Origin of the sequence: Shewanella sp. A32 (assembly GCF_029167175.1) — a bacterium.
In the GTDB taxonomy this organism is placed as follows: Bacteria; Pseudomonadota; Gammaproteobacteria; order Enterobacterales; family Shewanellaceae; genus Shewanella; species Shewanella yunxiaonensis.
This window is the reverse complement of the sequence record NZ_JARFTS010000024.1, coordinates 1-57,671: the sequence shown is the minus strand read 5'-3', so window position 1 is coordinate 57,671 and position 57,671 is coordinate 1. Positions and strand designations below refer to the sequence as shown.

The window sequence follows — 57,671 nt, the reverse complement described above, 5'->3', positions numbered from 1 at the left end:
TGTCGGAAACGAAAGTCAGCTACCGCTATCAAGCATCTTCACCACCTCAGGGCTGGAATGATTACGGTACCATTGGGCTGAATTTCAGCTATGACATCGATTTCTGGGATCGGAACAAAAGCATGGTCGCGGCAGCAACCTCCGATCTCGCCGCGACAGCAGCGGAAACGGCTGCTGCGCGCTTAATACTGACCACCTCAGTAGCCAATGCTTATGCGGAACTTGCCCGGCTATACCTCAATGAAGATACCGCGGCCGCCGCCATGAGTGTGCGCCGACAAACCGTTGCGCTGCTAAAGCAACGCTTTGACAATGGCCTGGAAAATCAGGGGGCAGTCAGTCAGGCACAGGCCGTTGCCGCCAGTTCGGAAGCGGAGTTGTTGTCGATCCGGGAATCTGTGTCACTACAGAAATATGCCATCGCCGCGTTGCTGGGCCAAGGGCCGGACAGAGCCTTAAGCATTTCTCGGCCAACCATCCATCTGACTCAAACCTTTGGCCTGCCAGCTCATGCGGGTGTCGGCTTGCTCGGACATCGGCCAGACATTACCGCCGCGCGTTGGCGCGCTGAAGCGGCAGCAAATCGGGTCGGGGTTGCCAAAGCGCAGTTTTATCCCGATATCAATCTGTCGGCCTTTATCGGTTTGCAGGCGTTTGGCATCAATAAGTTGTTTGATGCTGGCAATGATGCTGGCAGCGTTGGACCGGCACTGTATCTGCCCATTTTCAGTGGCGGGCGTTTAGAGGGGCAACTGACTTCAGCAGAGGCAAATTACCACCAGGCAGTGGCCTCATATCAGCAGACTTTGGCGGATGCCTTACATGATGTGGCGGATGTGTTGACTAGCAGTCAGGCGTTACGCGCCCAGATTGGCAAAACTCGTGAAGCAGTGGCCGCGGCAGCCACCGCACATCAAATCGCCAGCGACCGCTACAAAGGTGGTTTAGCCACCTATCTGGAAGTGTTGTCAGCAGAGGACAGATTACTGAGTAGCCAGCGCGCGCTGGTTAATCTGCAATCTCGGGCATTTTCGCTGGACCTGGCGCTGATCCATGCGTTGGGTGGTGGCTATCAGTCAATTCAATCTTGAGAATTAATTCATGACTTTAACTAAGACAGAGCAGCCTTTTGATGCTGCCCGGGCATCAGCGTCGCGTAAAAAGGGTTTTGTGGGCTTGGCTGTTGCGATGATTTTTGCGGCTGTCATCGGCGGTAGCTACTGGTATTTTGTGGCGTCACATTATGTTTCAACTGACAACGCCTATACCGCGACGGAAATTGCGGCTGTGACGCCTGCGGTTAGCGGTATTGTGGCAGAAGTAAAAGTGCTGGACACCGAAATGGTGCAAAAGGGTGATGTGTTAGTGGTACTGGATGACACAGACGCCCGGCTGGCATATGACCGTGCCAAAGCGAATTACGCGTTGGCAAAACGTCAAGTGAGCAGCTATGTCGCTAATGACGAAGGGTTGCAGGCGTTGGTGAAAGCCCGGGAGGCGGATGAACAACGTGCTAAGGCTGAGTTAGTGGTGTCCAAAGCGGATTATGCCCGTGCGCAACTGGAATTACAGCGCCGTGAAAATCTGGTGACATCTGGTGCGGTGTCGGGAGAGGAACTCACCAACGCTAAAACTGCTTTTGCGCAGGCAGAGGCTAATCTCAATGCCGCCAAAGCTGCCGAAGCACAGGCAGTTGCCAATCGCTTATCGTCAATTGGTAACAAGAAAGCCAATGCTGCGTTGATCATTGATACCACAGTAGATACTAACCCGCAGGTGCTGCAAGCCAAGGCGCAGTTACAGCAGGCAGAAGTGGATTTGCGACGTACGGTTATTCGTGCCCCCGTTGCTGGGGTGATTGCCAAACGCCAGGTGCAGATTGGGGAACGCGTGCAAATCGGAACACCACTGATGACTGTGGTTCCCGTACAAAATATGCATGTAGACGCGAATTTCAAAGAAGTCGAATTACGCCAGGTGAAGATTGGTCAACCGGTAGAAGTCACCGCAGATATCTATGGTGATAAAGTGATTTACCATGGGGTTGTCACCGGTTTATCCGGCGGCACAGGCTCCGCTTTTTCTGCTATTCCGGCGCAAAATGCCACTGGTAACTGGATTAAAGTGGTGCAGCGCTTACCCGTGCGTATTGGTCTTGATCCTAGCGAGTTAGCGGCACATCCGTTACAGGTCGGATTGTCGATGGAAGTGACGATCAATACTGCGGCGCAACCCAATATCAATGCGATTACTGCGGTAGCGGATCGGCAGTTGCCGATTAATGGTCGGGGTTAACGCTGATGAGTCAAACAGTAACTGCAGAGCCACAGCCCCTCTCTGGGGGGGCGTTGGTCGGCGGCGTGATCTGTCTGGCCATGGCTAATTTTCTGGCCATTCTGGACACGACTATCGCAAACGTATCCGTTTCCAGCATTGCCGGCAGTCTGGGCACATCTACCAGTCAGGGCACGTATGTCATTACCTCTTATGCGGTAGCGGAGGCGATTTCGGTCCCACTGACCGGCTGGCTGGCATCCCGTTTTGGTTCAGTTAAGGTGTTTGTTACCTGTCTGATCATGTTTGGCGTGTTTTCGCTGTTGTGCGGGCTTGCCAGCAGCATGAGTATGTTGGTGACCTTCCGCGTGTTTTTGGGATTATCCGGTGGACCATTGATGCCGTTGTCGCAAACCTTGATGATCCGTATCTTTCCCAAAGATAAAAGCCATGCCGCGATTGGCATCTGGAGTATGACCACCTTGGTGGCGCCCATCATGGGACCGATCCTTGGCGGCGTGTTATGTGACCAGTTCTCCTGGCCGTATATTTTTTACTTCAAAGTGCCATTTGCGATTGTTGCCGGCATTTGTTGTTGGCAATTGATTAAAGGTTTTGAAACCAAGACCAAAAAGGCCGCTATCGACAAAGTCGGTCTGGGGTTACTGGTCGTGTGGGTGGCCTCTTTGCAAATCATGCTCGATGAAGGCAAGGATCATGATTGGTTTGCTTCCAGTCGCATTGTGATCCTGGGGATAATCGCGGTGATTGGCTTTATTGCCTTTTTGATTTGGGAACTGACAGAACGCAATCCGGTGGTGGATCTCAAGGTGTTTCGCCATCGCGGTTTTGCCGCCAGTATGCTGACACTAAGTCTGGCGTTTGGGGCGTTTTTTGCGATAACGGTGGTAACGCCGCTCTGGTTACAGATCTATATGGGCTACACCGCCACCATCTCCGGCTATTCTACGGCAATGATGGGGATTATCGCGGTGTTCTTGGCACCGCTGATAGCCAGTGCTTCCAGCAAATTTGACCCGCGGCCGTTTGTTTTTGTTGGCGTGATGTGGCTGGGATTGTGGACGTATCTGCGCGCCTTTAACAACATGGATATGACCTTCTGGCAGATCAGTATGCCAATGTTTTTCCAAGGGATTGGTATGCCGCTGTTCTTTGTGCCATTGACCGCCATTGCCCTGGGGTGCGTCAAGATGCAGGAGATGGACTCTGCCGCCGGACTGATGAATTTTATTCGAACGCTCTCCGGGGCGGTGGCCACGTCGATGGTTAATACTTCATGGGAGAATGAGACCACTTATGTGCATTCAGAACTGTCGGGTCTGACGGATAAAGCCGGAGTAGCTGCGCACGCAATGCAGGCCAGCGGAATGACGCAGGAGCAGAGTCTTGGCTCGCTTAACTGGTTGTTGCAACAGCAAAGCTCCATGGTAGCCACCAATCAAATCTTCCTCTGGGTCGCGGTCATATTCACTGTGGGAGCCTTTGCTATTTGGCTGGCACCGCGGCCAGTACGTTCAATCGGTGGGGGTGGCACACATTAGGTAGGCGGTGCTGCCTAATGCTTAGGCATTTGGATCAGCACTTTCAGCCCACCTAATGAAGGGCTGCGTTCAAAGGATATCTGCAACTGATATTGTTCGCAGATATCCTTGACTATCGACAGTCCTAAGCCATGGCCGGCTACATCTTCATCAAGACGTTTGCCGCGGTGAGTCAGATTATCCAACTCATCATCAGGGACACCGGGACCATCATCTTCAATACTTATCTGGATTTCGCCTTGTTGCAGCCAGATACGTACCAATACCATTTCTGCGGCCCACTTGTCGGCGTTGTCCAAAAGGTTGCCAAACAACTCCATACCGTCTTCGCGATGGATTGGCAGGCGTGGTACTTGTTCGCTGATATCAAATTTATGATCCACCTGCTTCTGGTGATGTACCTTGTTCATGGTCAGACACAGGCTTTCCAGATCTCTGGGGATCACCATTTGTGCCGCCGGTAACATATCGCCGGTGATGCGGGCGGCTGCCAACTTGCGTTCGATCATTTTATGGATCTGATCCAACTGCTGCTCCAATGCGGCAGCGGTTTCTGGATCTTTCAGTCCCAGAACTTCTACTTGCTGGCGCATCACCGCTAATGGTGTTTTTAATCCATGACTGAGATTGCCAAGGTTATTGCGACTGCGCTGGATCTGATTACTGGTGTATTCCAGCAATTCGTTATAAGTCTCCGCCAGCGGTTTGATCTCAGCTGGTACGCTTTCCAGCGACAGTGAAGAGCTATGGCCTTCGCGCAAACGTGACAGAGCATGTTTGACTTTATTCACTGGCTTAAAGGATTGGCGCAGAATGATAAAGATCCCCAGCAGCATCACCAGCAACATGGTGACATTTACGGTCAGTTTGGCACCGTAAACTTCGGTGAAGACCTTACGGCCAATGCTCAGATCCTGAGCGACGGTTAATGTGGGGTTGCTATCGCCGGGAGAAATTGGTGGTAATCCTTTAGAGAACAGCTGAATATCGTGATGCTGTGGCCCTTTCGATTGCCAGACGCGGGTTTCACCCGGTGCCAGCGGCGTGATGTCGAGGTGCTTGTCCCACAATGAGCGAGAGCGCACTTCGATGTCGCCGATATTGAGCTGATAGTAACGGCCAGAGTAGGCTGGATTGTAGAAGCCTGACAACTGACTACTGTCGATTAGAATGTCATCATTGCTAATGTGGCTGGCAAGTACTATCTGTTCCAGGTCTTCGTGCAGTCGATCAATAATGGAATCATGAAACGCCTGTCGTAACATCGTCTCGATAAAACCAAGCCCGACCAAAGAGCTGAGCAGTACCAGTACTGTCAGCCACAAGCTCAGCTTGGTTTTTATCGATATCATGACTGCTGGCTACCGTGAAAGATATAGCCCTGTCCACGGCGGGTTTCAATGGCATTTTTTCCAAGTTTTTTACGCAGATGCGTCACATAAACTTCGACGACGTTACTCTCTTTCTCATCGTCAAATTGATACAGCTTGTCACTCAATTGTGCTTTTGAGAGCAGCTTTTTGGGTGACATTAAAAAGATCCGCAGCAAGCGAAATTCCATGGCAGTTAATTCAAAACAGTGATCGTTAACCGTTACCGTCTGTTCAGTCTCATCAAGGACTACACCGCCAAAACTTAACTGCTTGCTCGGCGTGGTCGCATGCCCATGTGTCCGGTGAATCACGGCTTGCAACCGCGCTAACAACTCTTGGGTATGGAAGGGTTTGCCAAGATAATCGTCGGCACCCGCATTAAAACCTTCAACCTTTTCATGCCACTGGCTACGGGCGGTGAGCATAATCACCGGGGTGGTGATGCCGCGTTGGCGCCAGCGTTGCAGCAGTTCTAAACCATTGCCGTCGGGCAATCCAATGTCGAGAATGACACAGTCATAAGGACTTTCTTTGATCAGATAATCGGCATCCAGCGCCTTGGCAGCAACATCGGTGACATAGCCAGCCAATTTCAGCTGTTTCAGCAGCTCTGTTACCAACAGATCATTGTCTTCAACGAGGAGCAGTTTCATAAGGATGGCACTCTTCTGGTAATGGTTGACCATCATGTTCGCTGGTACTGGCATTCAGATCCAGTTGCAGCAAAGTATCCTGGTCATTTTTTATAAGTAAATCATAACGCCATTTGCCATCTCGCTGGTAGAGATGCGCATCAACCAATTGGCCATAACAGAACGGTTTAATGTTTGACAGCGTGGTGTCGAGGGAGAGAATTTCGCCGGATTTGACCAAAGCCTTGGCAATATTGTGATCTGCTTGGAGATGTAAATTGGCCACATTTGCGTGGGCAATCACAGGCATTAGACCTGCCCAGCACAGTTGACTCAGCCGACTCATCAACACTCCTGAAAACAAAAAAGTGACCAAAATTTACACCTTGGTCACTTTAATAAATCAGGATTAAATCAAGCTGAATCAGTAATTAACGGGTACCGTATACCACAATAGTTTTACCGTGTGCCTGGATCAAATTCTGCTCTTCTAACATTTTCAGAATACGACCCACAGTTTCACGGGAACAGCCAACAATCTGACCGATTTCCTGACGAGTAATCTTGATCTGCATACCATCTGGGTGGGTCATCGCATCTGGCTGCTTGGCAAGATGCAACAATGTCTGGGCAATACGGCCCGCCACGTCCAAAAATGCTAAATTCCCCACTTTCTGGCTGGTATTCTGCAGACGATGGGCCATCTGCGCTGCAAGTTTCATCAGGATTTCTGGATTAACCTGAATCAACTGCTTAAATTTCTTATAGGAAATCTCAGCAATCTCACATGCCTGTTTCGCACGAACCCAAGCAGTACGTTCTGCCTGCTCTTCGAACAAACCCAGCTCTCCGATAAAGTCGCCCTGGTTCAGATAAGACAAGATCATCTCTTTGCCTTCGTCGTCTTTAATCAAAACTGCGACGGAACCCTTCACGATGTAATAGAGGGTATCAGAACCTTCACCGGCGTGGATCAACGTGCTCTTGGCTGGATATTTATGAATGTGACAGTGGGATAAAAACCATTCCAATGTTGGATCCGGTTTTGGCTTACCAATCAGAGCCATGCCTTTGTTCCTCAATTGTTTAGTGTAAAGTTAGAGTATGCTAAATAAGGATCTTGAGTCAATTGACCCAAAAAATCCTTCGATCACTACTTGGCGCTGAATCCGTTTGCGCTGCAAAAATTAATAACTGCTTAATAATTACAACATTCTGATACTTTAGTGATATAAGTCAATAAATACCTGTGTTTACTCTTTCTCCGTATCCCAGTCTTGCAGTGCAAATCACAACTTCCTGAAGGATTTGACCGAACGCTAATATATCGATGATATCCGGTTTATCTTTTCATCAGTAATTACTGCTTATTGCTCGACTTTGCGGGGCAATTCTGGCTAACTTTGAGCTTAGTTTTATCTATGCAGGATACGGTCGTGAGATATCCACGCGTTTTAATCACCCTATTTTCCGGATTGGCGATGCTAGTGCCGGCTGATACTTGGGCATTTGCGGTTCCGCAACCACAGCAGGAACTTATTGCCAGTAAAGTGGCTTATGTGCAACTCAGTGCCGAGGAAGGGTCCGCTGAAGCACAGTACCTTTTAGGTCTGATGTATGTCTCCGGGCGTTTTGTTAACGCCGATAAAGTTCTCGGGGTCTCATGGCTGAAAAAATCTGCGGATAACGGCAGTGCCAATGCGCAGAAGACACTAGCCGATATGGCATTTGAAGGTAAATTGATCAAACGCGATCTGTCACTGGCAGAACATTGGTATTTGAAACTTGCAGACAAGGATCGCTGGGCACAATTTCGTCTGGGATTTATCTATGCTGCGGGGGGGGATGGTGTCAGTCGTCACTGCGGTAAAGCGGTAAAATATTTCACTGCAGCCGGTGATAATGTCTCGATGGGTAATGCCGCCTGGATTTTAGCTACCTGTCCGGAAAAGCAATTTCGTGATGGTGAAAAGGCCGTGCAGTTGGCGACTGATCTGCTGAAAACGAATGAACAGGATCCCACTAATTTGGATAACCTTGCCGCAGCCTATGCGGAATTGGGGAATTTTAATGAAGCGGTCAAGGCACAGCGGCAAGCTATTGCAGCGTTACAGGCAGATAAAGGGAAGATCCGCGATAAAGAGGATGAGTTTAAATCCCGGCTGCGGGACTACTTGCAGCACAAACCGTATCGTGAAATTTTGCCATTAGATTAAACGCAAAAAAAAAGCCCACAATGGGCAAAGTATGAGAGAGAAAAAAGAGTCATCCACACAATTGGATCGGGTTGCCGACATATCCAGATAGAAACAAACAGATTGTAGAGGGGAATCAATTCCCATCTGAGTGTCGGCGATCAGAACTTCAGCTGAAATCCCGATGGCCGCTAATATAGCGACAGGGGCTTAAAGCAAACTTAATCAAATCGCGAAGATAGCGGTTATTCCAGCTCTTGTTCCAAGGTGGCGATGCGGCGGTCCATCAGTTCCTTGATCAATGGTGTCAGGATCAGTTCCATCGCTAATGACATCTTGCCACCCGGTACGACCAGTGTATTGACCCGTGACATAAATGAACCCTGGATCATTCTGAGGTAGTAGGGAAAATCCACCTTATCCATGCCGCGAAAGCGGATCACCACAAAGCTTTCATCCAGGCTGGGAATATCTTTGGCACTAAAGGGGTTGGAGGTATCTACCGTCGGCACGCGCTGGAAGTTGATGTGGGTGCGCGAAAACTGTGGCGTCATATGGTTAATATAGTCTTCCATCGACCGCACAATGGAGTTCATCACTTTTTCTTTGGTGTGGCCGCGCTCACTGGTGTCGCGGATAATCTTCTGAATCCATTCCAGGTTGACAATCGGTACCATGCCGATCAGCAGATCGACATGTTGTGCCACATTATTTTCCGGCGTTACCACCGCGCCATGCAACCCTTCGTAATAAAGCATGTCAGTGTTATCAGGTAGCGGCTGCCATTGAGTAAAGGTCCCCGGCATCTGATTGTACGGTACTGCTTCATCAAAGGTATGCAGGTAGGAACGGGTTTCTCCCTGGCCGGTGGCGGAGTAATCAGAGAAACATTTTTCCAGGCGGTCAAAGTCGTTGGCTTCCGGACCGAAGTAGCTGATATTGCGATTTTCCGCTTTGGCTTTGCGGATCATCACTTCCATTTCGGCACGCGTGTAGTGGTGAAAGCTATCGCCCTCTACCATGGCGGCATTGATCCCCAACTGCCGGAAGATATGACTAAAAGCGGTGGTCGTGGTGGTGGTTCCTGCACCAGAGGAGCCGGTCACTGCGATAATGGGATGTTTTGCTGACATGATTGCTACCTGTGTCTGAAGCTGTCACTGCCTGAACGACTTCATTAAATGTTATGACAGTGTAACAGGCAGGCAGTTACTTATACGGCACTGAGCCGGTCTGGTCAATCTTCACTGAGAGGTGTCCGCTGAATAATCTGTTCCCTGGAACGGATAGCAACAGATTCATCATCCTCACTATATTCCACTATTAATTCGCCTTTTTTAAGCGCCTGACGACATTTTTCTGTGGCGGCTTGGATCGCCTTGTCGTTGAGCTCATTGAAACTCCCATCTTCCACTTGTGACAGCAGATATTCACGGATCAGATTATCCACAGTGCTGGTGGGCAGGCGTAACAAGGACTCATAGGGGATCAACATTATCCTTCTCCAACAGATATTGCAGTACTCGCCGTTCCAGAAAGAATTTAGGGCGCCAAGGCGTTCCACCTTCGATAAATCCCACATGACCACCGTGATGATACAGCTCGTATTGTACACACGCCGGTAAGCTGCTGGTATTAGGGATCACCGACTGACTCATAAACGGATCATCTGCCGCATGTATAAACAGCGTTGGCCGCCCGATTTTGTGTAGCAGGGGCAGGGCGCTGGCGCGTGCATAATACTCAGCAGCACCGCTAAAGCCATGCATCGGGCCGGTGAGTCGGTCATCGAATTGATAGAAAGTGTTGAGCTGCTTTATGGTCTTGGCATCCGGTAATGCGGGGACTGGGCTATGGGCGATTTTCGCCAACATCTTTTGCTGCAGCTGTTGCAACAGATAGCGCTGATAGACTCGGGAAAAACCCTGTTCCAGTTTGCGGGAACACCCCGCCAGTTCCAAAGGCGCAGACACGACTGCTGCCCGACTTAGCAGACTGTTGCTCCCCTGTTCTCCCTGATATTTGGCTAACACATTGCCACCGAGACTGTAACCTACTGCCAGCAGTGGTGATTGCGGATAACGGTGTCTGAGCAGGCGAAACGTATGGTCGATGTCGGCAGTATCACCACTGTGGTAACTGCGTGGCAACCGGTTGGGTTCGCCGGAACAGCCGCGATGATGATGCACCACCACCGCTAATCCTCGCTGGGCGCACTGCTGTACCATTCGCCGGGCGTAGTGCGAACTGGCGCTGCCTTCCAAACCATGAATTAACACCAGCACGGGGTGACCAACTTCGGGAGCGGCCCACCAGTCCAGATCGATAAAATCACCGTCATCCAGCTCTAGCCGTTCTCGCTGCAACGGCAGCTGCGGCACTTTTGTCAGCACCGGCAATATGGTTTGAATATGTGGATTCCGGCTCCACCACGGTGGCGAAAATAACGGTTGCATAGTGACTCGGCAGTTACGGCATCACCGCTAGTGTATCACAGCTGTCAGTGATGTGAGTGAGTGCGGGATAAGCACTAAGCTCAAGCTGAAACTGTGCTAAATAGTCTCGCCGATTAGTGGGGGTGTTGTTAGTTGGTTGCAGGGGAATGTGGCGTAATGTCAACGATATCAACTGCTGACTCTTGCGTTCCAGCAGTAGCTCAACGCGCAACATCTGTTGATACTCGTCTTGCTCAATGAAGTCTTTTGCCAACTTGCGCAGTTGCCGATAAGGCGAAAGCATCCGACTTTGCCACGCTAAAACCTGCTGCTGCAGTGGTTGCCAACAGTCAGATGGCAGCTGTAATTGTTGTTTGTCTAGCGCCAGCGCTAACAATAACAGGTTGATGATAATGCCGTGCTGATCCTGCAGTTGTATTGCGGTGGCTTCAATGGCCGGATAATACTGTTCACACGCCCGCCACCAAGATGGCGTCAAAATATCGGGTGTTGACATGATGCTCCTTGCTCCGCCTCAACATTCCCTGTGGCGGCTCACGCAGAGGTTGCCGCTAGTTCAATACTATCGATCTGTTCCTGTAACTCGAGCCAGCTCAATTCACTTTGTTCCAGTTGCTGGTTGAGGGTGGTGCGCTCGGCCAGGACCTCAGTCAGTCGGGCCTTATACTGTTCTGCATATAATTCAGTATCTGCCAGCAGGTTTTCCAGCTCCGCCAGACGTTCAGTCACCTTTTGCTGTTCATCTTCGAGCTTGCCTTGTTGCTTTTTCAGCGGCGACAGCTTTTGTCGTAACTCTGCTTCCTGGCGTTTCTGCTGCTTCTTATCCTGTTGCGGTTTGCCATCAGTTTGCGGCTGTGGTTTTGCCGCTTTCGCCGCATCCAGTAGCCATTGATGATAATCTTCCAGATCACCGGCAAAGTGCTCGACTTTACCGCTATCCACTAAATAATAATCATCACAGGTCAGGCGCAGTAGATGCCGGTCGTGAGAAACGATAACCATCGCACCTTCAAAATCCTGTAAAGCAACCGTCAGCGCGTGGCGCATCTCCAGATCCAGGTGGTTGGTGGGTTCGTCTAACAGCAACAGGTTAGGGCGTTGCCATACCAGTAACGCCAATACCAACCGTGCTTTCTCACCACCAGAGAATGGCCGCACCGGTGATAGTGCCATATCCCCCTGAAAACCGAAGCCGCCGAGAAAATCTCGCAGTTCCTGTTCGCGTTGCTCCGGTGCCAGCCGTTGCAGGTGTTGCAATGGGGTATCGTCCAGGCGCAGATATTCCACCTGATGCTGTGCAAAGTAACCGATATTGAGGCCGGGATTCGGTTGATATTTACCGCGTTGCGGTTCAAGTTGTCCGGCAAGCAGTTTAATGAAGGTCGATTTACCGGCACCATTGCGTCCCAGTAAACCGATTCGGGCACCTGGGACCAGATTGAGATGCACCGAATTGAGGATCGTGGTATCGCCATAGCCGACGGCCACGTTTTCCATCATCACCAACGGGTTGGGCAGTGCCGAAGGTGGGCGGAACTCCATCTGGAACGGATTATCCACTGCCGCTGGCAACAACTCGGTCATCTTTTCCAGTGCCTTGAGGCGGCTTTGTGCTTGCCGCGCCTTGCTGGCCTTGTAACGGAAACGGTCAACGTAAGACTGCATATGTGAGCGTTCGCGCTGCTGTTTTTCATAGGCGACTTGTTGCTGCGCCATGCGTTCGGCACGTATGGCTTCAAATGCGGTGTAGTTGCCACGGTAGAAATTCAGCTTCTGATTTTCAACATGGATGATCTCTTCCACGATCGCATCGACGAAATCACGGTCATGGCTGATCAGCACCAGTGTGCCCTGATAGCTCTTAAGCCAGCCTTCCAGCCAGAACATGGTGTCCAGATCCAGATGGTTGGTGGGTTCGTCCAACAGCAACAATTCTGAGCGGCACAGCAGTGCCTGCGCCAGGTTGAGGCGCATGCGCCAGCCACCGGAAAAACTCTTCACTGGCTGGCTTTGCTGTGATTCGCCAAACCCCAGTCCTGCCAGCAAACTGCCCGCACGGGCGCGAATGCTGTAGGCGCCAATTGCATCGAGCTTGCCGTGCAGGTCGGCGATAGCATTGCCATCATTGCGCTGTTCTGCCAGTTTTAACTGACTTTCCAAATCACGAAATTCGCGGTCACCATCCAGTACATATTCCAGGGCCGCCATGTCGAGCGCCGGAGTTTCTTGGGCAACGGTAGCGATGCGCCATTGGGCCGGTACGCTGATATCGCCTTTATCGAGGTGCAGTTTGCCCATGATCAGTGCCAATAATGAGGACTTGCCGGTGCCGTTGGCGCCGACCAACCCCACTTTGTGGCCGGGGTAAAGGGTGACGGAAGCATCATCCAGCAGTACCTTACTGCCGCGGATGAGTTGCGCGTGGGATATGGTGATCATGGGTTAACGCAATAGTGATAAAAGTGAAAACGCCGATCATAGCCCACAAGCTGCGACTTCCGCTATAGCACTGATGCGCCAATCTTACGTTGACACCACAGAATGTGGCAAAATAGCCATTATGTTATCTGTAGTTGAATAGAAAATGAGCAAATCCAGAAAACGTTTTGTTGCCGGCGCCCGCTGCCCTAAATGTCAGGCGCTTGATAGCATCGTCCTCTATAAGGATAACGGCGTGGAAACTGTCGAATGTATCGAATGCGGTTACCATGAACAGCAAACGGAAGCCAAAGTGGCCGATAAGGCACAAGGCCAGGTCATCGGTCTGTTTAAGCCAGAATAACCTCGGTCACGCGGCTACCGCCCTGGCGTTGCCAACATCAGGGCTTTCCTTTACTTTAGGGGCCTCACTGACGAGCTAAGATAAAGCGGCCAGAAGCTGCCTGCGTGAACGGTATTGCCTCGCGCCACCGTTCTCTCTGTATAACAAGGACAAATATGCCAAGCCTGATCCGAATTCTGTTGATCGATACCCACCTGCCGGGCGTAGTGGAACTGCGTCTCGATGGCCATACCAATATCTGCGGTACGAACGCCTCCGGTAAAACCACCTTGCAGCGGTTAGTGCCGGTGTTTTACGGCGAATATCCTAGTCGAGTGGTGCCGTCGACCCGCGACAGCTTCGAGCGCTGGTATCTGCCGCGCGAGTCAAGCTACATCATTTATGAATATCAGAAAGCCGATGGTTTGTTATATCAGGCTGTGCTGGCTTCGGCTGGTGATGGTAAAGGGGTTAACTACCGCTTTATCGGCAAAGGTTTTGAATTAGCGGATTACATCAAGTCACAGAATGGTGACACCATTATCTGCCACACCATGGCGGAACTCGGCCGCGAGATGAAACGCCTTGCTGTCGAATGCACCAATCTGCTCAACACCCGTGAATATCGCGCCATTATCCAGAATGATCGCAGCTTGCTGAATACCGGCAGCAACCGCAGTGAACTGCGTAATTATGCACGGCAGTTTTCGCTGTGCGAGGCCGACCATTCATTGCGTCACATAGAAAAACTGGCCAAGGCGGTGCACTCGAAAGAGGGCAAGATGGAAACCGTCAAGTCAATGATTGCGGCCATTCTGGAAGAAGACGGGGTGAATCCACCAACCTCCAGCATTAATCCGCAACGGGTTGAAGCCTGGATCCGTGAAAGCCAGCTGATTGCCGGTTTTGAAAAAATCCGCCCAGAATTCGACAAGCTGGACCAGGAGTTCAATGAACTGCAGGCTGCGGAATTGCGCTTAGCTAGCCTGTCACAGGGTTATCGTCACGACGAAGTGCTGGAAAGTCAGCGGCAAGAGCAGCAACACACCTTATCGCAGGAGTGTAATTTCCGCCTGAAAACCTTAGATGACCAGTGGAAAGAGCAGCGCGATGAGATCAACCAGGAGTTGTCGGCCGCCAAAGGCGATGCCAACAAGCTGGAAGATGAACTCGACAGTATTGAAAACCAGCAAAATGCCTACTTGGATGCCGACATCGAACAGGCCAAGGCGCATCTGGAACAACTGCCGTTATGGCGTGCCGATCTGGAAAGCCTGAGCGAACGTCACAAACTGCTGACCGAAAAACATCAGGATGTTGAAGCTGCTTATAACGCCCGGCGCAGCAAAATTGGTGAGCAGCTCAACCGCGAGCTGGAAAAACTGCATCAGCAACAGGATGAACAGCGGGAACAGCTAGATAAGCAAAAACAACTTGCCAGTGACGACACCACTAAACTCGACAATGAATGGCGCGAACGCATTGATGCGGGCAAAGCCAAGTTTCAGGAACAGCAATACCAACTGAAGTTAGCGGCAGCTGAGCAGCAACTGTTGGTGAATAACGTCAGCTATACCGAAGCGGAAAAGCTGGCGCTGGCGGTGTTTGATGAACGTATTGAACGCGCCGATACCGAACAGGAAGCGGCTAACGTTAAGGTCGAACGCCTCAGTAGTGAAGAGCGTAAACTCAAAGCACAGCGCGAGCAGGCGACAGAAGCGTTGCGACTGGCCTCACTGCGGGTCAATGAGCGCCAAGGTGAACTGGATGAGATCAGGCAAATGCTGTTTCCACAGTCACATACCTTGCTGGAGTTCCTGCGGCGTGAGTTGCCCGGTTGGGAGCAACATCTGGGCAAAGTAGTGAATCCGGAACTGCTGCATCGCAGCGATCTGCACCCCGGCTATCTGGGCGAAAGCGACAACTTTTATGGGTTAACGCTGGATTTGCCAGCACTGGATATTCCGGCTTATGCCGCCAGTGAGCCGGAACTGCGGGCGCGACTGGCGCAAGCCGAAGATGCGCTGCAACATGCCGAGGCACTGAAGCAAGCCGCAGAAGAGCAATTAGTCGCCGCCAACAGTGCGCTGGATAGTCTCGGTCGTGAGCTGACCATGGCGCGCACTAGCTACAAGAATTTGCGGGAAGATTTGCGGCGTTTGATGGAGGAGCGGCGTAATGCCCAAACCGCCATCAATCAGGCGCTGGCAGCGCGTAAAGCCGAAGCCGGTAAACGGCTGACGCAGCTCGACTATGAGATGAAACAACTGCACAACCAGCACCTTGAGTGGGTTGATGAACAAAAATCGCTGGCGCTGGAAGCGCGCATGGAAAATCAGGTGTACTGGCAGGATGTCACCGGTGCGATTGAGCAGCAGTTACAGACGATCCGCGACAGTATTTTACAGCGCCGTGAACGGGCCAAACAGGAACAGCAAGCGTGCGACAGTTGGTATCGCAATGAACTGAAATCCCGCGGCATCAATGAAGATGAAATCGTGGCGCTAAAACGGCAGATGCGCGAGCTGGACGGTCAGATTGCCAGTGCTGAACAGCGCCGTAGCGAGGTGTTGCGCTACGAAGACTGGTATCAACATACCTGGTTACAACGCAAGCCTAAGCTGGTGAGCGAACTGGCGAAAGTCAAACAGGCCGTATCAACGCTAGATCAGCAGCTGAAAAGCCGCGCCAGCGAAGTGAAACAACAACGACAGCAGTTGGAAACTAGTCTACGTCAGTCCAATGCCGCACAGGTGGAAGCCTCGGAAAATCTCAGTAAATTGCGTGGCCTGCTGCGCAAGCTGAGTGAACTGAAGCTGCCCAAAAATAATGAAGAAACGCCTGGCAGCATCAGCGAGCGTCTGCGTCAGGGCGAAGAGTTATTACTGAAACGCGATTATCTGTTGGGTTCGGTAAAGCAGTATGTGGATCATTTCGATCAAGTGATTGCCGCCAAGTCCGGCTCTAGTCTGGCTGAAACCTGGGAACGGGCCCGTGAAGATTCCAGCTATGTTACTGACAAAGGGATCCGGCTGTTGGATTACCACAAGCTGGTGCCCGCACTGGAGCAACTGCTGAACGTGATGGTGCCGCAATCGGTCACCGCCTTACGGGAACAGGGGCGTATTTTCGGTGTGGATCTCACCGCATTTTACGATGTGCTGGCCGATATCGACCGCCGTATTGCCTCGCAGAGTGCGCGTATTACCCGTGAAGTGGGTGAGGAGCTGTTCCTGGAAGGGGTTTCCGATTCCGCAGTGAAGATCCGCTCCCGTATCAGCGAGCTGGAATTCTGGCCGGAACTGGAAACCTTCGTCAAAGCGTTCCGTGCCTGGAAAGCCGATGGTTTCAGCAAGTTACCCGATGAACACTACACCGACAGTATGCGCCGGGCGCTGGATATCATCGGCCGCTCCGCACTGACCGGTGGCATTGCCAAGTTGCTGGAGATTGAATTGCGCCTGAAAGAAGGTAACTCCGACCTGATTATTCGCACCGATCGCCAGCTCAACGAATCTTCCAGTCACGGCATGGCATATCTAATTCTGTGTAAATTCCTGCTGGCGTTTACCCGTTTGTTGCGTGGTAAGGCGGATGTCACTATCCACTGGCCGATTGATGAACTGGGCACTTTGCATCACAGCAACGTGAAGAAGATTTTCGATGCCTGTGAAAACAACAATATCTGTGTGCTGGGCGCATTCCCGAATCCGGAATCGGAAGTGCTCAACCTGTTCGTTAACCGTTACATCATTAATAAGCAGACCAAGCGCTTACAGCTGGTGAAACCGAAGCTGGACCCGATTGCCCAAAAACTCAGTGAACGTCTGGCGAAGGAGGCGGTGTAAATGAGCGAAATCATAGCCAATGGTGAACTGATTGAGCGCCTGCTGCGGGGCGAATTTATCTGCCGTACCAGCTTTGAAGACGGCTGGCGTGCCTTAAAAAATCCGGCCACCCGTGACCGAGTAGAAGCCTATCTGAATCAGATTAACCGCACCGTGGCTCAGGCCGCTGACGGCGAGGTGTTCTTTTGTGGCTACGTTAATCTTGGCGACAATGAACGCAAAATTATTTCGGCGCAGTTTCGTGAGATCTGCCAGTCGTTGATCCCCTTAGTGGAATGGCTGGTGCTGGTGCAGGAAGCCAGCGGCCAGGATGCGCCACTGACAGAAGGTGCCCCGGTGCGGTTAACTGAGTTACAGACCCGGATTGAAGATACGCCGGCGTTTCGTGAACAACTGGCTAAACTCAGCCAATATCGTTTATTTGGTTCCAGCTCCAACAGTGTTGACGGGCAGATTAAACTGGTATTCAAACGGCTGGTGGAACTGGGCTATCTGTTGCGACCGAACCCGGAAAAGCAGATTTATCTCGCCACCGGCAAACTGGATTACTTGTATGAAGTGATCCGTTTTATTGATGAAACTGAGAGCCTGAGCCTGGAGGCGCAGGCAGAAACCGCCAGTCAGAGGGACCTGCTATGAGCAGCAATCTGCATCAGGCTGGCGTCAAGTTACTGCGCTTGCTCGGTCGCCATGCCGAACTGGTGATGGACACCTATCTGGGTGGCAGCATCGACGAAGAGAAGTTGGAACCGGCAGCCGTTAAAAAGCTCACAGAAAGTGGCATCTTATGGCGCCCTGAGCCTGGCGAACAGCTGCGCTTGTCGCGTAACGTGCGCGCATTGCTGGAAGATGGGCTGAAAGATGAACGTAACCGCCAAATCAACGCTAACGTTGGCTCGGCACTGGCGACGATTAAAACGCTGGCGAGTCACTATCGTGAGGCGCGTGCCAGTGTCGATTACAGCGCTGCCGAAGCCTATCTGGCAGATTTGTCTGAACAGGTATACAGCTTTACCGAAAGTCTGCGTTACTCCATCCGGGTGCTATGGGGTCGCATCAATAACGAATTTGGCTATGTCGGCTCGATCAGCGCCAAAATCCGTGAGAACGAACTGGCCCAGAGCCAGGTGACCGAGTTGCTGAACGGGCTGGAGATGTTTGAGTTCCGTGAACTAGGCGAACTGGCGGGGGATATCCGTGAACTGCGGCGTTTGCTGGTCACCAGCTTACAGGAAACCCTCAGCTCCTGTGCCCAGGAACTCAGTGTGGTGCAAGGGCGGTTGCTGGAGTTATTGGGACGTTTTCGCAAAATTCAGGGGCGTACCCGTCTGCTCAAGGGCTGGTTGCTATATACCGATCTGCATCCGGATTATGAAGTGGCCGACCATGTGGCCCACAAGCAGATCTCACCGCTGTTTAATCAGGCACAGTCGTTGTTGGCACCGGCGGCGGTGGATGTGCATAACGCGCAACATGAACCGCAGCTGCTGGAGTTGGTAGCCACCATCAAAGCGATCAGCCGCGACGCTTTGCCGCAACATTCAGTGCAAGAAGCACAGCCAGTGGCTGTGGTTGCCGCTGAAGCCTTTGATATTCCTGATAATCCACTGAAACAGGCCGTTGACGAATATTTCTGTGCCGTGATCGATTCCGGTCGTAACCAATCGGCATTGCAATATTTGCAGTCGCATCAATTACCCTGGGATGCTGAAAGCTGGCTGTTCCAGGTGATTGGCGGTTTTGAAGGCCTGAGTGACGAGCATAAGCAGTTTTTTGACCTAGAACCCCTGGGCGAAGCTCATCCAGTTTATTCCGGTAATTTTATTATCCGGGACGTAGAAGTGGGATTGCGCTGACAGTCGTTCAGCACTGACAAGGTTAAAATGTCGTGGTAATCAGCTCGGCTGAGCTGAACACCACTGACGATCGCGATTATTAACCAAGCGCTAATATTTCGCTCTTGATGTGACAAATTAGCGGTGTATCGTATGCACCCTAAATGCTGTTTTATGAATCACCCAATGTTAGAAGGCTCTAGTTTGCTTGGTTGCGACGTAATGAAGGCGCAGTGCTCTGCGGTCGCACAGCTTGGCGGTAGCTTCTTGATGTGATGTATAAAGGAACTCAATAATGCAAAGACGAGATTTTTTAAAGAATGCTGCCCTGTTATCAGCTGCAGGTATTGTCAGTCCGCTGCTGGCAACCTCAGTAGAGGCTAAACCCGCGATTACTGCAACTGAAGGCCGTCGCCGTTTTACCGTGACTCAGAATTATGATGTGAAAGCCCCGCAAGGTTCTGCAGGTGTCGTGAAACTGTGGATCCCATTACCTGCGGATATGACCTTCCAGCATGTGTGCAGTCTCCAATTTGAAGGCAACTATCAAGACGCCTACATCACTACGGGTAACGCTTATGGCGCTAAAACGCTGTTTGCCACTTGGCCCAATGCCAACGGTCAGTTGACACTGAAACTGGAATTTGTGATTGAAACTCAGGACTGGGAACCCCGTAAAAATGGTGAGCTGGACAATTATCGCGTACCGGAAGTGATCCAGTATCCGGCAGAGGTAAAACCTTTCCTGTTGCCAACCCCCCACATTCCGGTAGATGGTCTGGTGAAACAAACCGCAGATAACATTGTGGCGAACGAAACCAATCCATTGCACAAAGCCCATAAGATTTATCAGTGGGTCACCGATCACATGTTCCGTAATCCGGATGTCATCGGTTGTGGTACTGGTGATGTGGCAACGATTCTTAAATCTGGCGATCTGGGTGGCAAATGTACCGATATCAGTTCGGTGTTTGTTGCCTTGGCGCGCGCTGCGGGAATTCCAGCGAAAGAAGTGTTTGGTATCCGTGTCGGCCAGGCAATTAAAATGGGTAAATATTCCCATAAAGCCTTTGGTAGCGCTGATGAACATGGTGTGGCTAACATCAGTGGTGGTCAGCATTGCCGGGCGATGTTCTATCTGGCGGGCTTTGGCTGGTTGCCTGCCGATCCTGGTGATGTCACTAAGATGCGCTTGGTCGAGAAAAAGGATAAACAGGACCCAGCCTCACAGGCCGTCAATGACTATCTGTTTGGTAACTGGGAAATGAACTGGATCGCCTTTAACTATGGGCGCGATTTTGATCTGTATCCAGTGGCAGAGCAGACACCGCTTAACGATTTCGCTTATCCCTATGCTGAAGTCGATGGCGATCCGGTGAATTTCTACGATCCGAAAGTATTTGCTTATGATTACAAGTCAACAGAGCAGCGCTGAGACGCAAACTAGCGCACGCGGTTTCGTTGCAACTATAGTGACTGCGGTAGTTGCCGCAGTCGCTTCGAGTCTTTGCTGTATTGGCCCGTTACTCTATTTGGTGTTTGGTGTTTCTGCTGCCAGTCTGTCAGGTGCAGAACAGCTGACCTGGCTGCATTATCCAATGCTGTTATTGTCTACGGCACTGATTGCAATGGGGTTCTGGCGTTTGTATTTTTCGCGCCGACCTTTGTGTACCGGCACATTTAGCCGTACCAAAATGTTGATCCTGTATTGGATTGCCGTGCCTCTGGTACTGGCCTTTCAGCTGTATCCCTATGTATTGCCTTGGATTCTGGAGAGGTTTGAATGAAACGCTTGATGCTGATGTTCCTGTTGCTTGCCAGCCCTGCGGTTTGGGCGGCGAACGAAACAGTTGTCATTGACGTAGAAGCCATGACCTGTCCGTTGTGCGTAACCGTGGTCAATAAAGTGCTGCGGCAAACTGACGGCGTGATTAAAGCCAAGTCATCACTGAAAACCCACCAGGCGGTAGTGATTGTGCCTGAAGGGTTTGATACCAATAAATTACTGCAGGCGATTGATAAGACTGGCTATAAAGGTGTTATCAATAAAGTTGAAAAGCCGTCTTAGCCAGTAACAGTTTTAACGAGGCGATGCGAAGGCATCGCCTTTTTTATGGGATACTTTCGGTGATGTGACTAGGCGTGTTTCAGTAGCTGGGCGCACAATTTCACAAAATCGGACGAGGTGATAATCCCCAGTACTTTGCGGTTGCTGTCGATCACCGGCAAACAGCCCAGTTTGTTATTCACGAAGTAATCGACCACTTCCGTTAGCGGGGTGGTACTGGTCAATGGGGTAAAGTCCGTTTCCATCAGCTCTGCCAAGGGGGTATAGCGTTCGCGCCGTTCCAAAGCCCCGGAACCATAACGATTAAGTAAGCCGATGACGGTGGCCACCATCTTTTTGTGAGTCAGTAACCCCACTAAGGTGCCATCAACTTCTGAAATCACCGGCAAGTGGCGTACACCACGGCTTTGCATTAACTGGTGAGCATCTTTAATAGAGGCTCCATCACTGATACACACCACATTGGCGGTCATTATGTCCTGTACTTTCATGGCGGTTTCCTTATCACTGAGACTGAGCAAAGTCGGGTGTCGCTGGTGCTCTAATCATATGACAGAGACACAGCTAAATGAATAATAAGCGCTTTTATAAATAAATTTCCGATAATACATCGGCTGAACTTATTCGTTGGGCCAGTGGCTGACTGGACAAATAGGTCTGACAGCATAAGATTCACTGAGAGACTTTTTTCCGGCTGTTGCACTATGTCTGATGATTTTACTATCGCGACCCTCAATCTTTACAATTTTGCTGCGCCACCGCTGGCTTATCACCAATTTGACAATATTTACAGCCAGTCACAGTGGCACCTGAAATGCAATTGGACTCGCCGCTGGCTGCGTGCTGCTCGCCCTCAGTTGCTGGGAATGCAGGAAGTTTTCAGTCCAACGGCGTTGCAGTCACTGTGTGCCGAGTGTGATTTACCCTATTTTGTGACCATTGCTGAACCACAAGTCACCGATTACGTAGCCCATCAAAGTGTGGTGGCACTGGCAAGTGCTTTCCCGCTGACGGAAGTGAGTCAGGTAGATATCGATCGGCAGTTGATTGCTGCACTGGGAATCACCGACGAATTTGTCCCTAGCCGCAGTTTTCTGCGAGCTACCACTCTGCTTCCTGGCATTGGTACAACTGATATTTACGTAGTGCATTTTAAATCGCCTCGGGCATTGTTGACGGCGCAAGACAGCCATCTCGAAGGGGTACCAGCATTGCTGGCGGGAAGTGCGCTGGGGCGCTGGGCATCCATTGTCAAACGCGGGACTGAGGCAGCGCTGCTGTATCAGGCCATGTTGCAGCGGCGCAGAGACAGTGGTCATGCCATGGTGCTGATGGGGGATTTTAATGCCACCATCGATAGTAGCGAAATGCGTGCCTTGATGACCGATAGCAGTCGATTGTTTGCCACCGATTTACGCGCCGCGGGGTTGTCTGGGTTGGACGAGTTACAATTGCAACAACGTATTGGTCGTTATCGTTTATACGACGCTTGGGCGCTATGGCAGCAATACCAGCAGTTGACGCAAGCGCGACCGGTGAGCCATTTCCATGGTGCCAGTGGCAGTGCAGTGGATCATCTTCTGCTAAGTCAGGAGTTCAACGGGGCTAGCCAACATAGCTTGGGACAGGTCTCCGAATACCGGGTGTATGACGATCATTTAATCCGGCCTGATTATCAGCAGGATGTTATGGCGAGCGATCACACTCCAGTGGCTGCCACCATCAGCTTGCGTCAACCTTAATCACTGTCAGCCTCTGCCGGAATTTGCCGAATTAAGGTATGATGCGCGCCATCTGGCGGCCGCATTGATATAACCCTTATCAATAGCCGTGCCGCATTGTATTCACAGCCAAAGGGCAACGCATAGTGGACAGGATCAAACTTAAACCGGGACGCGAGAAATCGCTTGATCGCCATCATCCCTGGATTTTCTCCAGTGGTATTCACAACATCAAAGGCAAGCCGCTGATGGGGGCTACCGTTGACGTGGTGGCGCATGATGGCCGTTGGCTCGGCCGCGGTGCCTGGTCGCCGGAATCACAGATCCAGGTGCGTATCTGGAGCTTTGATCGGGATGAAGAGATCGACCGTGCGTTTTTCCTACGGCGGATCCAGCGTGCACAGCTGGGCCGTGATGCATTGATCGCTAGCCATGGACTGACCGGCTATCGCTTGATTGCGGCGGAATCCGATGGCTTGCCAGGTATTACCATAGATCGTTATGCCAATGTTTTGGTGTGTCAGCTGTTATCTGCTGGTGCTGATTACTGGCGTGAGACCCTGGTCTCTGTGCTGGCGGAACTCTATCCTGACTGCGCTATCTATGAGCGCTCTGATGTGGATTCCCGTAAAAAAGAGGGATTAGCGCCCACCAATGGATTACTGCATGGCACCTTGCCAATGATGCCCGTCATTATCGAAGAGAATGGTGTCAAGATTGCGGTCGATGTCATTACCGGCCATAAAACCGGATTTTATCTGGACCAACGGGATAACCGTGCAGTGGCAGCGCGTTATGTCAAAGGTAAGTCGGTGCTCAACTGTTTCTGCTATACCGGCACCTTCGGGGTTTATGCTGCTAAAGGTGGTGCTGCTACGATCGAAAACGTCGATGTCTCGGCTCTGGCACTGGAAACGGCAAAAGCCAATATGGCGCTCAATGAGCTTGGTGACAGCCAGGTAACGTATACCGAAGCTGATGTGTTCAAGCTGTTGCGACAATACCGGGATGAAGGTCGGAAGTTTGATGTGATCGTGCTGGATCCGCCCAAATTTGCTGACAATAAAGCACAACTGCCTGGCGCCTGCCGTGGCTACAAAGATATTAATATGTTGGCAATGCAGCTGCTGGTCCCCGGTGGTACTTTGCTGACATTCTCTTGCTCAGGTCTGATGCCTGCCGATCTCTTCCAAAAAATTGTGGCAGACGCCGCGCTAGACGCTAAACGTGAGGCCCAGTTTATTGAACGTCTGAGTCAGGCGGGCGACCACCCGATTGCCGCTGCGTTCCCGGAAGGTTTTTATCTGAAAGGGCTGGTAGCCACTGTGTGGTAAGTGCCAATCGTGATGATCAAAAATAAAGGGTGAGATTTCACCCTTTAACACCACAGTTAAGCAAAACTGTGGTGTCTACATGAAAATTAATGAAATACAGACCGAGTTTCGTTGATGTTGTGCTACACCAGCGTGTCAGAATTGCCTGAATATGTCAGGTGCTTTGTGAAGCAGTTTCCCATCCAGATAGGCATCGACAATGCCATCTTTGTAAACGTCATAAATCATCGGTAGGTGATGTGGTTGCCATTGGCTGGATCGCCAAAGCATTCCAGAACTAGACTGCGGTGCGAAAGCAATGCTTTCTTGTGCGATAGCCAGTTCAGCCAAATGCGGTAAATCATCCCCTAACGCCATCACCGCTCTTGCCGCCAACATGTGCAGCGTGTCACCTCTGACGAGCGGCGCTAAACATTGATGGATAATGTTTCCGGCATCAAGTTGTTCCGACAATTGGTGTACTGTCATGCCTGTCATTTGCGGTTCTAACAGATAACTTGGCCAAAAATGTGTGATTGCGCCTTTGTACCACGGAGACAAACCTCCATGACAGTTCCATTTATGTTTTGGCGCCGCATTCAGTAATTGAGAACTGAGCTTATGACAACCGTAAGATATCAGTAAAGCGGTGGCATGTTTGCTAACGATATCAATCACTGCTTGACTGCTGAGTTCGCTCGCTTGGATCTTGAGTGTTGCCACTTCTGGCCACTTTGCCGTACCAAAAAACTGCGATTCAATCCGTTCTCGCTCACTAAAATGGAACTTGAATAAAGCGGTTAAATGCTCGTCCAGATTGGCCGGTGGTTGCGGAGTAAACTGTTCGCGCTCTTCGATTATCAAAAAAGACAGCTTGCCTGTCTTGGCCAGACAACGCGCAATGAAAGCGTGACGGGGATGGTTGCCGCAGATAAACACAATGCTCATAACGTTCTTCCTGAATTAAAACTAACCAATTGATGAGCCTCTAATTTCTCAATTACTTCTTGTAGTGCACTTAATGGTAAATTGAGTTTGTCGGCTATCTCTATCATGGTGGTCTTGCCATCTGAATCGCTCAGAATTGTGAGGATGGCGTTGAGTTCTTGGCGCCCATCTAACAGACTGTCACTCGAGGTTTTACGGTTGAGTGGCGAGTTCATATTGGGATACAGGCCTCTTTTCCCCAGCTGAGGTTCACCAAATGGCCTTAGGTTAAGTGCTTTCCCGGCAATTTCGATATCTAACAACAGCTTTTCCAGTTGATCGATGGAATCCACAACTGCCTCTATCGTCATAAACTGTTTATCATCCAGCGATGTATGGTAGCCCTGATAACTTCCATATGCGGTTCTGGCAACTTGGCCCATCGGCAGGTTAAAACCTGGTGCACAGTATTGGCGTTCGTCAGACCCACCTAATGGCGTGAAGGGGATCATCTCCCATGCGTCCCGCTCGGCGAGTCTTTTGATGTATTGATCAAACAGTGAATCAGCTCTTTTACTGGCTTTATACCTAAGCTTGGTTGCTGGTCCACCTAAACAGGTTAGGATTAATCCGGCTTCCAAATGTTGTTTGAGATGTTGGTAATGCTCCGACAGGAAACACAGTGAGCCAATCGTTTCTGGGTTTAATACAAAACGGTAACTAAATCTCCGTTTTGGCCACTTTAGCAATCTTCGGTACAGACCAAGTAACACGAGCGGCCCGCTGAGTTCATTGTTTGCTAAAGACGGGTGACACAAGTAGCTGGTTAATAAAATTTCCCGTTCACTGTCGCCTTTTAATAGCGTCTGCGCGAAAGGAACCCCGCCATCTTCTTTATAACAACTTTCGATTTTTACTCGATAGTGACCCGGCATAAGCGCTTGCCGTCGCTTATGTGACAAGCAAAATCCCCATGTCCGATTGTAATAGCTAGTGACATAGGGAATGGCATCAGGTAATGCGGGCAACGAATGTAAAAATGGCTGAAGTTCCTCTAAAGAGATTTCAGTATCAACGGGTTCTGAGTAGTTAACAACGTGCAGATTGTTTTTGTCAGTGTCACATACCAATTGACCATCGGGGCCCCATAACTTGGCGCTAGTAAAGTGCCATTCAGGTGGGGTTACCCAGTCGAAAACCGGTGTACCAGAGGGAATTTTCGTTACAGATAAAGGCATGAACTGGCCAAGATAAGCAAGTGACTTCTCCAGCCCCGGCCCGGTGATAGAACGACAAATGGGAAAAAGATCATCAAAAACCCTTTCTAAAAATACGCGTTCGTTTTCTGGATCTTGCATTCGACCACTCTTTGAAAAATGTAGAAACACTCATAGTGTGCGAGCATATCACAGGCACCGCTGCCATTTGCATGAGATAACGGCTAGATTTTAGGATTCATACAATTTAAATTCATGTGGTTATCTAGAAATTAATATCATTCTTGCTGCTGGGAAACTGAGCACTAACCTTGCTTACGCTGTCGTTGAGATATGACACTCATGTGGTTGTCGTGAGTACGAATCATCGCGCTAACGGGTTGCAATAATATTCGGTGACAGATTTCACATTGCTGCCGAGTGATGCATTATTGTTTGTCGGTATTTAACCTATGGGTGATGTGATTAAATATTGCGATGTTATTTGACATGTAGTGAAGTCGGCTCCAATTAACATGGCGTTCATGCTTTTATTAACATCCTGAAAATTGAATATTAAATCAATAACTCATTGTTATATATGGAAATTAAATATGTTGTTAAAGGATCTATAAGTTACAAAAGTACTTCTTAGTTTCGATTGAATCTACCCCCACTTTCCTATTTTTAGCCGTTGTTATACTCACCTCGAATTTAATCAGGACAGCAATTTAACTGGGAACTACCTGAATAAACATCGGCAATACGGCTAATTGAACAGCCGCTTTGACGCACAGATTTTTAATTCCTGCTGGAGGGGTGATTTTGAAAACTATAACCACTGATGTGGCGGTTGTCGGAGCGGGTGGTGCCGGTCTTCGTGCAGCAATTGCCGCGGCAGAAGCCAACCCTGAACTGAATATCGCACTGATATCTAAAGTTTACCCAATGCGTTCTCACACTGTCGCAGCTGAAGGCGGTTCTGCCGCAGTTATCAAAGAAGAAGACAGTCTTGATAACCACTTCAATGACACAGTGTCTGGTGGCGACTGGTTGTGTGAACAGGACGTGGTGGAGTATTTCGTCGAAAATGCTACCCGCGAAATGACCCAATTGGAACTGTGGGGCTGCCCATGGAGCCGTAAACCTAACGGTGAAGTAAACGTTCGCCGTTTCGGTGGGATGAAAATCGAGCGTACCTGGTTCGCTGCCGATAAAACCGGTTTCCATATGCTGCACACCCTGTTCCAGACCTCTATGAAGTACCAGAGTATCGTCCGTTATGACGAATACTTCGTGCTGGATCTGGTCGTTGTTAACAATGAAGTGCAAGGGGTCATCGCCCTGTCTATCGCCGAAGGCGAACTGGTGTGCTTCAAAGCGAAATCTGTGATCCTGGCAACCGGTGGTGCGGGTCGTGTTTATCACTTCAATACCAACGGCGGCATCGTGACTGGTGACGGTATGGCCATTGCTTATCGTCACGGTGTAGCGCTGCGGGATATGGAGTTTGTGCAATACCACCCGACAGGTCTGCCAGGCACCGGTATTCTGATGACCGAAGGTTGCCGCGGTGAAGGCGGTATCATGGTCAACAAGAATGGCTACCGTTACTTGCAGGATTACGGCCTCGGCCCGGAAACACCTGTCGGTCATCCGAAAAACAAATATATGGAACTGGGTCCTCGTGACAAGGTTTCTCAGGCGTTCTGGCATGAACAGCAGAAAGGCAACACCATCAAGCATCCGCTGGGTGATGTAGTCCACCTGGATCTGCGTCATCTGGGCGCTGATTACCTCAAAGAACGTCTGCCCTTCATCTGTGAACTGGCCAAGGCCTATGTGAACGTTGACCCGGTTAAAGAACCTATCCCAATTCGTCCTACTGCGCACTACACCATGGGCGGTCTGGAAACTGATGGCAAAACTGAAACTAGCATCAAAGGTCTGTTTGCCGTAGGGGAGTGTTCCTCCGTGGGTCTGCACGGTGCGAACCGTCTGGGTTCTAACTCACTGGCTGAGCTGGTGGTCTTTGGTCGTCTGGCGGGTGAAACTGCCGCACAGCGCGCCGCCGAGTTCCAGGGCTGGGATTTCCATGCCATTGAACAACAGGCTGAAGCGGCTGAAGCGCGTGTTAACGCCTTGCTCGAGCAGAAAGGTACTGAAAACTGGTCAGATATCCGCACTGAAATGTGTAAGAGCATGGAAGCGGGCTGTGGTATCTACCGCGATGAAGCCGGTATGCAAGCCACCGTCGACAAGCTGGCCGAGCTGCATGAACGCTATAAGTGCATTCAGGTGACAGACAAGAGCAAGGTGTTCAACACCGATCTGCTGTACGCCATTGAAGTTGGCTTTGGTCTGGATGTCGCAACGGCGATGGCCCATTCCGCTATTCAACGTCGTGAATCTCGCGGTGCGCATCAGCGTCTCGACGCCGGTTGCACTGAACGTAATGACCAGGATTTCCTGAAACATTCACTGGCGTTCTACCAGGACAGCAAAGTGCCCGCCATTAAATATGGCGATGTGAAAATCACCAAGTCTCAACCTAAAGCACGCCTGTATGGTGATGCCGCTAAACAACAGGAGAAAGCGTAATGGATAAGCTGCAGACAGTTAACGTCCTTCGCTACGATCCAGCGAAAGATGAAGAGCCATACCTGGAAACCTTCAAGGTACCGGCCAACGATACCACTTCCGTACAGGATGCGCTGGCTTACATCAAAGACAATCTGGATAAATCCTTGTCTTACCGCTGGTCTTGCCGCATGGCGATCTGTGGTTCTTGCGGTGTGATGGTCAACAATGTGCCGAAACTGGCCTGTAAGACCTTCCTGCGTGATTATCCAGAAGGTTTGACGTTGGAACCACTGGCAAACTTTGCTATCGAGAAAGATCTGGTGGTTGATAAATCCCCGTTCCTCGAACGTCTGGAAGCGATTAAGCCTTACATTATTGGCAATGATCGTAAGCCAGAAGACGGCCCTAACCTGCAAACACCTGCGCAGATGGCTAAGTACAAGCAGTTTGCGGGTTGTATCAACTGTGGCCTGTGTTATGCCGCTTGTCCTCAATTTGGTCTGAACCCAGAGTTTATCGGCCCTGCTGCCTTGACGCTGGCTCGCCGTTATAACCTGGACAGCCGTGACCACGGTAAAGCTGAGCGTATGAAGCTGATCAACGGTAAAGACGGTGCCTGGGGTTGTACCTTTGTGGGCTATTGTTCCGAAGTTTGTCCAAAACACGTTGACCCGGCCGCAGCCGTAAACCAGAGCAAGGTAGAGTCCTCTAAGGACTTCCTGATTGCCATGCTGAGACCACAGGAGGCTTAACATGCAAAACCGTAAACCTTATGTCCGGCCGATCCATCGCACCTGGTTTGCCGAAAACAACTTTTTCAGCTGGTATATGGTGCGTGAACTGACCATTGTGCCTCTGATTATCTTTACGCTGAGCCTGACTTATGGCTTGTATGCGCTGGTATCAGGCCGTGAAGCTTTTGACGCCTGGCTTGCATTCTGTGCCAACCCGGTAATGTTGGTGATCAACGTGCTGGCAATGTTGGGGGCTTTATATCATGCCAAGACTTTCTTTAGCATGATGCCAAAGGTCATGCCCATCAAAGTGGGCGACAAGAAAGTCTCCGATGGTACTGTCGTTGCGGTGCAATGGGTGTTGGTGCTGGTGGTTTCTGCAGCCATTCTGGCTCTGGTATAAGAGGAACAAGATTATGATGAATTATGCTCCTAAACGTTCTGATGAACCGATCTGGTGGGGCCTGTTTGGCGCTGGTGGTACTTGGTTTGCGATCCTGACCCCAGTAACGGTATTGCTGATGGGCATTTTGTTGCCACTGCATGGCCTGGGTATTGTCGACCTGAGTTATGACAGTTTAGTCAGCTTTGTGAGTTCTCCTGTTGGCGCGATTTTTACGGTACTGACATTGTCATTGCCTATGTGGCATGCGATGCACCGCGTACATCATGGCTTGCATGATTTGCAAGTTCATGTGGGTGCGGTAGGTAAATATGCCTGTTATGTCGTGGCTGCCCTGGTAACTCTTTTGGCGGTAGTTTGGGTGTTAATGCTAGCGTAATTACTTTCCCAAGCTGATGAGGGTGCCAAGGCGGCGAGATGATACATTTCGCCACCGCGGCACCCTTGTTTGTTTATAAAACCTGGCACATCAATTATGCTTACACCGATAGCTGCTATACGGCTAGTTTCAGACCCAACAGGATGATTTATGGCTGTAATCCCGCGTTTTCATTTTCGCAAACCGATGAATTTCAAGAAGCACTTCATCACCAGTATGTTGCTGGCGATGGCGTGGATCATCACCATCATGGCCATCATGGTGTTCCAGCTGTTGAAGTCGACTCATGACGAGAGTTTACAGCAGCGCGGTTTGGAAATGGCGAGCATTCTGGCGCGGGACCCGGTGGTGATCGAGGCGGTAGAACGTGCTAACCGTGAGTCGGGTGTTTCGATTCGTTCCTATATTGAAAATCTGCGGGCAGAAACGGAAGTGTCCTTTATCGTGGTGGTTAACAAGGACGCGATTCGCCTGAGTCATCCGGTGGCTGAAAAGGTCGGCAAAAAATTTGTCGGTGATGATATTCAGCCAGTGCTCAAACAAGGGATTAAACACAGTACCTACGCCGTTGGTTCGCTAGGAATGGCGATTCGCAGTTTTGCCCCGGTAAAAGTGAACGGCGAAGTGATTGGTGCCGTATGTGTCGGCATTCTGAAAGGTGAAGTCAGTCATCTGTTTATCGAGCGCCATGCCCATCTGCTGCTATTAGTGTTGCTGGTGCTGGTGGTCACGGTAGTGTTGATCATTGTGGTGCTGTCTAAATTGAAACGCACCATGCAGGATCTGGAACCGGAATTAGTGGTCAATCGTTTGATGGAACATGACCGCATTTTCAACGCCATCCGCGATCCGATTGTTTCGGTCGATAATGCGTTTTTGATTACGGCTATCAATGACATGGCTACCAAAATTCTGGCCATGGGAGGCATGGGAAAACAGGATTATATCGGTCAGCCGCTATCGCGTTTCTCTTCGGCGTTAGACAAAATTGCCCGCGCGGGTCATGGACAGGCTTATTCCGGCAATTTACGTCTGGGCAAACTGGATTACCGGGTGTGTATCTACCCACTACAAGCGGCTCAGGAACAGCACGGCTATGTGATCTTTTTCCTGGCCGACATGGAGCTCAACGATCTCCGCAAAGAGCTGATTTATTACAAAAATTATGCCGAACTTTTGCGTAGTAAAACACATGAATATTCGAATAAACTCAATGTATTATCTGGTATGTTGCAACTTAAACATTATGATGAGGCCATAGAGTTTATTGATCGCGAGAGCAAAGGCCATCAGCATATTATTGGCAATTTGGTGCGCTCCATTCAGAACAGTCTGGTGGCATCGCTGCTGCTTGCCAAATACAACAAAGCCGCAGAGATGGGCATTAAATATGAACTCGACGAGGATAATATCCTCCAAGATTACAGTAAGTTAGTGTCAGAAAAGTTGGCAACCATACTGGGTAATCTGATTGATAATGCGATTCTGGCCGCCTGGAATAATCGGCAAAATGTCACCCCATTGGTACATGTTTATGTCAGCGATCGCAGCCAACATGTTATTCTAGAAGTACAGGATACTGGTGCCGGTATCGCATCGGAACTCGCTGATAATATTCTCGATTATGGTGTTACCAGCAAAAAAGAGCAGGAACAGACGGGAGTGGGGCTGTATCTGGTCAATGAATTGGTGAAACAGTTCCGGGGCAGTATTGACTGGGAACGCACTGAAGATAACACCACTCTATTCTCCATCTATCTAGATAAGAGCGAAATCAAGCGCTATGAATCAGAAAGTCACTACCATGATTATTGAGGATGATCCTAGGGCTAGTTACGCCCTGGAATCGACCATTAACCAGCACTCGGACTTTGAGGTGGTAGCTGTAAGCGAAACCTATGCCGACGCGCTGATGCATTACGAATTGTACAAGCCACAATTGGTATTTGTGGATATCACTTTGCCCGATGGTAACGGTATTGATGTGATCCAGAAGCTGCGTCACGATGGTGCCAACTGTTATTTTATCATGACCACTGCTGAACGTGATGCCACCACGGTGGAACAGGCCGTACAATTGGGGATCAGTGATTATCTGGTAAAACCGCTGCGGATGTCACGGGTACGGCAGGCGCTGGATGACTACAAATTATACCGGCAAAAACTGGCAACCCATGAAACGGTAGATCAGGGGGCAATTGATCAGATCCTGGGTAAGCGTAGTCCGACACCTGTGCGGCGCACACCCAAAGGCATTGATGCGACCACCCTCGATACGCTGAAAAAGATCCTCAAAGATGAAAAGCTGACCGATTTTTCGGTGGACGATATGAGCGAGCGTATGAATGTCAGCCGTATCACTGTGCGCCGTTATCTGGAATATCTGGAATCGGAAGGCGTGGTGAAAATGGTCCTCAATTACAAGACCGGCGGTCGCCCGCGGCGACTGTATCAACTGACCGATATTAATCTGCTGGATTAATCATCTGTTAAAATAACGCATAGAGCCCCGCATTACTGCGGGGTTTTTGTTGCCCCGCATTAACCGCCGTGAATGGGGGGCTATCTGGTTAGGCAAGCCGCGCGCTTGCCATACACTGTTCTGCAATTTAAGCCTCAATGCTGACAAACCTCCGCTAATACTGCCCAACATCGCGACATTCGTCTGATACCAAACTCCGTGGTGGTAGCAGTGGATAATGCAACCGCCCCGCGCTGTTACGTTATACTTTATCAGGCATATATCGATGCGAATTCAGATTGGTTTTGGGTATCACTATTGCTGCCATGCCACGTACGTTATCAAGCGATCGTATTCACGACCTGGAGCACTCCGCTCAAGGTTTAAACGACGCTGAAGTCTCACAGCGACAGGCCCGCTATGGCCGGAATCTGATTGCCGAGCGCCATCAAGGCAGTTGGCGCGCATTGATTATGGATACCCTGAAAGATCCGATGCTGTGGTTCTTACTGGTGACCAGTATCCTGTTTGCATTCACTCAGCAATATACCGAAGCGGTGATACTGTTAATGGCTCTTATTCCATTCCTAGGAATGGATGCCTACCTGCATCGCCGCACGCAGGCGTCAACGGAGAGTCTCGGTCGGCGTCTGGCATCACAGGCACGAGTGCTGCGCAACGGCAAGGAACTGTCTCTCAACACTATTGAACTGGTGCCTGGCGATATTGTGCTGTTGGCCCCGGGCGACACCATTCCTGCTGATGGCGTATTTGTCTCAGTGCAGGCTTTTCAGGTGGATGAATCAACCCTCACCGGAGAGGCTTTTCCCATTCGTAAACAGGCGTTGGAAACTTCGTTGCAGTTGCAACCCTCCGCACGGATCGCGGAACAGCATTGGGGGTTTGCTGGCACCAATACGCTGACCGGCAGTGCCCGAATGATGGTGACCCGCACCGGGAAAACGACGGTTTATGGCGAGATTATCCAGTCAGTCATCCACGGAAGCCATACGCTTACGCCACTGCAGCAGGCGGTGTCCAGGTTAGTTAAGCGACTGTTGATTATCGCCAGCATTATCTGCGTGCTTCTCGCTATCACTCGACTGTATCAGGGGCATGACCTTATCGACGCATTGTTGAGTGGCCTGACTCTGGCGGTGGCCGCGTTACCAGAAGAGTTTCCGGTGGTACTGACCTTCTTTCTTGGGGTGGGGGTTTATCGCCTGGCGCAGCGTCAGGCACTGGTGAAACGTGCGGTGGTCGTGGAGAATATTGGCCGGGTTTCCTGCATCTGTACTGACAAAACCGGAACCTTGACCGAGGGGCGGTTGCAGTTGACCCATCAGTTGACTGCAACTGGTGTAGATGGGCAGCGGCTGCTGACGATTGCGGCCTATGCATCGCGCCCGGATACCGGTGATCCAATGGATCAAGCCATCCTTGCCATTGCAACAGCTGTTCCTCACACCATCCTCAATACTTTTCCGTTTACCGAAGACCGTAAACGTGAGACTGCGGTAGTGCTGGAATCGCAGCAACACCTGGTTGCGGTTAAAGGAGCGCCAGAGACGATTCTCGCGCAATGTCAGCTTGCCGATGACGAATTGCATTATTGGCAGCAGCAGGTAGACCAGCTGGCAAGTGCCGGTCATAAAGTGATTGCCTGCGCCTGGCGAGAGCTCGATGCTGCAACCGAGTTCGATGTCGAACCGGAACAGCAGTTTCGTATTGCCGGATTACTGGCTTTTGAAGACCCATTACGTGAAGGGGTAAGGTCGGCGGTAGATACCTGCCAGCGGGCTGGCATTCGCGTGATTATGGTAACCGGCGATCACCCGATTACTGCCACGGCCATTGCCAAGGAAATCGGTCTGCATCAGGGGCACCCTCGAGTGATGGAGGGTGAGACGCTGGCAACTCAGTTAGCGCAAGGCGACACGGCAGCGCTTGATGCCGTTGATGTTATTGCGCGAGCTATTCCGGCACAAAAGCTTGCGTTGGTGCGCAGCCTCAAACAGCGGGGGGAGATCGTGGCGGTAACGGGGGATGGCATCAATGATGTACCGGCAATCCAGTCTGCAGATATCGGCATCGCTATGGGCGCGCGTGGCACTCGCAGCGCCCACGAGGCCGCCGCTATTATTTTGCTGGATGACAACTTTCGCAGTATCGTGCAGGCGATTGCTGAGGGGCGCCAGCTTTTCAGCAATTTGCGACTCAGTTTTGAGTACTTGTTATTGATCCATATTCCGTTGGTAGTCACCGCTGCACTTATCCCGTTCCTTGACTATCCAATGTTGTACTTACCCATTCATATCGTGTGGCTGGAGATGCTGATTCATCCGACGGCGTTGTTGGTATTTCAAAATAGTGCGGTCACGGCAGATTTACGCCAAACGCGACCCGATGCTCCGGCACAATTTTTCTCCTGGCGCCAATGGCTGCTCATTGTTATCAGCGGCATGCTGGTTACGCTGCTCATTACATTTGCCTATATTCGCAGCTTCGGCGTATTGCAGGATGTGGCGCATGCCAGAGCCATGGCATTGGTGGTATTAACCAGCGCCAGTACGGGGATCACGATAGCGCTGAGTCGATTGCGTACAGTTACCGCGAAGGTGATTGTGCTGCTGAATATGCTTAGCAGTGTGTTACTCATCCAGTTACCTCCACTTGCTGCGCTGTTACATTTGTCGCCATTACATCTGGATGACTGGTTAATTGCATTAGCCGGTGGGTTAATGGCGGCACTTTTGCCATTTATCAAAGAGTTAAAAACGCCTAGTTGAGGTAGTAACGGCCAAGTTGTCAGCTGCAAGACAGCGGTTTTAGTGTGAAGTGACAGCGCAATTTTTCATCTCTTCTCGCGGCTATCTATACTTAAAAAGTAGTTCAGCGATGTACAAAAAACGTCAGTTTGGCTGCCGGCATGGTAATAAAAGCGGTAACAACATTTCCAAGAGGCACACCCTCAACGGCAGATGATGTCAGGCGTCCACTGGCGTCGCAGTGTGTCTCTAACGCTATTGTGAGAGGTAACTTCTGATGACTAATAAAGCAGGGTTATGGATAGATCACAAACAAGCACTTATTGTATTTCTTGCTAATGACGATGTGTCCACACAAACGATCGAATCAAATCTCGATATGCATCTTAGAGGTGTTCGCGGGTCTCGTTCAGCCACACCTTATGGTCCTCAGGATGTTATCGCGGAAGACAAAATGGAACGTAAATACCAACAGCATTTAAGCCATTACTACGATGAGGTATGCAAAGCAATCCAAGAGGTCGATTCAGTATTCGTCATGGGACCAGGCGAAGCGAAAGGTGAATTTAAAACCTACCTGCAGAAAAAAGGGCAGAAATCTGCCGCTGAGGTCGCGATGGAGACTGCTGACAAGATGACCGCCCCGCAAGTGGTCGCTAAGGTAAAGCAACACTTTTCCCATTAACTCAAATATGCAGTGATTGTCTCCTCAGACGCCTGACCACAAGCGCCTGAGGAGCAACATCTATCGCTAGCTGAAGCCACTCGTTTATTAAGCTCATAGCATAAGTTACTTTGCCAAATGCTATCAGCTGCCGGTTGGGTTCAGCTAAGGACTATCCGAGGAAATCTCAATATCTGACAACCACACTGTTGCAAGGGCGTAGTCAATCGTGGCATTACGGTAGACGAGTAACACTTTGTTTGTCCGCTATTTATTGGCTGATGTTTAATCGATTGCGCGATAACCTCACCGGCTCAGTTGTTATATGATGACGCAAGCTATTGATGCTGTTAACTTTATATTTTTCTCTGGCGAACATTTTGCGTGGGTAACTCGGCACAGGTTAAGCCACAACACTACCTTAAACTAATGTGGTTAGCATTCACGCCTAAGTAGGGATTTATCACGATGATTGCGTTGTTTTTTAAATGTTTACTTGGCGCGTTGGCGGTATTGCTGATCGCCTTGCTTTCAAAAAGCAAAAGCTTTTTTATTTCAGGATTGGTGCCGCTGTTTCCGACCTTTGCCCTGATTGCGCACTACATTGTGGGTTCAGCAAGAACCATGGCCGATCTGAGAACCACCGCGTTATTCGGCCTGTATTCATTGATCCCGTATGCCGCTTATTTGGTCGCGGTATACCAATTCAGTTATAAATTCAGTTTGACCGGAACACTGTCGTTGGCAACGCTAGTTTGGCTAATTTTTGCCTTTATCTTATTGATTTTCTGGACAAGGTTTTATCCCGCGCTGAGCTAATGACTGTGATTTTAGTCAGTAAGGTCGGGATAGCGGATGTCGCTTTGGCGGCGGGGAAACGGCGGTGGCTACTGGCGGGTTGCACTAATGTCTATGCGTCGGCATTAACGATAAAAAAGATGGCTTGAATTCCATTACAAGCCATCTTTATTGCTAATCGCCGATTACAAGGAACACAAAAAATTACGGCGGATGAAGCCCTTATTAGGCATTCATTTCAGCAATTTTGATTTTCCAGATTTCTGGACCGGTTTGATGGACGTTGTTACCTTCACTGTCCACGGCTACGGTGACTGGCATATCTTCGACATCAAATTCGTAGATAGCTTCCATACCCAGGTCAGCAAAAGCGACGGTACGTGCAGCTTTAATAGCTTTCGCTACCAGATATGCAGCACCACCGACGGCCATCAGATATACGGCTTTGTTTTTCTTGATAGACGCTACAGTTGCTGGACCACGTTCAGCTTTACCGATCATGCCCATCAGGCCAGCCTGTTCCAGCATCATGTCAGAGAACTTGTCCATGCGGGTGGAGGTTGTTGGGCCAGCTGGGCCAACCACTTCATCACCAACGGCATCAACCGGGCCAACATAGTAAATAAAGCGATTCTGGAAATCTACCGGGAAAGATTCACCTTTCGCCAGCATGTCCTGAATACGTTTATGCGCAGCGTCACGACCAGTGAGGATTTTGCCTGACAGCAGCACGGTTTCACCGGCTTTCCATTCAGCAACATCTTCTTTTTTCAGTTCGTTAACGTTAACACGGCGTACGTTGTTACCCACTTCCCAAGTCACTTCTGGCCAGTCTTCCAGTTTTGGCGGGGTCAGTGTGGCAGGGCCGTTGCCGTCCAGGGTGAAATGCACGTGACGAGTGGCGGCACAGTTAGGAATGATGCACACGGGCTTGGAAGCGGCGTGAGTTGGTGCAGTCTTGATTTTCACGTCGACGACGGTAGTAACACCGCCCAGACCCTGAGCACCGATACCGAGTTTGTTCACGCGATCGAAGATATCCAGACGCAGTTTTTCTTCAGCAGTTTCTGCACCTTTCGCCTGCAGTTCCTGAATATCAACCGGTTCCATCAGGGCTTCTTTGGCCATCAGTGCTGCTTTTTCGGCAGTACCACCGATACCAATACCCAGCATACCTGGAGGACACCAGCCGGCACCCATCAGCGGTACGGTTTTTTCTACCCACGCCGCGATATCATCAGATGGGTTCAGCATCACCATCTTAGTTTTGTTTTCGGAACCACCGCCTTTGGCAGCGATCATGATGTCAACTTTATCGCCCGCAACCATTTCCACATGCACTACCGCTGGTGCGTTAGTTTTGGTGTTTTTACGGGCACCTGCTGGATCAGCAACGACAGACTGACGCAGTGGGTTAACGGTGCTGTTATAAGCACGTTTGGTGCCTTCATCGACCATCTCCTGGACGGTCATATCGCTGTCCCACTGGACATTCATACCGATCTTCACGAAACAGGTCACAATACCGGTATCCTGACAGATTGGACGATGGCCTTCGGCCGCCATACGGGAGTTGATCAGGATCTGCGCAATTGCATCTTTAGCAGCCTGGCTCTTTTCCGCGTAGTAGGCTTTCTCCATAGCTTTGACGAAATCCAGCGGATGGTAGTAAGAGATATATTGCAGTGCGTCTTCGATACTATCGATGAAGTCCGCTTTTTTGATAATAGTCATGGCGTTCCCTTTGCTGTTATCAATGAAATACGGGCGTTAGCTCTTTAGTAACGCCCGCTTGTGATTAATAAAGACCGATTACTTTCCACCAGATACCACCAACAACGGCCCAGATGACCAGTTGCAGCAGTCCCATGATGAAGCCCAGACCCCACCATTTCGGCAGAGACACGTGACCAGCACCGAACAGAATCGGGGCAGGGCCAGTACCGTAGTGAGTGACGCCGCCCATCAGGTTGGAGATTACCCCGAAGATGATGGCAGCCATCAGACCAGGCGCACCCATCTGCACTGCGACTGCCAGGAATACTGAATACAGTGCGGCAACATGTGCAGTAGATGAAGCGAAAGCATAGTGGATGTAGTAGTAAATCAGTGCCAGAGCCAGCAGTGCTACCGGCCAATCCAGACCTGTCAGGTGAGCGGCAATGCTGCCACCAAACCATTTGATTAGCCCCAGTTTATTGAGGAAGGTGGCCATCATTACCAGCGCTGAGAACCAAGTCAGAGTGTTCCACGCACCTTTTTCTTTCAGTACGTCATCCCAGGTTAATACGTTGGCATTTACCAGCAGTGCTAAACCGATCATGGCGGCAGTGGTGCCATGCAGGCCAAATGATGGGCCAGCGATCCACAGTCCAATCAACGCGATGAAAGTTCCCAGTGTGACCCACTCAGAAGTTTTCATTTTGCCCATATCGGCCAGCGCTTTGGCGGCGATCTGTGGCGCTTGTGGCGTTGCGGTGATCGATGGTTTGTTCAGCATATACGCGAACAGTGGCATCAGGATCAGACCAACAAGACCGGGAACGATGGCTGCTAACGCCCACTGACCCCAGCTGATGTCAATACCCATATCGGCTGCGAGTTTTGCTGCCAATGGGTTAGCCGCCATGCCTGTCAGGAACATCGCACCAGTAATGGTGGTGCCATGGAATACGGTAGTCATCAGGAAGCTACCCAGTTTACCAGAGGTACCCTCTTCGGCTTTTGAACCGTAAGCATCTGCGACAGAGTTTGCCAGTGGGAATACGATACCACCGGTACGTGCGGTATTAGATGGAATGGCAGGTGCCAGAATAAAATCTGTCATCAGCAGACCATAGGACAGGGTCAAGGTTCGTTTCCCCATCAGGCGCATAAAGATATAGCCGATGCGGGCCCCAAGTCCGCTCTTAATGAACGCTCTTGAAATAAAGAACGCCATTACAATCAGCCAAATAGTCGTGTTAGAGAAGCCAGTCATCGCTTCTTTGATGGACAAGGTTCCGGTGACGGCGGTTGCGGTGATGCCACAGATTGCCACTGCACCCATTGGGATAGGCTCTAGGATCAGGCCCAGTACAGTAGCAACGAAGATCGCCAGCAGATGCCAGGCTTTGGGATCAACACTAGCAGGTGCAGGAGTCAGCCAAATGCCGACAGCAACTGCCAGGATTACCAGCCATGAGATGATTTTTTTATTCATGGTAAGCACCAATTTTAATTAATAGAAATAATTGCGTTTAACTTGGTTTAATTAACTTTTACCAGGTATGACAACCTGAGCTGCGAAGTAACATTAACTGAATCAGTAATTAAAATTGGGGAGGGAAATTCATATGTAACTTTGTTTGCTTTTTGCTTTTTTCGTAGTTTTGTAACTTATAATTGCTTATGAAAGATAAAGTATTTGATTGTAACTCTATTATATTAAACGATATTTTAATTATCTGTTGAATTTATTGATAAAGTTGGTCGATAGCGCTTATATGATGATATCGATATTCGCTGTCCAACCAATTTTTATATTTATAAAAATCTTTAATTAATATTAATCTTCGCCAATATAAGTGAATTATTAAATTGTGACAATGATCCAGTTAACTGAATATTTGAGATCACCATACAGAATTATACCCTGTGATTTATATTATCTATTTAAATTAATTGTATGTGAATCTATTGCGACATGCTGAGTAAGCGTTGAATCGATGTTACAGAATTTGCCCGCGCTTTCTCCACCGGGGCTTTGAATGCCAAGGGGTCAGATAATTCAATTTTATCGAACAATTTGAGCATTAATTGTCGCTTTTCGTTCTATTGCTAAGCCGCTAAGCTGATACCTAACAACAGTTATCAGGAGTCGTACCATGAAAGTCATTCAACAGCTGCGTGCAATGCCTACCCGTGATGGCGATGGTGTGAATATCATGCGCATCGCCGATTTTCAGCGACTGGCGCTGGATCCCTATTTGATGCTGGACGAGATCCGTTCAGATGATGCCAAAGATTACATCGGTGGCTTTCCGCCACATCCGCATCGGGGGATGGAAACGTTTACCTATATCCGTAAAGGGGGATTTGAGCACCGGGATCAACTGGGTAATGTGCGGGCGATCCGCGCTGGTAAAGTGCAATGGATGAGTACCGGCCGTGGTGTGATCCATTCGGAGATGCCGTTGGCAGATGCAGACAATGGTCTGCATGGCTTCCAGATATGGCTCAATATGCCTGCCAAAGACAAGATGCGTCATCCACAGTATCAGGATTCTGGCACCAGTGACCATCCCACATTGAGTGATGGTCATGGGCAGCTATACTTGCTGGCCGGACATTGGCAGTTTGGTAATGAGGCCGCGGATGCCCCACTGATGGGACTGGCCGCCGATGCCGCCATTGCCGATATGACCTTACCTGCAGGTGAGCAATCTCAAATCGAGTTATCGCAGTATAAACTGGTGGCTTTGTATCTGTATCAGGGACAGTTGCTGTTACCCAGTGGCAGCCACATTAACGCTGGCAGTATGTTGTTGCTGGATCCGCAGTATCCACTGCAGTTACAGGCGGGTACTGCAGACTGCGGAATGCTGCTTCTGGCGGGAAATCCTATCGGCGAAAAGGTGGTGCAGATGGGGCCGTTTGTGATGAATACCCAAGCGGAGATTATGCAGGCGATTAACGATTACCAAAGTGGTCAGTTTGGTGAGATAGTTTAAGCAACCACGATAGAAAAGACCGGCAATTGCCGGTCTTTTCTGACTGATTAGCTTTGCAGTATGTGTAACGGCAGACTTAGCATAGTGTCACCACTGCCTGCCAGATGCCAGATCACGCCAACTAATGCGACGACAGTGAGCAGATACCAGCTGGTCGCAACTACCTGACCGTAGCGATCCAGCGGGATCAGATGGCTATTGAGTCGTTGCTTCCATTCCATAATGATTTCCAGTCCACCAATTGCCAGCAGGAAACCCAACAGGGTTAACCCGAGGCGGTAACTGAGATAGATCCCCAGTACCATGCCGGCACAGCAGACGATCAGTCCAATAAAACGGTTTTGTGAAAAGCTGATGCTTTTGATGGTATGGCCACCATCCAATGGCAAAACTGGGAGCAGGTTAAACAGGTTCAGCAATGCATTGAACCCTGCCAGCGCCGCAAAAAATGGATTATGGGTGATGTGATAAGTCACCAGCGCCAGCAATGACAACAATAAGCCGAAAAATGGCCCCATTAACGAAATCACCACATCCTGCCAACGCGTATTAATTTTATCGTCGGTCAAGGCCAAGCCGCCCATGAATGGGATGAGATAGATCCCCTTGGTTTTCATACCAAAATGCTTCATGGCGCGGATATGGCCATATTCGTGAAACATCAGGCAGAACACCAGGGCCAACGCAAACTGGAACGAAAACAACCAGGAATAGGCCGCGACACTGGCTCCGGCCAACACCACTTTAATTACCTTGGCACTTTTAAATAGTTTAAATGCTAGCGATAGCAGACCCAAGGTGCCGGGTTTACTGGCGGTCGCCTGTTGTGGCGGGGCCTGATGTTCCATATCCTTGGCGGTGCGGCGTCCCTCAAGACTGACGTTATCATCAATCAACAACCGGTAGTCCAGCACAAACGGTTGCCAGCGGACATCGGCTTCCAGACGGATTTCCAGTGGCTGAATCTGACCGGTTTGGGTTAATTGAAACACATGCACTTTTAACCCTTCATTGTCAGTGCCTGCCGCCTTTTGTGAGACTAATTGATTATCCCAGTAAAGTTGTTGCCAGCCAGCCAGTGAACCTTCAAGGCGCAGCGGCTTGCCAAGACATTCAATATTCAGTAATTCCACGTGACGTTCCGTCGTGCGAGTAAGTTGAGGGCGATTATGCCCATTGAGCGAAGAGAACTAAAGAGCCTATGTCAGAGATTTGACGAATTGCATCGCATCAGTGATCGAGATGAGCTGTAATTTACTGATACAACAGTTGCCTTCAATTAATGCGTGACGTTGCACTAACTTCTGTAATTGGTCGAGGGAAATGTTGCTGGTAGGGGTGAGGATATTCAGTGGCTGGGTCACGGTTGGCGTCAGTATCCAAGTGAGACCATCACTATCGATTAATCTGTCTCCAGGATTCAGCAGATAAGCTGCACTTTGCCATAGTTGCTGCCAGTCTTGCTGGCTGTCGATATATAGCAGTTCATCTGCGCCACTTTGTTGCAGTAGTGCTGGCCAGCGCGGCATTTGCGCCGCGACTGTACTGGTATCAACCATGATTGTTGTAGTCAAAATTGATTTCGGCGCCTTCATTTTCGACGACGCAAGGACCATATTCCCGCTGGGTTTTCTGCTGTGCATTACCCACATGAATTTCTACATTGGCGTACATGCGACGCTTCACCTCTATGTGGTTTCGATGATAGTAACTATCGCTGTCGCTACGCAGCAACTCAGCCTCAGTTTCTTCCTGAGTCAGCTCGGCTTCAATGCTGTGCTTCTGATCCAGCATCATTTTAACTTGCTCTACCATCACGGAGTCATTCTGCCATTCCGCTTTGGGGGGCAGCTTACGCAGGCGAGATTCCATATCCAGCTTGGCAACTACTAACTGGCGGATACTGTCGTCTAACTCTTTCAGCCGATGTTTCACGTCATCAAGTTTCATGGCGCAATAAAGTTCAGTTTTAGTATCAGCCGTTGCGCCAATGGTGACGGCTTGAATACCTTGTTCTGCCTTTACCCAACCACCGACGAGATCGCCGCGACGGCCACTGCTGTCGCTGACGATAAGCTTGGCATCGGTGATGGTGTGACTGTGCAACAGCTGCTTGGTTACCAACACATCACCCAGGCTTTCCAGATGAGAATATTGCACAAACTGGGCGGTAATCTGGCCTTTAGCATGCAAGTGGGTCGAGAGTTCATTACCCCCCAGCTGGCGGCCAAGTACCCCTTTGCTGACGGTGATATCCCCGTCAGCTTCTAACCTGGACGATTCGACAAATCCCATCACGGTAATGTCACCAGAACTGCGCACCTGCATACCTTCACAGACATCACCGCTGATCAACACACTGCCTTTAAAATCGACGTTACCATAGCTGACATCGACGTTTTTGATCTGCAGTACATCGTCAACCTGCATACCATCGCGGATTTCTACTGGCTGACCAGCGTTAGTGGCTAATAACACATTCGGATTATCGGCAGAGATTTCAGTACCATTGCCAGCTTTTAGCTCCAGGTCTTTACCGGCTTTCGCTGGGATCACCTCACCATTGACGTTGTAGCCGTTAATGCCCGCTGTGGCAGGCGTTTTTACCATGAGCAGATCTTTGGGCCGTACCATAACAACGGAGCCCAGATTGCGCATATCTACCGTGCCATCTTCCCGTTCCTGAGGCTGTAGTAATCGTTCTCTGGCCAGCGGGACTTTACGTTCGAGTTTGGCATGGGTGCCGTTGACGACGGGTTTACCGACCGCGATAACCCCACTGGTACTTTCCCCGGGTTTTAAGGTCGCAGCGGTATGCAGTAACACTTCAATCTTTTGCTTAGACAGTCCCATCGCAACATTTTGCTGCTTAAGCTGCTGTAATACATCGGGCAGCGTGATGGCTTTGCCTCCCCACGGTGCAACGATGGTCATGGTCGCCTGCATTTTATCTTTGGCGACTTCAATCGATATTTGACCATCGCGACGTTCTGCTACACGAAACAGCAGCTCGTGGTTACCTTCTTCTTTTCCCGATAGATTGTTGACGTCTTTCACGGCGATTTTTATCGCCTGTTCAAGCGGCATCATGGCAGAGAATTCAGGCAGTTTGAGGACTTGTCGCAATGCGTCCTCGGTGATAGGACCATGCGTTTGAGGAATAATCTTTAATTCAGCGAACTGACTGTCGCTGCTTACGTGGAGCAGATCTGGCGCCAGCATGATGTTATCCGGGGTAAGTTCGTTATAGTTTTAGGTGATCCGAACCGAGTATAACAATAGTTTTTCGGTTGACGAACCCTTTTGATAACAAACCGCTAACGTGACTGGAATTCTGTCGATGAGGTCTCAATCTGACGACTTTTTGCTCAACGCCGGTTGCGGTAAACCTTGTATTTGTTGTTTTCTGCAATCACCTTAACCTCGCCAAAGTATTCCGCAATGGTGTCAGCATAGGGCAGGTGACGGTTGGCAACGATTTGCCACAAACCTCCGGCTTGCAGATGCTGGAAGCTGTCGGCGACAAAAGTTGTGGCGATATCCGTGGTACTGTTAAGACCATCGTGAAACGGCGGATTGGAAATAATGGCGTCAAATTCACCGCTGACTTGGGCCAGTCCATCCGAAGGGTAAACTTTGCCGCTGAAACCGTTGGCGTCAAGTGTTTGCTGACATGACAGCAACGCCATCGCGTTGATATCGACGCATTCCAACTGTAACTGCGGGTTGAGTTGTAACAGAACGCTGGCAATGACTCCGGCGCCACAACCAAAGTCGAGCACGCGGCCATGCAACGCCGGCAGATGTTGCAGCAATAATTCTGTGCCTTGGTCTAACTGCTTTTCGCTGAATACCCCGGCGACGTTGCAGATGGTCAGCTCACCATTGGTTGTTGAAAGCGTATAACGGCTGGTGAACTGGTTAAGGTCGACGGTTGCCACTGTGCTGTTACGCTCTGCAGAATACAACAGACAATGACGGGCGTTATCCCGTTTAACCGCTGGCGCAAACCACGATGTCGTCTGTTTTTCAAGCGAGCGGATACCGCCTTTATTTTCACCAATCACCAGCAGTTGTCCGCCATTACCTAAATACTGCGCGGCCAATACCAGCAGATATGCCATCAGTGCTTTCGCTTTGGGATAGTAGATAACAACCGTATCAAATTGCTGTGGCTTGGGCAGTTGATGGCCAAAATGCCCGACAACGCCAGCAAGGCTTCCCGCCTGCAGTGCGAGATAATGGTTGTAGTCCAGCGCCAGCGCTGTGACCGCATCACAATGTGTGAGTAACTCGACTGCGCACAGATCGTTCTCATGGTTAAGCAACAGTACGTTGCCTTGCAGATAATCGCTGTTGCGTAGCAATAATTGTGACGGTGAACTGAGCACTGGTCGTGTCCAATAGAATTTAAAGGCAGCTATTATAGCCAAAGGCGGAGAGCTAAGGGAATGTGAGTGTAAAAGAGCAGCCATGCAGCTGCTCTTTTCGGGGGAAAATCAGTTAGCCATTGCCGGGGTCGCGGCCGGCACTGTCGCCGCAGTCGATTTTTTGGGTTTTGGCAACAGGCTGGCCAGCTTATTGGCGATATCGGTATTATCCTGATTGCCGATGAACAGCTCGGCGCCTGGGCCAGACGCAAACACCTGCACATCCACGCCAGTATGACCACCGGTAGTCCAACCGGTATTTGAACGCAGATCAATCTCATGTTTGAGTGCTTGTGCCAGCACATCTTTTCCTTGCATGCGGGCATGATCAAAGCGCGCTTTCAGGTCATCAGTTAAGGCGAAGCCCAAACCGTCAGCCAGTGGCTGTTGCCAGTTATCGTTGGCGATTGCGGTGGCAGCGAGAGTCTCCGGACTGGCTTTTACCGCCTGAATCACCTCAGGATCCCACGCATATTTCCCATCGCGCCCGATAGACAGACCGCCAGTGTTATGGTCGGCAGTTACCACCATCAGGGTATCAGGATGGTTTCTGACGAATTGCTCAACCGCTTCAACCGCATGCGCAAATTCGTCCATTTCGCCCATAGCCGCAACGATATCATTATCGTGACCAGCCCAGTCAATTTGACTGCCTTCTATCATCAACACAAAGCCTTGCGTGTTTTGTGACATCAGCTCCAGTGCTTTATTGGTCATGGCGGTGAGACGATGGGCATCAGGTTCATCCACTACCCATGGGAGTTGCACGTCCGCAAACAGGCCAAGCACTTTAGGTTGGGTAACAGTGGCTAATTGATTGAAATCATTTAACACCTGATACCCCTTGGTTTTAAAGGCATCCAGCATGGCCGGGGTAAAGTATTTCTGTCCCCCCCCAAGGATCACATCCGCATCAGTATTGATATAACTGCTGGCAATTTCATCGTAGTTCTTTCGACTTTCATTGTGGGTAAGAAAGGCCGCCGGGGTGGCATGGTTCACCTGGCAGGTAACCGCCACACCAGTACTGAGACCGCGCTTCTTCGCTTTCTCCATAATGGTTTCCAGTGGCTGCTTCTGCAGATCAACGGAAATCGCCCCATTATATGACTTACTACCTGTTGCCAGTGCGGTAGCCGCAGCAGCAGAATCAGTCACATAACCACTGACTCTGGCGGGATAGGTGCTTGCCATACCGACCAGCAATCTGTCGAATACAGTCTGCTCTACTTCTTCGGTATCTGGATTATCTTTGAAGTAACGATAGGCCGTAGTGTAGGACGGGCCCATACCATCACCAATCATGATGATCATATTTTTCGGTCGTGAAGGCGTCTGGCTCGGTGCCAGCATATCCTCGGCCATCGTGGCAAAGGGTAATAACAGTGCCAGCGCCAACACTGACAGTTGCTTAAACTTCATCATAGATCCTTGCTGTTAGTGGCTGACACGCCGTTCAATGGCATCCATTAACATGCCGGTGATATCTACATCAAATGCCGCTTCAATTTCTCTGACACAAGTTGGGCTGGTGACGTTGATTTCGGTGAGCTTATCGCCAATCACATCCAGACCGACGAAAATCAGGCCGCGTTTTTTGAGTTCCGGACCAATGGCTTTGGCAATTTTCCAATCACTATCTGACAATGGCTGAGCAACCCCTGCACCGCCTGCGGCCAGATTGCCGCGGGTTTCCCCTTTTTGTGGAATTCGAGCAAGACAGAACGGCACCGGTTCACCATCAATCACCAGAATGCGCTTGTCACCTTTGGTAATTTCCGGAATATACACCTGCGCCATCGCGTAATTGTGGCCATAGTGCGTGAGGGTTTCGATGATCACTCCGACGTTGGGGTCATCTTGTTTGACGCGGAAAATGGAAGTGCCACCCATGCCATCCAGCGGTTTGAGAATGATATCGCTGTGTTGGCGATGAAACTCGCGGATGCGTTTTGCGTCACGGGTCACCAGCGTAATGGGGGTGAATTCACTGAACCAAGCCGTAAACAGCTTTTCGTTGGCATCCCGCAAGCTTTGTGGTTTGTTAACGATCAGTACGCCGGCTTCTTCAGCCCGTTCCAACATATAAGTGGCATAGATATATTCGGTATCAAATGGCGGGTCCTTGCGCATCAGGATGACATCGAGCTCACTTAACGGCAGTTCCTGACGGTCGCCTAAGGTGTACCAGTTGTGAGGATACTGACGTACTTCTACGGTGCGCATACTGGCAACCGGTATCCCGGATTCCATCGCGAGATCCTGCATTTCCATGTAATACAACTGATAGCCGCGCTTCTGTGCTGCCAGAAGCATAGCGAAACTGGTGTCTTTCTTGATATTGATGTCCTTGATAGGGTCCATCAGGATGCCAAGCTTGATCATGTTACTTTCCTTTAAAGCGGGATTAACCCAAATCACCGAAGTGCAGTTGCAGTGCGGTGATAGCTGTCAGTGCTGCTGTTTCTGTACGCAGCACTCTGGGCCCCAGTAGCACTTCGGTAAAGTTGTGTTGTTCAGTCATGCTTATCTCTTGATCAGATAAGCCACCTTCAGGACCGATCAACAATCTGATTTTATGGTTGGTTAAGGGCAGTTTATTAATACCGTGACTGGCCCGCGGATGCAGGTTCAGTTTCAGTGCGCCATCGTTCTCTGTACACCAGTCCAACAATTCCATTGCCGGGCGGACTTGCGGAATGACACTGCGGCCACACTGTTCACAGGCACTGATTACAATTTTCTGCCATTGCTGGATTTTCTTGTCCAACCTTTCGCCATTTAGTTTGACGCCGCAACGCTCTGAAAACAATGGGGTGATGGTATTGACGCCTAATTCAACCGATTTCTGCAAGGTAAAATCCATACGATCCCCGCGGGAAATCACCTGACCAAGATGCAGATCCAAGGGCGATTCCGATGAATTAGCCTGCTGTGATAGTACATCCACAATGACCGACTTTTTATCAGCTTGCTGGATCCGGGCTGGGTAATCCATACCGTCGCCATTAAATAGGCAGACCTCTTCGCCGGGATTCATCCGTAATACGCGACCGATATGGGCTGCCGCTTCCTCTTCCAGCGGTAAAGCATGACCGGGGGAAATAGCACCGCTGTGGTAAATTCTCGGGACTCTCATAACGATTTCCTGCTGGGGTTACTGGGCTATTTTGCCGGAATTTCCTCGGCGTAAACAGACTGATTGGACATAGATGTTGTGATTTCCCTGAACTTTTGCAATGGCTTCATCACGCTGGCATTCATTGTTACTCACCGGGTAACTGCGATTCCACACGTTAAACAGCTTTTGTTGCGCCGATGCTAACGGTAACTGATAGGTGTCGTGCATATACAGATAGGCTCGGGCAATAGCGCCGCGGGCGCGTTCAGGCGGCTGAACCTTCTTGCCTTTAAAATCGACCACCATCTCGCACTGACCATATTGGCCTGCTTGTGCATTCCACTGACTGAAACGGTAATTAGAGCGATCGCCGTTGACTTCGCCAATCGCCGGTACCAGATTGTGCAGATCGGACTCCATCAGGTTAAAGCGTTGGCTGGTGTTTTCGCAGTATTTGCGACCCCCCTGTTGCCAGCATTGCAACTGGTGACCAAATTCCCATGCCGGAACAATATGCTCCCATTCAATGCGAGATGCTCGAGCCGGTTGTTTGCGTGGTTGAAAACCACAGGAGTGCCAGTCCGGTTGCCAGCGCTTCTGGCTGCTGTCGATACGACATCCACAGTAAAAAGTATTGTTGACGGCGAGGCCTTGATAAAGTTTGGTTGCCTGCTGTTTGGCTTCGCGAAAATTTTCTGCGCGTTGCGCCAGTGCTGGTTGCCACCAAAGCAATAGCAACACCGACGCCATCAGTTGCCTGAGGCGTAAAGAACTCAATTTGTTCCCCTGAAAATACAACTTATGCCAGGGGTACTCGTCGCAGCCACTGGCTTGTAATAGTGCCGCTGATACTAAAAGAAGCTTGTTTTATTAGCAAATACTGCCGTGTCATTCGGTGGGTTGTAACCATTGACCGCAACTGCGACAACAGTATTGCACCTGACCCCGCAGCACTTTATTGTGGCGGCGAATGCTGAGTTCAACTTCTCCGCAAGCACAACGGTAAGCCTTCCCTTTAGATGTGACCGAACGAGTATCAAAACTGTGGGTGGCATTACCTGGTAGTTGATAGAGGGTTTGCATCAGTTGCCGCCATTCTTTGCCATGGGGACGAACTCGTCCATACAGTTGGTGACACAGCAGATGGCAGATTTCATGGGGTACCACTTCGCTCAGGAAAGCGTCAGCATTTTCCTTAAGTAATACCGGGTTAAAGCGCAATTTATTCAGTTGCAGATGGGCCGTTCCCGCCGCTTTCCCTCGCAATTTAAAGGTAATTTCTGGGCGTGGGAAATGCTGTTTGAGCTGCTGTTCTGCTTGTTGGTAACGGGCTTCAACCGTCTGTAGCAGTTGTTGTTCAAGCGATGTTAAGGTGGAAACGGTGGGTGATGACACCTTGGGTGTTGCGTGATTAAAAAAAGAATGCCACATATTCCGCGTGTAAAAGTTATCAGGATATAGCGGGGCCTTAGCCCCGCAGATCAATTACAGTGTTGCTGCGGCAGCTTCCAGCATTGCTTTAAACTGCGCAACAATTTTTTGTTCAGTTGCGGCATCATAGCCAGCAACGCGCGGTGTGTGAATATGTCCGGTCGGAATATTGCTACCTAACTGATCTCGAAGCAGAATTGCACGGTAGGAAATTTCGTTAGAAAGATAGCCACCGCCTGAACCTTCAACCGCAGTGCTGTTCTGCAATTCTGCCAGACTGCCAGCTTCAAACGTGCCGCGTTGCAGAGTAGTTACAGTGCGATTGTCATTGATTTTCCAGTCGCCGCTGACCGATTGAATCGCGGTGACAGGTAAGGAAAACTCCACAAAATCTGGCCCGTTTAAGGTTTTACCGTCTAATTTAGGTGCCAGCGGATGTTCTTTATCGGCACCGGTCATCACGTTGCGGTTGTCTGGTGCTTTGGCCGAGCGATTACGACCGGGGAATCGTTCAATATCAAAATCGCTGCGGCCCATGCTGACGGTCACCACCATATCGACTTGATGGTCGCGATATACCGGCGTCAGCAAAGATTCGATGATACCTTCATCAAAATCAGCAAAACGTACCGGGATCATGACAGTTTCTACCTGTACTTGTTTGCCATTCACCTTAAACCGATAACCATCCAGTGCTAATGCAACCATACCTGATGGATTGCTTTGTTCAATATGGCGGTCAAGGAAAAAGGGGTCAAATCCGGTCAACAGGATTTTTATCTGAACGTCATCGGCAAAGTTGATGTCACTGAATCCTCGAGAGGATTTTTCGACCGCCTTTACCAAAATATCTTTCTGCCAACCAGCAATGTTGAAGGCGGGACGATCTTTGGTGAGTAACGAACGCATCTTCAGTCTGCTCCAGTACAAGGAGCGATCATCATAATGTCCAGCAGTGACATCTCTCACCGCTTGTTGCCATAGACGTTGTCCTTGATGCGCAACCATCTGCGTGACTTTCAGTTCATCTTTTTGCTGATGATACTTATCTGCCAGGTCATTCACGAAAGCATGATAACGGCTCACGACCTCTGGCATGGCTTGTTCGGCTTTAGGGATTCGGTCCTCTTCAACACCGGCTACCGCTGGTAAGGACAACAATAACGCGGTGAGCAGACCGGCGATGTGGCTGGGCTTCAACATGGCATTTCCTTTGAACGATATTGTTATAAGTCAGTGATCCAATCATTGCGGTTAAGTATGCACCAGTCAGGGGGCTGCGCCAACAAAACATCGGAATTTTCCAATTTGAATAATGAGTTACATCATTAACGATTGTAGTGACTCTTGACTGTTAAACCGTTTGGTAAAGAAATCCAGAAACACGCTGATGTTAGTCGCCAGCTGACGGCGACTGGAGTACACACCATAGACCTTAAAAGGTTCAATGGGCCACTCCTGCAGGATTGGAACAAGAGCTCCACGCGCTAACTCATTCTTACACACCGCATGAGACACCATGGCGATACCGAAGTCATCAAGCGCTAGTTGCTTTACCATGGTGGCACTGTTAACCCGCGCTTTACGCCGAAAACTGGCCATGGATTTACGACTCCCTTTGCCTAATGGCCAGATAGGGGCAGAACGCAAGGTTCCCATTAAAATGCCATCGTGTTGCGCCAGCTCTTTCGGTGTTGCAGGTGTGCCATGTGCTTTCAGGTAACCCGGGCTTGCGACCAAAATAGGTTGGCGCTCAAACAGCAGCCTTGCCACTAAATCGGATGATTGCAACGGTCCATATTTAATCGCGATATCGTAGCCTTCACCCACCAGTCCAACATCGACATCAGTAAATTGCACATCCAGTTCCACTGCAGGGTAAAGCCGCATAAAGCCACTACACAGGTTCGCAATCACTTCCTGGCTAAAAGAAACCGGAATCGCAATCCGTAACAGACCAGAAACATCGTTATGGGTGTTTTCAACCGTGGCTTGGGCAGCTTCTACTTCGTTACAAATCGTCTGACAATGTTGGTAAAATAATGCGCCAACCTGCGTTAGACTGATAGAACGGGTATTACGTTGTAGTAGTCGTACGCCAAGCTCTTGTTCCAGCTGGGCAATTTTACGGCTAATAGTGGATTTAGGCAGGCCAGTATCTCTTGCTGCTTGAGAGAATCCTTCTGCTCTGACCACTGCAGCAAATAGTAGCATCCCATTCAAATCTGTCATATTTTTCCGACTGTCTCAAAAATGGAACAAAGCGTCTAAGGCAGTTTAATGGCAATGAAGTAGATAACAAAGTTATATTTATTGGCTGTACGTATAATTTAGAGGCTTAGCAGAGGATCTTTTTGATGACCACCAATAAGCAGCCCGAAAACTCGACTCAAGCTCTAACGCCAGATCCATTGTTTCTTCATGCAGAACATCTGGCCAAGGACTTCTCTCTATTTCCCGAGCATAGTAAAAAAAGTCTGTCTGATGAAATCAACGGACTGTTGGATGACGAAGACATCCAAAGCAATCTTAAATCGTTGGCGCTGTTGGATGTGGACGGCTATGTTGCCAAAGTCATCCAACCAACCTTGGACAAAAATCGTCCTGGAGCCAAACGCATTATCGCCGATCTGAAAGGCAAGATGATCGTCGAAAAACACAACGGCCCTTTTTATTCTGCTGAAGTTGAATTGAACTTCGGTGGTCGTAACCGTCGTGTCGGATTTATTGCTCAAGAACGCACGACCTCTAATGGTGCCTGGATGCCTGAGCACCATTTAATGTGTTGTGAAGCAATTCGCCACTTTGCCGAACTGTCATTGCCAATCGTTTACTTTATCGACACCCCAGGGGCCGATGCCGGTGAAGTCGCTAACAGTCACAACCAAGCGCATTCCATCTCTCGTGCCATCGCTGAAAGCGCTAACGTGGACGTGCCAACAGTCGGTATTGTTATCGGCGCGGGATATTCCGGTGGTGCGATTCCTCTAGCCGCAGCTAACATCCTGCTGTCGGTACGTGACGGTATCTTTAATACTATTCAGCCACAGGGGCTGCAGAGTATTGCACGTAAATACAACCTTTCATGGCAGGAATGCGCTAAGTCAGTCGGTGTTTCTCCGGAAGAGCTTTATACCGGGGGATGTATTGACGGTATTATTGATTTCTCACCATCTGATCGCGATGAACGCCAGCACAATCTCCGCCGCGCCATTATCAGTGGTATTGAAGCGGTAGAACGTGCGGCGGTTGCTTTCGTGAAAGAATCTGAAGATCTGCGTGAGCATTACAAGCGCAGTCTTAATCGTTTTCTTTATCCTTCCAAAAATCTGCAGGCTCTTGAAGATGCAGTGCATATGTCACTGGCGAGCAGCCCGACGATGCATCTTAACTTGTTTGGCAGTGCCTATCGCTATTTGCGTTACCTGACTGCTCGCAGCCGTATCCACTCCATTTCAATGGAGCAGTATGGCCGTCTGTCTAAGGTCAGTGTTCCGGAAGGTGATCTGCGCGCTCGTATCCAGAAAGAGCAGGAAAAGGTGTTCCAGTCTTGGTTATCCAATCCTGACAAGCTGGTTTATGACGAAGAACTGGCGAAACTCTGGAACAACTTTATTGCCAAGCGCGACGAAGTTGCAACTGAACGTAATATGCTGACCCGCTTGATTTTGGGTGAGCCGAAAGAAAACTACAAAAAGGCTCGTAAAGCGCTGTTGTTCAACATTGGCTGGAGCCTGTATCACCGTTGGAAGAGTAACGCTGCCAACAACTTCAAAGGCTTGATCCATTATTTGGAAACCCTGCCCGGCGAAGTCACCCAAACGCCGTGGCCAGAATTGAATCAGCTGACATTGCTGGATGTTGTGGTCAATGAAGAGTTGCGTGAAGACTTTATCTGGCAGTGTTACAACATTCTGATCTTCAACGCTCTTTACGATAATGTGGTTGGTAATCTGGCCTCTATCGCAAAAGAAGCGATGATGAACAAGAGTTTGTCCCGTTCTTCAGTTGATGGTTTGCTGCACAAGTCGATTGACCGTGCAATCTCGACTCAAGATACCGCCAACGATAAGAGCAAATTCTATAAGTGGCTAAAGTACTTTATGTCTCAGGCCAACCGTGCAGAATTGCTGACCAAAACCGAACAGTGGAAGAGTGTGGGTTTCCCGCAACTTAACAACAGTCTGTTCGTGATCCTGACGTACTTCTTTGAACGTCTGCTGCCGGAATATTTCGACAGTGAAGAAGACAATACCCAGTACACTGGTGCAATTAACCCGGTACGTATTGGTCGCCGCAAAGATTTCTGGAACCGTCTCACCATGGGCTATCAGGATCTGTTGATCCAGAAAGTGCTGCGTGAAGAAAAGAAAGCCGGCAAGATGACCTGGGGCAATATTATTGACCAGTTCTTCTCCAAGTTTGATGAGCTGAATGGCGATAAGATGACTGCCAATTCATTGAACTTCCCTGGTTTCCGTCTTTCCATTGAAGATGCGCTGGATAAAGGTATTCGTCCTTGCGGATTGATTACCGGCATGGCCAATTTCAATCACCATGGCAAGAAAATCCGGGTCGGGGTAGCCGTATCTAATACCGCGTTCCAGGCCGGGGCTTTTGATATGGCCAGCGCTGAGAAATTCTCTGCGCTGCTGATTGAATGTGCCAAACGCCATATGCCGGTGATATGTTTTATCAGTTCAGGTGGTATGCAGACTAAAGAAGGTGCTTCAGCGCTGTTTTCGATGGCTGTGGTTAACGACCGTCTGACCCGTTTCATCCGTGATAACGAATTGCCGGTGTTGATGTTTGGCTTCGGTGACTGTACCGGTGGTGCTCAGGCATCGTTCGTGACTCATCCATTGGTACAGACCTATTACATGTCTGGTACCAATATGCCGTTTGCTGGGCAGATGGTGGTTCCGGCTTATCTGCCGTCGACTTCAACACTGTCAAACTATTTGTCTAAAGTGCCGGGTGCGATGAATGGTCTGGTGCTTAATCCATTTAGTAATACGCTGGATGAGCAACTGCAGAGCATTGATCCTTTGATGCCGATGCCAACAGAAAGCATTGAAGACGTGATTTCTGGTGCATTGTCTTCATTGGTAGCTACTTCGCATGAAACCACTGCCGATGAAATTGTGCAGGATGATCCACGTGCGCTGATGAAGCCGATCAATAAGGTCTTGATCCATGCTCGTGGTTGTACCGCTGTGAAATTGATCCGTAAGGCACATGACAACAACATCAATGTGGTGCTGGTGGCTTCCGATCCGGATATGACAGCGGTGCCTGCAGAGATGCTGACTGCAAACGATAAGTTGGTTTGTCTTGGCGGTAACACTTCGGATGAATCATATCTCAACGCCTACTCAGTGTTGCGCGTTGCTGATTACGAGAAAGTGGATGCGTTGCACCCGGGTATCGGGTTCCTCTCAGAAAGTCCACAATTTGCGGCGTTGTGTGTGAACAACGGCGTCAACTTCGTTGGTCCTAGTGTTAACTCCATGACCACCATGGGTAATAAGTCCAACGCTATTAAGACCTCTCAGTCACAAAATGTGCCGGTAGTACCAGGGTCTCACGGTATTCTGACCAATGCTGAGCAGGCGGTGAACGTTGCCAACGAAATCGGTTACCCTGTGCTGTTGAAAGCGGTACAAGGCGGTGGTGGTAAAGGTATTCAGGTTGTGCGGCGTCCAGAGGACATGATTGGCCTGTTCCAGAAAACGTCTACTGAGGCAGCAGCAGCTTTCGGTAACGGCGACCTGTATCTGGAAAAATACGTTACTTCTCTGCGTCATATTGAAGTGCAGTTGCTACGTGATAAGTTTGGCAACACCAAAGTGTTGGGTATTCGTGACTGCTCAGTTCAGCGCAACAACCAGAAGGTGATTGAAGAATCTGGTTCTACCATGTTGCCTGATGAACTGAAGCAAAAAGTGATGAAGTACACTGAGGCTTTAGGTAATGCCACTGATTACACCGGCGCGGGTACCGTAGAGTACATCTACAACCTGGACGCGAACGAAGTGTATTTCATGGAAATGAATACCCGTTTACAGGTAGAGCATCCAGTTACTGAAGTGACCTCTGGTATCGATATCGTCAGTGCGCAATTTGATATTGCCGCTGGGCGTTCAATTGAAAAACTGCAACCCAAAGAATTGGGGTACGCTGTTGAAGTGCGTGTGACTGCTGAAAAAGCGGCACTGGATAGCCATGGCGTATTGCAGTTGGTGCCAAACCCAGGGTTGATCACCGAATGCGTTATGCCTCAGCGTGATAACGTTGAAGTGATCTCGATTGCTGCCGAAGGTAAGGAAGTTTCTCCGTACTACGATAGCCTGATTGCGCAGATCATTATTCATGGTGAAGACCGTGAAGATACTATCAACAAGATGCTGGACTATCTGGATAGTGTCGTGATTAAAGGTATTGCGACTAACATTCCATTGCTGAAACGCATTTTGAGTGACCGCACTTTCCGTGATGGTGTTTACGACACTAACTATCTGCCCCGCTTGATGGCTGAGCTGGATATTCCGGCGCTGATTGCTGAGATGGAAGCAGCTGCAGAAACGCAGGGCGTTGATACTGAATCCTTGCGTGTTGGGGAGTCTAATGAGCTGAAAGTGTTGGCACAAGGTGCTGGTATTTTCTACACCTCTCCCGCACCTGGTGAAGCAGACTTTGTGAAAGAAGGTGACATTGTGACTGTGGAACAGACACTAGCACTGACCGAAGCAATGAAGATGTTCTCTCAAATGACGCTGGCAGGCTTTAACCGTAAGGGGGCTGTGCTGTATCCGGAAGATAAGAAGTATCGCATTGAGCGTATTCTTAACGGTAACGGGCAGCAGGTATCTCAGGGCGATCTGTTGTTTGTGGTGTCACCTGTAGAAGAGTAAATCGTAACTTGCTTAAAAAAGCCCGCAGATGCGGGCTTTTTTATTGTCAGCCCAAAACCACCTACTTCAGTAGGTGGTTATCATTCATGAAAGGGCTTTGCCCGTATATCTA

Annotated in this window: 49 protein-coding genes (1 of these 49 running past the window's edge); 24 read left to right on the top strand and 25 right to left on the bottom strand. The window is 49.8% G+C overall.

Features of this window, described 5'->3' with window-relative positions; translation table 11 throughout:
• The 3 genes in view from PY479_RS14800 to PY479_RS14790 are tightly spaced (at most 10 nt apart) and all read left to right on the top strand, a layout consistent with a single transcriptional unit that may run on beyond the window.
• Positions 1-1,091 carry the 3' portion of an efflux transporter outer membrane subunit gene (locus PY479_RS14800; RefSeq protein WP_275484225.1) on the top strand. Its footprint begins 358 nt before the window's first position, so the window shows 1,091 of its 1,449 coding nt (coding positions 359-1,449); its start codon lies off the left edge, out of view; its stop codon occupies positions 1,089-1,091.
• A 10-nt stretch (positions 1,092-1,101) separates the two neighbouring features.
• Complete coding sequence (locus PY479_RS14795) at positions 1,102-2,295, top strand: HlyD family efflux transporter periplasmic adaptor subunit (RefSeq protein ID WP_212594346.1); 1,194 nt, start codon at positions 1,102-1,104, stop codon at positions 2,293-2,295.
• Between the two features lie 5 nt (positions 2,296-2,300).
• Positions 2,301-3,836: a DHA2 family efflux MFS transporter permease subunit gene (locus PY479_RS14790; protein WP_212594345.1), complete on the top strand. Its 1,536-nt coding sequence runs from the start codon at positions 2,301-2,303 to the stop codon at positions 3,834-3,836.
• Positions 3,837-3,850: 14 nt separating this feature from the next.
• Here the strand turns inward: PY479_RS14790 and PY479_RS14785 are convergent, their stop codons facing one another.
• The 4 genes from PY479_RS14785 to crp all read right to left on the bottom strand — a co-directional run bounded on the left by PY479_RS14785 (position 3,851) and on the right by crp (position 6,908).
• Positions 3,851-5,188 carry an ATP-binding protein gene (locus PY479_RS14785; RefSeq protein WP_275484224.1) on the bottom strand — a complete coding sequence of 446 codons (1,338 nt, stop codon included), beginning with the start codon at positions 5,186-5,188 and terminating at the stop codon, positions 3,851-3,853.
• The gene (locus PY479_RS14780) at positions 5,185-5,862 is read right to left on the bottom strand and encodes a response regulator transcription factor (protein ID WP_212594343.1); all 678 of its coding nucleotides are present in this window, start codon (positions 5,860-5,862) and stop codon (positions 5,185-5,187) included. The genes PY479_RS14785 and PY479_RS14780 overlap by 4 nt, the downstream gene beginning before the upstream one ends.
• Positions 5,843-6,187, bottom strand: a complete 345-nt coding sequence (locus PY479_RS14775) for a hypothetical protein (protein WP_212594342.1) — start codon at positions 6,185-6,187, stop codon at positions 5,843-5,845. Before PY479_RS14775 ends, PY479_RS14780 begins: the two co-directional genes overlap by 20 nt.
• An 85-nt stretch (positions 6,188-6,272) precedes the next feature.
• Positions 6,273-6,908 (bottom strand): cAMP-activated global transcriptional regulator CRP, encoded by a 636-nt coding sequence (gene crp, locus PY479_RS14770; protein ID WP_133039871.1) that lies wholly within the window; start codon positions 6,906-6,908, stop codon positions 6,273-6,275.
• 369 nt (positions 6,909-7,277) lie between these two features.
• On the opposite strand from crp, the gene PY479_RS14765 reads away from it, so the two are divergent.
• On the top strand, positions 7,278-8,057 hold the full coding sequence (locus PY479_RS14765) for a tetratricopeptide repeat protein (protein WP_275484223.1): 780 nt from the start codon (positions 7,278-7,280) through the stop codon (positions 8,055-8,057).
• 224 nt (positions 8,058-8,281) lie between these two features.
• Here PY479_RS14765 and PY479_RS14760 read toward each other — a convergent pair whose 3' ends face one another.
• The 5 genes from PY479_RS14760 to PY479_RS14740 all read right to left on the bottom strand — a co-directional run bounded on the left by PY479_RS14760 (position 8,282) and on the right by PY479_RS14740 (position 12,931).
• Positions 8,282-9,169, bottom strand: coding sequence for a phosphoribulokinase (locus tag PY479_RS14760; RefSeq protein ID WP_212594340.1), 888 nt, complete (start codon positions 9,167-9,169; stop codon positions 8,282-8,284).
• A gap of 104 nt (positions 9,170-9,273) precedes the next feature.
• Complete coding sequence (locus PY479_RS14755) at positions 9,274-9,531, bottom strand: YheU family protein (RefSeq protein WP_212594339.1); 258 nt, start codon at positions 9,529-9,531, stop codon at positions 9,274-9,276.
• The gene (locus PY479_RS14750) at positions 9,515-10,492 is read right to left on the bottom strand and encodes a hydrolase (protein WP_212594338.1); all 978 of its coding nucleotides are present in this window, start codon (positions 10,490-10,492) and stop codon (positions 9,515-9,517) included. The genes PY479_RS14755 and PY479_RS14750 overlap by 17 nt, the downstream gene beginning before the upstream one ends.
• 13 nt (positions 10,493-10,505) lie before the next feature.
• Positions 10,506-10,988: a DUF2390 domain-containing protein gene (locus PY479_RS14745; RefSeq protein ID WP_212594337.1), complete on the bottom strand. Its 483-nt coding sequence runs from the start codon at positions 10,986-10,988 to the stop codon at positions 10,506-10,508.
• A gap of 38 nt (positions 10,989-11,026) precedes the next feature.
• On the bottom strand, positions 11,027-12,931 hold the full coding sequence (locus PY479_RS14740; RefSeq protein ID WP_275484222.1) for an ABC transporter ATP-binding protein: 1,905 nt from the start codon (positions 12,929-12,931) through the stop codon (positions 11,027-11,029).
• Between the two features lie 145 nt (positions 12,932-13,076).
• On the opposite strand from PY479_RS14740, the gene PY479_RS14735 reads away from it, so the two are divergent.
• The 7 genes from PY479_RS14735 to PY479_RS14705 all read left to right on the top strand — a co-directional run bounded on the left by PY479_RS14735 (position 13,077) and on the right by PY479_RS14705 (position 21,004).
• Positions 13,077-13,274, top strand: a complete 198-nt coding sequence (locus PY479_RS14735; RefSeq protein ID WP_212594335.1) for a YheV family putative zinc ribbon protein — start codon at positions 13,077-13,079, stop codon at positions 13,272-13,274.
• A gap of 155 nt (positions 13,275-13,429) precedes the next feature.
• Positions 13,430-17,101, top strand: a complete 3,672-nt coding sequence (locus PY479_RS14730) for an ATP-binding protein (RefSeq protein WP_275484221.1) — start codon at positions 13,430-13,432, stop codon at positions 17,099-17,101.
• Positions 17,102-17,740 (top strand): hypothetical protein, encoded by a 639-nt coding sequence (locus PY479_RS14725; protein WP_212594333.1) that lies wholly within the window; start codon positions 17,102-17,104, stop codon positions 17,738-17,740.
• Entirely contained in the window at positions 17,737-18,957 is a 1,221-nt protein-coding gene (locus PY479_RS14720) for a phosphoenolpyruvate carboxylase (RefSeq protein ID WP_212594332.1), read from the top strand. The genes PY479_RS14725 and PY479_RS14720 overlap by 4 nt, the downstream gene beginning before the upstream one ends.
• A gap of 274 nt (positions 18,958-19,231) precedes the next feature.
• The gene (locus PY479_RS14715) at positions 19,232-20,371 is read left to right on the top strand and encodes a transglutaminase domain-containing protein (RefSeq protein WP_275484220.1); all 1,140 of its coding nucleotides are present in this window, start codon (positions 19,232-19,234) and stop codon (positions 20,369-20,371) included.
• 34 nt (positions 20,372-20,405) lie between these two features.
• The gene (locus PY479_RS14710) at positions 20,406-20,723 is read left to right on the top strand and encodes a mercuric transporter MerT family protein (protein WP_343377254.1); all 318 of its coding nucleotides are present in this window, start codon (positions 20,406-20,408) and stop codon (positions 20,721-20,723) included.
• On the top strand, positions 20,720-21,004 hold the full coding sequence (locus PY479_RS14705; protein WP_275484218.1) for a heavy metal-associated domain-containing protein: 285 nt from the start codon (positions 20,720-20,722) through the stop codon (positions 21,002-21,004). The genes PY479_RS14710 and PY479_RS14705 overlap by 4 nt, the downstream gene beginning before the upstream one ends.
• Before the next feature lie 68 nt (positions 21,005-21,072).
• Here PY479_RS14705 and PY479_RS14700 read toward each other — a convergent pair whose 3' ends face one another.
• Complete coding sequence (locus PY479_RS14700) at positions 21,073-21,495, bottom strand: CBS domain-containing protein (RefSeq protein WP_275484217.1); 423 nt, start codon at positions 21,493-21,495, stop codon at positions 21,073-21,075.
• A gap of 213 nt (positions 21,496-21,708) precedes the next feature.
• Between PY479_RS14700 and PY479_RS14695 the strand changes: the two genes are divergently transcribed.
• Together PY479_RS14695 and PY479_RS14690 are read left to right on the top strand one after the other, a co-directional pair.
• A complete protein-coding gene (locus tag PY479_RS14695) occupies positions 21,709-22,746 on the top strand; it encodes an endonuclease/exonuclease/phosphatase family protein (protein ID WP_275484216.1) in 1,038 nt (345 codons plus the stop codon).
• Between the two features lie 122 nt (positions 22,747-22,868).
• Positions 22,869-24,059, top strand: a complete 1,191-nt coding sequence (locus PY479_RS14690) for a class I SAM-dependent methyltransferase (RefSeq protein ID WP_275484229.1) — start codon at positions 22,869-22,871, stop codon at positions 24,057-24,059.
• Positions 24,060-24,194: 135 nt separating this feature from the next.
• Here the strand turns inward: PY479_RS14690 and PY479_RS14685 are convergent, their stop codons facing one another.
• Both PY479_RS14685 and PY479_RS14680 read right to left on the bottom strand, forming a co-directional pair.
• A complete protein-coding gene (locus PY479_RS14685; protein ID WP_275484215.1) occupies positions 24,195-24,986 on the bottom strand; it encodes a formyltransferase family protein in 792 nt (263 codons plus the stop codon).
• On the bottom strand, positions 24,983-26,323 hold the full coding sequence (locus PY479_RS14680) for a DUF4910 domain-containing protein (protein WP_275484214.1): 1,341 nt from the start codon (positions 26,321-26,323) through the stop codon (positions 24,983-24,985). The genes PY479_RS14685 and PY479_RS14680 overlap by 4 nt, the downstream gene beginning before the upstream one ends.
• A gap of 663 nt (positions 26,324-26,986) precedes the next feature.
• Between PY479_RS14680 and frdA the strand changes: the two genes are divergently transcribed.
• The 9 genes from frdA to PY479_RS14635 all read left to right on the top strand — a co-directional run bounded on the left by frdA (position 26,987) and on the right by PY479_RS14635 (position 36,972).
• A complete protein-coding gene (gene frdA / locus PY479_RS14675; protein WP_212594325.1) occupies positions 26,987-28,762 on the top strand; it encodes a fumarate reductase (quinol) flavoprotein subunit in 1,776 nt (591 codons plus the stop codon).
• On the top strand, positions 28,762-29,496 hold the full coding sequence (locus PY479_RS14670) for a succinate dehydrogenase/fumarate reductase iron-sulfur subunit (RefSeq protein WP_212594324.1): 735 nt from the start codon (positions 28,762-28,764) through the stop codon (positions 29,494-29,496). Before frdA ends, PY479_RS14670 begins: the two co-directional genes overlap by 1 nt.
• Position 29,497: 1 nt before the next feature.
• Positions 29,498-29,881, top strand: coding sequence for a fumarate reductase subunit FrdC (gene frdC, locus PY479_RS14665; protein ID WP_275484213.1), 384 nt, complete (start codon positions 29,498-29,500; stop codon positions 29,879-29,881).
• A 13-nt stretch (positions 29,882-29,894) separates the two neighbouring features.
• On the top strand, positions 29,895-30,260 hold the full coding sequence (frdD, locus tag PY479_RS14660; protein ID WP_212594322.1) for a fumarate reductase subunit FrdD: 366 nt from the start codon (positions 29,895-29,897) through the stop codon (positions 30,258-30,260).
• Between the two features lie 150 nt (positions 30,261-30,410).
• On the top strand, positions 30,411-32,075 hold the full coding sequence (locus PY479_RS14655) for a sensor histidine kinase (RefSeq protein WP_275484212.1): 1,665 nt from the start codon (positions 30,411-30,413) through the stop codon (positions 32,073-32,075).
• Positions 32,044-32,742 carry a response regulator gene (locus PY479_RS14650; protein WP_228730350.1) on the top strand — a complete coding sequence of 233 codons (699 nt, stop codon included), beginning with the start codon at positions 32,044-32,046 and terminating at the stop codon, positions 32,740-32,742. The genes PY479_RS14655 and PY479_RS14650 overlap by 32 nt, the downstream gene beginning before the upstream one ends.
• A gap of 284 nt (positions 32,743-33,026) precedes the next feature.
• Positions 33,027-35,510: a cation-transporting P-type ATPase gene (locus PY479_RS14645; protein WP_275484211.1), complete on the top strand. Its 2,484-nt coding sequence runs from the start codon at positions 33,027-33,029 to the stop codon at positions 35,508-35,510.
• A 256-nt stretch (positions 35,511-35,766) separates the two neighbouring features.
• The gene (locus PY479_RS14640) at positions 35,767-36,174 is read left to right on the top strand and encodes a hypothetical protein (RefSeq protein WP_212594319.1); all 408 of its coding nucleotides are present in this window, start codon (positions 35,767-35,769) and stop codon (positions 36,172-36,174) included.
• 447 nt (positions 36,175-36,621) lie between these two features.
• Positions 36,622-36,972, top strand: a complete 351-nt coding sequence (locus tag PY479_RS14635) for a GlpM family protein (protein ID WP_275484210.1) — start codon at positions 36,622-36,624, stop codon at positions 36,970-36,972.
• A gap of 204 nt (positions 36,973-37,176) precedes the next feature.
• Here PY479_RS14635 and PY479_RS14630 read toward each other — a convergent pair whose 3' ends face one another.
• Positions 37,177-38,685, bottom strand: a complete 1,509-nt coding sequence (locus PY479_RS14630; protein WP_212594317.1) for a fumarate hydratase — start codon at positions 38,683-38,685, stop codon at positions 37,177-37,179.
• 64 nt (positions 38,686-38,749) lie between these two features.
• The gene (locus PY479_RS14625; RefSeq protein WP_212594316.1) at positions 38,750-40,153 is read right to left on the bottom strand and encodes an anion permease; all 1,404 of its coding nucleotides are present in this window, start codon (positions 40,151-40,153) and stop codon (positions 38,750-38,752) included.
• A gap of 664 nt (positions 40,154-40,817) precedes the next feature.
• On the opposite strand from PY479_RS14625, the gene PY479_RS14620 reads away from it, so the two are divergent.
• Complete coding sequence (locus PY479_RS14620) at positions 40,818-41,663, top strand: pirin family protein (RefSeq protein WP_275484209.1); 846 nt, start codon at positions 40,818-40,820, stop codon at positions 41,661-41,663.
• Between the two features lie 47 nt (positions 41,664-41,710).
• Here PY479_RS14620 and PY479_RS14615 read toward each other — a convergent pair whose 3' ends face one another.
• The 11 genes from PY479_RS14615 to PY479_RS14565 form a co-directional block, all read right to left on the bottom strand.
• Positions 41,711-42,796 (bottom strand): site-2 protease family protein, encoded by a 1,086-nt coding sequence (locus PY479_RS14615; protein WP_275484208.1) that lies wholly within the window; start codon positions 42,794-42,796, stop codon positions 41,711-41,713.
• A gap of 66 nt (positions 42,797-42,862) precedes the next feature.
• On the bottom strand, positions 42,863-43,237 hold the full coding sequence (locus PY479_RS14610) for a DUF4144 family protein (RefSeq protein WP_275484207.1): 375 nt from the start codon (positions 43,235-43,237) through the stop codon (positions 42,863-42,865).
• On the bottom strand, positions 43,215-44,885 hold the full coding sequence (locus PY479_RS14605) for a FapA family protein (protein WP_275484206.1): 1,671 nt from the start codon (positions 44,883-44,885) through the stop codon (positions 43,215-43,217). Before PY479_RS14605 ends, PY479_RS14610 begins: the two co-directional genes overlap by 23 nt.
• A gap of 146 nt (positions 44,886-45,031) precedes the next feature.
• The gene (locus PY479_RS14600) at positions 45,032-46,054 is read right to left on the bottom strand and encodes a class I SAM-dependent methyltransferase (RefSeq protein ID WP_275484205.1); all 1,023 of its coding nucleotides are present in this window, start codon (positions 46,052-46,054) and stop codon (positions 45,032-45,034) included.
• A gap of 108 nt (positions 46,055-46,162) precedes the next feature.
• Positions 46,163-47,515, bottom strand: coding sequence for an alkaline phosphatase (locus PY479_RS14595; RefSeq protein ID WP_275484228.1), 1,353 nt, complete (start codon positions 47,513-47,515; stop codon positions 46,163-46,165).
• A gap of 15 nt (positions 47,516-47,530) precedes the next feature.
• Entirely contained in the window at positions 47,531-48,478 is a 948-nt protein-coding gene (gene gshB, locus PY479_RS14590; protein WP_275484204.1) for a glutathione synthase, read from the bottom strand.
• A gap of 22 nt (positions 48,479-48,500) precedes the next feature.
• Positions 48,501-49,232 carry a 16S rRNA (uracil(1498)-N(3))-methyltransferase gene (rsmE, locus tag PY479_RS14585; RefSeq protein ID WP_275484203.1) on the bottom strand — a complete coding sequence of 244 codons (732 nt, stop codon included), beginning with the start codon at positions 49,230-49,232 and terminating at the stop codon, positions 48,501-48,503.
• An 18-nt stretch (positions 49,233-49,250) separates the two neighbouring features.
• Positions 49,251-49,964, bottom strand: coding sequence for an endonuclease (locus PY479_RS14580; protein ID WP_275484227.1), 714 nt, complete (start codon positions 49,962-49,964; stop codon positions 49,251-49,253).
• A gap of 138 nt (positions 49,965-50,102) precedes the next feature.
• Positions 50,103-50,645, bottom strand: a complete 543-nt coding sequence (locus PY479_RS14575) for a SprT family zinc-dependent metalloprotease (RefSeq protein WP_212594308.1) — start codon at positions 50,643-50,645, stop codon at positions 50,103-50,105.
• A 54-nt stretch (positions 50,646-50,699) separates the two neighbouring features.
• Positions 50,700-51,848 (bottom strand): hypothetical protein, encoded by a 1,149-nt coding sequence (locus PY479_RS14570; RefSeq protein ID WP_212594307.1) that lies wholly within the window; start codon positions 51,846-51,848, stop codon positions 50,700-50,702.
• 117 nt (positions 51,849-51,965) lie between these two features.
• On the bottom strand, positions 51,966-52,877 hold the full coding sequence (locus PY479_RS14565) for a LysR family transcriptional regulator (protein WP_275484202.1): 912 nt from the start codon (positions 52,875-52,877) through the stop codon (positions 51,966-51,968).
• 125 nt (positions 52,878-53,002) lie between these two features.
• Here PY479_RS14565 and PY479_RS14560 point away from each other — a divergent pair, with 125 nt between their 5' ends.
• A complete protein-coding gene (locus PY479_RS14560) occupies positions 53,003-57,559 on the top strand; it encodes a biotin carboxylase N-terminal domain-containing protein (RefSeq protein ID WP_275484201.1) in 4,557 nt (1,518 codons plus the stop codon).
• Positions 57,560-57,671 lie beyond the last annotated feature (112 nt).

Bases quoted from the DNA above. Each gene is read 5' to 3' on its own strand.
- PY479_RS14795 (WP_212594346.1), top strand. From the start codon at position 1,102: ATGACTTTAACTAAGACAGAGCAGCCTTTTGATGCTGCCCGGGCATCA.
- PY479_RS14790 (WP_212594345.1), top strand. From the start codon at position 2,301: ATGAGTCAAACAGTAACTGCAGAGCCACAGCCCCTCTCTGGGGGGGCG.
- PY479_RS14785 (WP_275484224.1), bottom strand. From the start codon at position 5,188: ATGATATCGATAAAAACCAAGCTGAGCTTGTGGCTGACAGTACTGGTA.
- PY479_RS14780 (WP_212594343.1), bottom strand. From the start codon at position 5,862: ATGAAACTGCTCCTCGTTGAAGACAATGATCTGTTGGTAACAGAGCTG.
- PY479_RS14775 (WP_212594342.1), bottom strand. From the start codon at position 6,187: ATGAGTCGGCTGAGTCAACTGTGCTGGGCAGGTCTAATGCCTGTGATT.
- crp (WP_133039871.1), bottom strand. From the start codon at position 6,908: ATGGCTCTGATTGGTAAGCCAAAACCGGATCCAACATTGGAATGGTTT.
- PY479_RS14760 (WP_212594340.1), bottom strand. From the start codon at position 9,169: ATGTCAGCAAAACATCCCATTATCGCAGTGACCGGCTCCTCTGGTGCA.
- PY479_RS14755 (WP_212594339.1), bottom strand. From the start codon at position 9,531: ATGTTGATCCCCTATGAGTCCTTGTTACGCCTGCCCACCAGCACTGTG.
- PY479_RS14750 (WP_212594338.1), bottom strand. From the start codon at position 10,492: ATGCAACCGTTATTTTCGCCACCGTGGTGGAGCCGGAATCCACATATT.
- PY479_RS14745 (WP_212594337.1), bottom strand. From the start codon at position 10,988: ATGTCAACACCCGATATTTTGACGCCATCTTGGTGGCGGGCGTGTGAA.
- PY479_RS14740 (WP_275484222.1), bottom strand. From the start codon at position 12,931: ATGATCACCATATCCCACGCGCAACTCATCCGCGGCAGTAAGGTACTG.
- PY479_RS14735 (WP_212594335.1), top strand. From the start codon at position 13,077: ATGAGCAAATCCAGAAAACGTTTTGTTGCCGGCGCCCGCTGCCCTAAA.
- PY479_RS14730 (WP_275484221.1), top strand. From the start codon at position 13,430: ATGCCAAGCCTGATCCGAATTCTGTTGATCGATACCCACCTGCCGGGC.
- PY479_RS14725 (WP_212594333.1), top strand. From the start codon at position 17,102: ATGAGCGAAATCATAGCCAATGGTGAACTGATTGAGCGCCTGCTGCGG.
- PY479_RS14720 (WP_212594332.1), top strand. From the start codon at position 17,737: ATGAGCAGCAATCTGCATCAGGCTGGCGTCAAGTTACTGCGCTTGCTC.
- PY479_RS14715 (WP_275484220.1), top strand. From the start codon at position 19,232: ATGCAAAGACGAGATTTTTTAAAGAATGCTGCCCTGTTATCAGCTGCA.
- PY479_RS14705 (WP_275484218.1), top strand. From the start codon at position 20,720: ATGAAACGCTTGATGCTGATGTTCCTGTTGCTTGCCAGCCCTGCGGTT.
- PY479_RS14700 (WP_275484217.1), bottom strand. From the start codon at position 21,495: ATGAAAGTACAGGACATAATGACCGCCAATGTGGTGTGTATCAGTGAT.
- PY479_RS14695 (WP_275484216.1), top strand. From the start codon at position 21,709: ATGTCTGATGATTTTACTATCGCGACCCTCAATCTTTACAATTTTGCT.
- PY479_RS14685 (WP_275484215.1), bottom strand. From the start codon at position 24,986: ATGAGCATTGTGTTTATCTGCGGCAACCATCCCCGTCACGCTTTCATT.
- PY479_RS14680 (WP_275484214.1), bottom strand. From the start codon at position 26,323: ATGCAAGATCCAGAAAACGAACGCGTATTTTTAGAAAGGGTTTTTGAT.
- PY479_RS14670 (WP_212594324.1), top strand. From the start codon at position 28,762: ATGGATAAGCTGCAGACAGTTAACGTCCTTCGCTACGATCCAGCGAAA.
- frdC (WP_275484213.1), top strand. From the start codon at position 29,498: ATGCAAAACCGTAAACCTTATGTCCGGCCGATCCATCGCACCTGGTTT.
- frdD (WP_212594322.1), top strand. From the start codon at position 29,895: ATGATGAATTATGCTCCTAAACGTTCTGATGAACCGATCTGGTGGGGC.
- PY479_RS14655 (WP_275484212.1), top strand. From the start codon at position 30,411: ATGGCTGTAATCCCGCGTTTTCATTTTCGCAAACCGATGAATTTCAAG.
- PY479_RS14650 (WP_228730350.1), top strand. From the start codon at position 32,044: ATGAATCAGAAAGTCACTACCATGATTATTGAGGATGATCCTAGGGCT.
- PY479_RS14640 (WP_212594319.1), top strand. From the start codon at position 35,767: ATGACTAATAAAGCAGGGTTATGGATAGATCACAAACAAGCACTTATT.
- PY479_RS14635 (WP_275484210.1), top strand. From the start codon at position 36,622: ATGATTGCGTTGTTTTTTAAATGTTTACTTGGCGCGTTGGCGGTATTG.
- PY479_RS14630 (WP_212594317.1), bottom strand. From the start codon at position 38,685: ATGACTATTATCAAAAAAGCGGACTTCATCGATAGTATCGAAGACGCA.
- PY479_RS14625 (WP_212594316.1), bottom strand. From the start codon at position 40,153: ATGAATAAAAAAATCATCTCATGGCTGGTAATCCTGGCAGTTGCTGTC.
- PY479_RS14620 (WP_275484209.1), top strand. From the start codon at position 40,818: ATGAAAGTCATTCAACAGCTGCGTGCAATGCCTACCCGTGATGGCGAT.
- PY479_RS14605 (WP_275484206.1), bottom strand. From the start codon at position 44,885: ATGCTGGCGCCAGATCTGCTCCACGTAAGCAGCGACAGTCAGTTCGCT.
- PY479_RS14595 (WP_275484228.1), bottom strand. From the start codon at position 47,515: ATGAAGTTTAAGCAACTGTCAGTGTTGGCGCTGGCACTGTTATTACCC.
- gshB (WP_275484204.1), bottom strand. From the start codon at position 48,478: ATGATCAAGCTTGGCATCCTGATGGACCCTATCAAGGACATCAATATC.
- rsmE (WP_275484203.1), bottom strand. From the start codon at position 49,232: ATGAGAGTCCCGAGAATTTACCACAGCGGTGCTATTTCCCCCGGTCAT.
- PY479_RS14580 (WP_275484227.1), bottom strand. From the start codon at position 49,964: ATGGCGTCGGTGTTGCTATTGCTTTGGTGGCAACCAGCACTGGCGCAA.
- PY479_RS14575 (WP_212594308.1), bottom strand. From the start codon at position 50,645: ATGTGGCATTCTTTTTTTAATCACGCAACACCCAAGGTGTCATCACCC.
- PY479_RS14570 (WP_212594307.1), bottom strand. From the start codon at position 51,848: ATGTTGAAGCCCAGCCACATCGCCGGTCTGCTCACCGCGTTATTGTTG.
- PY479_RS14565 (WP_275484202.1), bottom strand. From the start codon at position 52,877: ATGACAGATTTGAATGGGATGCTACTATTTGCTGCAGTGGTCAGAGCA.
- PY479_RS14560 (WP_275484201.1), top strand. From the start codon at position 53,003: ATGACCACCAATAAGCAGCCCGAAAACTCGACTCAAGCTCTAACGCCA.